We start from the raw sequence: 54,020 nt of genomic DNA on the forward strand, positions 1-54,020 counted from the left end.
CGTCCTCCCGATCATCGTCCAGCTCCTCTCCGGGCTCGCCGACTGGATCCCCGACGCAGCCCGCTTCCTCCCGGCGGACGCCGGCACGCAGCTGGTGGCGATCACCATCGAAGGTGACAACCTCACGCAGCTCGAGGGCGGCCTCGTGATGGGCGGGTGGGCTCTCGTGCTCCTCGTGATCGCCCTCGTCGTCACCAAGAAGCGGGACATCTAGGACCACCAGCCATGACGACGACGCATGGATGACAAGCCCTCGCTGAAGGGGACCGCGGAACGAACGGCCGCGGTCTCCTTCACCGAGCTCAACGCCCGACGGCTCGGTCCCGTCCGGCGTTTCTTCCGTCGGTACCCGCGCTGGATGGATCTCGTGGTCATCCTCGCGTTCCTGGCCCTCACGTTCCCCAACGCGCTGATCCTGGTGGTCGACGAGTCGAACTGGATCGGCGTCGCAGGCATGGTGGTCGCCTCCGCCGCGCTCGCCTTCCGGCGCGACCGCCCGCTCCTGGTGCTCGCCGCCGTCGCGCTCCTCGACATCCCCGTCAGCCTCCTGACCGGGGGGATCGGGAGCAGCGGGATTGCCACGATGTTCGCGCTCTATGCCGTCGCCGTCGCCCACCCGCTGCGGCCTGCGCTGGTCGCGGCGGTCATCGCGACCGTGCTCTCCGTCGGGTCGCTGTTCCTCATGCCCCTCGAGACGTACGGCGAACCGCCCGGGGTGATCTGGCTCCTGAGCGGTTTCGTCGTGATGTTCCTGAGCTTCGCGGTGGGCGCCGGGGTCACCGTGCGCCGCGACCGCGAGCACGAGACCGAACTGCGCGAGTGGGCGGCGCGGAACGCGGAGCTCGCGTCTGCGGCCGAGAGGAACCGGATCGCGCGCGAGATGCACGACGTCGTCGCGCACTCCCTCACCGTGATGGTGGCGCTCTCGGACGGCGCCGGAGTGGTCATGAAACGGGACCCCCAGCGGGCCGTGACGGTACTCGAGGAGCTTTCCCGGACGGGGCGGACGGCCATTGCGGACATGCGGCGCGTGCTCGGCGTGCTGAGAGCCGAGGCAGCCAGCGAATCACTCGCCCCGCTGCCGGCGTCAAGCTCTCTCGCGGGCCTGCTCGACGGATTCCGCGCCGCGGGCCTGCCCCTCCGGGTGACGGCGAGCGGCCCCGGGCTCCCGGATGACCCCGCGTTCCAGTTGACGGTGTACCGGATCCTGCAGGAGTCGCTGACCAATGTGCTGCGCTACGCGAAGGGCGTGACGGTGGTGGACGTCTCGATCGCCAGGACCGGGGAGGTCGTCTCGCTGCGGGTGACGGACGACGGCGCGGGCGCCATGGGGCCCGTGGTGTCCCTCGGCTCCGGCCAGGGCATCGCCGGCATGCGGGAGCGGGCGGCCATCTACGCGGGGAAGGTCGACTACGGCAGGCGATCCATCGGCGGCTGGTTCGTGGACGTGCAGTTGAGCGTGCCCGGGCCTTCCGGGGAGAGTGCCGCAGGTCAGGATCATCATCAGGGGAGAGAACACGGGCATGGAGAACGACGACACCACCGGACGCATCAGGATCCTGCTGGCGGACGACCAGCCGCTGCTGAGGATGGGCTTCCGGCTCATCCTCGAGGGTGAGCCGGACTTCGAGATCGTCGGCGAGGCCTCCAGCGGGACCGAGGCGGTGCGGCTCGCGACCGACCTCTCGCCCGACGTGGTGCTGATGGACGTGCGGATGCCCCAGGGTGACGGGATCGAGGCCACGCGCATGATCACCACCTCGGGCTCCATCGCGCGGATCATCATCCTGACCACCTTCGACCTCGACGAGTACGCCTTCGCCGGTCTGCAGGCGGGTGCCTCGGCGTTCCTGTTGAAGGACGTGGCGCCCGTGGACCTCGTGCACGCCGTGCGGGTGGTCGCGAGCGGGGACGCCGTCGTCGCCCCTCGCGTCACGCAGCGGCTCCTGGAGACCTATGTGCGCTCCCTTCCCCACGCACCCACCGCGGCGACGGCGCCGGACCAGCGGCTGGCGGACCTGACGCCGCGGGAGCGCGAGGTGCTGGAGGCGATCGCGGAGGGGTTGTCCAACGCGGAGCTCGCGGCGAGGTTCTTCCTCTCCGAAGCCACCATCAAGACGCACGTCCGCCGCATCCTCACGAAACTCGACCTGCGCGACCGCGTGCAGGCCGTCGTCTATGCGTACGAGAACGGGATCGTGGTGCCCGGACCGGCCGGGGCCCACTGACCGGCCGGGTGACCCGACCGCGCAACGGGACGCGCTGCCGATGGGACGCCCGAGCCCCGCGTGGGGACGCGGGACCGATCAGGTGACCGGGCGGAAACCGGGCGGAAGAAGAGATCCGGGCCGAACCGGTGTGGTGGCTTCTGGTTGAATCGGGGCATGAGCACCTCCACGCACATCCAGGACCTCGGCGCCTACGTCCAGGCGTCGCCGTCGAGCTTCCACGCCGTGGCCGAGGCCGGTCACCGCCTCCGGGGCGCCGGCTTCCGGCAGCTGCAGGAACACGAGGCCTGGGAGGGAGGCGCCGGCCGCTGGTTCGTGCTCCGCGACGGCGCCCTCATCGCCTGGGTGGTCCCGGAGACCGCCGAGGCAACCACCGGCTTCCACATCCTCGGAGCACACACGGACTCGCCCTCCTTCAAGCTCAAGCCGAGGCCGACCACGGGCCGGTACGGCTGGTTGCAGGCAGGCGTCGAGGTCTACGGAGGCCCGCTGCTCAACTCGTGGCTGGACCGCGAACTCGCCCTGGCCGGCCGCCTCACCCTGCGGGACGGTACGGAGCACCTCGTGGCGACCGGTCCGCTGCTGAGGTTCCCGCAGCTCGCCATCCACCTCGATCGGTCCGTGAACGACGGCCTCGCCCTCGACAAGCAGCGGCACATGAACCCGGTGTGGGGGTTGGGGGAGCCCGCGGACGCCGACCTCCTCCGGCTCCTTGCCGCCGAGGCGGGAGTGGCCCCCGGGGACATCGGAGGGTTCGACGTCGTCGTGGCCGACACCCAGGCACCGCGCGTCTTCGGCGCGCAGGGCGAGTTCTTCGCCTCCGGGCGCCTCGACAACCTCTCCTCCGTGCATGCAGGGCTGGTCGCGCTGATCGAATCGGCTGAGTCCCCCCGGCCCGGCGCCCCGATCGCGGTGCTCGCGGCCTTCGATCACGAGGAGGTCGGCAGCGGTTCACGGTCGGGTGCGAGCGGCCCGTTCCTCGAGGACATGCTGCTGCGGATCTCCCTCGGGCTCGGCGCGGGGACCGAGGAACGCCTCCGGGCACTGGCGGCGTCGTTCTGTGTGTCCGCCGACGCCGGGCACGCCGTGCACCCCAACTACGCGGAGCGGCACGACCCGGCGAACCTGCCGGTCCTCAACGGGGGCCCGCTGCTGAAGATCAATGCCAACCAGCGGTACACCACGGACGCGCCGGGCGCAGCCGCCTGGGCGGAGCTCTGCCGTGCCAGCGGGGTGCCCTACCAGGAGTTCGTGTCCAACAACTTGATGCCCTGTGGTTCGACGATCGGCCCGCTGACCGCCACGAGGCTCGGCATCCGCACGGTGGACGTGGGCACGCCGCTGCTCTCGATGCATTCGGCGCGCGAGCTGTGCGGCGTGGAGGACCCCGGGTACCTGGCCACGGTCGCCGCCGCCTTCCTCCGCGGGGGCCGCTGAGCCGCCTCGGCACCCGGCCGGGAGCTCCTCCGGGGCGTTCGTCCACAGGAGTTCGCGCGCCGTGCTTCGTCCGGTAACATTGATCCGTCCGCGCCTCAGCCGGTCCGCGTACCATTTCGCGGGCGGCGGCCGGACACGATCAACGCTGAAGAACCTCCTGTTGCGGAAAGACCGCGACCGCTCAGCCCAGAGGAGGTGGGTTCACACATGCGTGCTTATGAACTGATGGTAATCATCGACCCCGATGTCGAGGAGCGCTCCATCGACCCGACACTCGAGAAGTTCCTCAATGTCGTCCGCAACGGCGGCGGCACTGTGGACAAGGTGGACATCTGGGGACGTCGGCGCCTCGCCTACGAGATCCAGAAGAAGACCGAGGGCATCTACGCCGTCGTCAACTTCACCGCGACCCCGGCCGTGGCTTCCGAGCTCGACCGCCAGCTGAGCCTCAACGAGACGATCATGCGCACCAAGATCATCCGTCCCGAGGAGCAGAAGGTCTCTGCCGAATAACATCGGTAGGAGCTCTCACAACTCCGCTTCATCCCGCTCCGGCGGGTAGCTATTCGAGCAGTGACCCAAGGAGGCACCATGGCAGGCGAGACAGTCATCACGGTGATCGGAAACCTCACCAACGACCCCGAGCTGCGGTTCACGCCGTCGGGATCCGCGGTGGCGAACTTCACCATCGCGTCCACTCCTCGGACCTTCGACCGCCAGAGCAACGACTGGAAGGACGGCGAAACGCTGTTCCTCCGTGCGTCGGTCTGGCGTGAGGCGGCCGAGAACGTGGCCGAGACGCTCACCAAGGGCACCCGTGTGGTCGCCCAGGGCCGACTCAAGTCACGCTCGTTCGACACCAAGGAAGGCGAGAAGCGCACCGTCATGGAGCTCGAGGTGGACGAGATCGGTCCATCCCTGCGCTACGCCTCGGCCAAGGTCTCGCGTACCCAGCGCTCCGGCGGCGGGAACGGCGGCTCGGGTGGCGGCTTCGGCGGCAACTCGGGCGGTGGCACCTCCGGCGGTAACTCCGGTGGCGGCAACTCCGGTTCGGGCTGGGGCGGCGGCCAGCAGGCCCAGCAGCCCGCAGACGATCCGTGGGGAGCTCCGGCCGGCGGTAACTCGCAGGGCTGGGGTAACGGCGCCGATTCCGAGCCGCCCTTCTAGCATTCCCGGCGGAGGAGCCCGTTCCCGGGCCTCCCCGCCACAGCCACGTCACGTGGCTTGCACGTCCCATCCCGCAGAACAGTTCTGCGGGCTCCAACGAAAAGGAGCACCACGATGGCTAAGGCTGAACTTCGTAAGCCCAAACCAAAGTCCAACCCCCTGAAGGCCGCTGACGTCACCGTCATCGACTACAAGGACGTAGCCCTGCTGCGTAAGTTCATCTCGGATCGCGGAAAGATTCGTGCCCGTCGCGTCACCGGCGTAACCGTCCAGGAGCAGCGCAAGATCGCCCAGGCAATCAAGAACGCCCGCGAAGTCGCGCTCCTGCCGTACTCCGGCGCCGGTCGCGGCTAGGGAAGGGGACACACAATGTCGAAGCTCATTCTGACCCAGGAAGTCACCGGACTCGGTGCAGCAGGCGACGTCGTCGAGGTGAAGAACGGTTACGCACGTAACTACCTTCTGCCCCGCGGCTTCGCCCTGATGTGGAGCAAGGGTGGCGAGAAGCAGGTCGATTCCATAAAGGCCGCGCGTACCGCCCGTGAGCACTCCACGCTCGAGGACGCACAGCGGCAGGCAGCTGCCCTGTCGGCGAAGCCCGTCACCCTGACCGTCAAGGCGGGTGGCTCCGGCCGCCTGTTCGGCACGGTCAAGGCCGACGACGTCGCGAAGGCCGTCGAGGCTGCCGGTCTCGGCACCATCGACAAGCGCAAGGTCGAACTGCCCGCACACATCAAGTCGGTCGGCTCGTACCAGGCGAACGTCCGTCTTCACGAGGACGTCGCAGCCGTCATCGATCTGGACGTCGTCGCGATCTAGAGCACGACCCGCTGACCAGCGGTCCAGATGTATCAGGAAGCCCCCGTTCACGCGGGGGCTTCCTGCGTTGTGTCCCCTCTCCGGGTGCATGTCGGGAACCCGATGGACGCTTGAACATATGCTCACGGGCGACTCCTGGAGCCGTGCGTCTCTCCGCACGGTATTCCAGACGCTGCATATGCGCAGGTGACGCGTGATTGTGACCTGCAGCACACCTCGCGCCCACGGATTCCGCTGCGGAGCGTCTGCTAGGGCGCCTAGCGAAGTACTTTCGCAAGGGTTGTCAACAGCGGTCCTGTGGATGGAGGGGCGTGGAAAGTAGTTGTCCTCCACAAGCTGGGTACAACGTCGTCCCTTGTCAGAGGCAGGTTTGGACCGAAAGAACTTTCTTGTCCACAGGGTTCTCCCCATCCTGTGCACAAGACACGCCGCGCAATCCACAGCTTATTCACACTTACCCACAGCCCCTGTTGGGTTGGCGCTTGGTGGGTCTGGTGGACGGGGCTACGGTGGCGGGTGACCGCCCGGAGTGACGGTGTCGGGTGATAGGCCTGTCCTGTCGGACCCGACCCGGGCGTCCGGTGGGCCCGCTCCGGCGGTCACCGATTCGACAGCAGGAAAGAGGCCCCGTGTCCCTGGCACATGCAGATTCATCAATGGACACACGAGCGTCGGAATTCTCGCGTACGCCCCCTCAGGACCTCGTGGCGGAGCAGTCCGTCCTCGGGGGCATGATGCTCTCCAAGGACGCCATCGCGGACTGTGTAGAGGTGCTGCGCGGCATCGATTTCTACCGTCCGGCCCACGAGAGCATCTACGAAGCGATCATCGACCTGTACGGCCGGGGAGAGCCTGCGGACGCGGTCACCGTCTCCGACGAGCTGACCAAACGCGGTGAGATCTCGCGCATCGGCGGCCCCGCCTACCTCCACACCCTGATCCAGTCCGTGCCGACGGCCGCGAACGCCGGTTTCTACGCGGAGATCGTGCGGGAGCGCGCGGTGCTGCGTCGCCTCGTCGATGCCGGGACGAAGATCGTGCAGTTGGGTTACTCGAACGACGGCGAGGTGGACGACCTCGTGAACGCCGCGCAGGCGGAGATCTACGCCGTCGCCGAGCGGCGCACGGCCGAGGACTACGTGCCCCTGAAGGACATCATCGAGGGCACGGTGGACGAGATCGAATCCGCCGGGCACAAGGGTGAGGGGATGACGGGCGTCCCCACTGGCTTCTACGAGCTGGACGAGCTGACCCAGGGGTTGCACGGCGGTCAGATGATCGTGATCGCCGCCCGCCCCGCCATGGGAAAGTCCACCTTCGCCCTCGACTGGGCGCGGTCGGCGGCGATCAAGCACAACATGACCACGGTCTTCTTCTCCCTCGAGATGGGGCGCAACGAGATCGCCATGAGGCTGCTCTCGGCCGAGGCGACGATCGGCCTGCAGGACCTCCGCAAGGGCACCATCAAGGACGAGCAGTGGGGGAAGATCGCCACGACGATGGGGCGCATGAACGACGCTCCGCTGTTCATCGACGACAGCCCCAACATGTCGCTCATGGAGATCCGCGCCAAGTGCCGGCGCCTGAAGCAGCGTCATGACCTGAAGCTCGTGGTGCTTGACTACCTGCAGCTGATGTCCTCGGGGAAGCGCGTGGAGTCCCGCCAGCAGGAGGTGTCCGAGTTCTCGAGGGCGCTGAAGCTCCTTGCGAAGGAACTCAACGTTCCTGTGGTGGCGCTCTCGCAGCTCAACCGTGGGTCCGAGCAGCGCACGGACAAGCGTCCGCAGGTCTCGGACCTCCGGGAGTCGGGATCGATCGAGCAGGACGCCGACATGGTGATCCTGCTGCACCGCGACGACGTGTACGACAAGGAGTCAGCGCGGGCCGGTGAGGCCGACGTCATCGTGGCCAAGCACCGTAATGGCCCCACGAAGACGTTGGTGGTCGGCTTCCAGGGCCATTACTCGCGTTTCAACAACATGGCTGCTGACGGAGGCGGCTACTAGTCCTTCTTCGGGCCCAGCTCGTTGATCACGGTCTTGAGGCGATCTCGCAGGTCCTCGGAGGCGAGGCCGTCCTCGGCCATCAGCTCGTGCTCGATGTTCTTGGCACGCTCGAGGGCCTTGATGCCGGCCGACGTGATGGAGATGCGCTGGCTGCGACGGTCCGCCGTGTTGCGCAGACGGGTCACCAGGCCGCGCTTCTCGAGGCGGTCCAGCGTACGGCCGACGGTCTGCGCCTGGACGTGGACCAGTTGAGCGAGCCTCACGCCCGTCAGGGTGCCCTCGCGTTCCAGGACACCGAGCGTGGTCAGTCCGGCATGCGTGATGCCGATGCTCAGGAGCTTCTCGTTCCATGAATGCTCGACGATGCGGGCCGCGGTGGTCAGCAGGCGGCTCGTGGACCAATCGTTCAGTTCCGGCACGATGGCTTGTCCTTCCCCTTAGATGTACGCGGTTGACGCGCTTGCCCTTTTGTTACTCTAGTCAATTTCATGGGAAATAGACAGCTAGCTTAGGATCTTCCTTGCACTGAAGGCAACGAAGATGGCGGGCGACCGACGAGCAGGGGCCCGGAGCTGCGCTCCGGGCCCCTGCCGTTTCAGCCCCTGTGACGGGTGGTGCTCGTTACAGGTTGCGATCGCGGTGCGTCTCGTCCGCTCCGTCGACCTCGATCTTCTCCTTGCGGACCTCTCCGCTGACCGTCTCGTTGGAGGTGACGGTCTCGGTGTCCAGGCGCACCCGCTCCACCGGCACGGCTTCCTTGTCCACGACGGGGCGCTCGGCGTGCAGGGTCACTTCGTGCTCCTCCTCGCTGATCGCGGGGCCGTCGTAGGCATCGCCACGGTTGGCGTCCGTGATGGGCTCGCGCTCCACGCGGACTTCCTCGCGGCTGACCGGGACGGTCTGGGTGACGTTCTCGGTGACGACGTACTTGCGCATGCGCGCCCGGCCGGCCTCGCGGCGCTCGGTGCCGACGTGAAGCTGCTCCTCGGAGCGCGTCATGGCGTCGTCCGTGGTGGGGCCGGAGGTGTCGTGACCCACGGTGCCGTGCGAGTTCGAGTGCGTGTCGGTGCGGCCGTCGGTCAGGTCGGCGTGGCGACCGGACCTGTCGATGTCGACGTCGCGGTCCGTGCCGACGTGGCCCGTTCCCATGCCGGTCGTGCCGGTCGTGCCGGTCGTGTCGGTGTGGCCGCTGGTGCCGCCGCCGATCTCGTAGTGACGGTAGAGGCGATCCTCTTCCTCGGGGCTGAGGTTGCCGTCGGAGTCGACACGCGGTGCGTCCTTGACCTGGTGCTTGGTGTAGGGAACGCGGACGTCATTGCCTGAGACGTCTGCGCCCTGCAGCGGCACGAAGGACTCGGAGGTGCCGAACAGACCCGTCTTCGCCGTGACCCAGCTGGGCTCGCCGGTCTGGTCGTCGAGGTAGACCTGGCCGATGGAGCCGATCTTCTCTCCGTCAGATCCGAGGACGTTGCCGCCGTTGCCGAGCAGGGTGTCGATGTTCTGCTGAGTGATCATGTTCTTCTCCTTCTGAGTAATCTCACTGCGAGGTTGGAACTATCCGGTTACTGGTTCGTCCGGGACCTGTGCCCCGATGAACCACCGGCCTCTAGAGTAAGCATACTTAGTACCTAATGGGAAGCCTGCTTAGGGTTTTCGTCCCGATCACCTTCGGAGCGGCTTCTGGTGCACCCCCTCGAGGCGAAGGGGCGAAGAGGCTCGGTCGAGGAACGTGACGCTGCCCGGTCGCCTCCGTATGATGGACCGCGGGTCCAGCCACCGGCCTTCACTCCTTCGAGTCCGAGCGGTCACGCCCGTGCGAGAGGGCCCTCCGATCGGGCGGCAGCCCCGGTGAGCCGGGTCCGGCCGCCCCACGGAACGCCCGCACTCGTGGAGGTGCCGCCACCGGATTCGCGAAGCCCGAGAAAGGGCCTCATGTCCGTCTCACGACCATCACCCATCACCGCCGTCATGATCGCCGCTGCGGATCTCGAGAACGCCGAGTTCGAGCGCGACAGGCTGTCGCTCATCTGCGGGGACGCCGTGCGCAGGGCGCTCGCTGCCGGATGCACGACGGCGGACATCGCGCGCGCCGTCGCCCTCGAGGAGGCGGACGTCCTCCGCCTGGCAGCACAACCCGGCCCCGTCCCGGAACTGGACGACCTCGATGCCGGAGCGGTGACGACGGAGTGGGGCACCCGCGGTGTCGCCGTGCACCCCGCAGGGTCCGCCGGTGCAGCTCATGCCCTGGCCGCCGTCACCCCGCTCCGGCCCGTCCAGGAGTCCGCGAGTGCCGCCGCCCCCTTGGAGGTGACCGATGGAGCGCCGTGAGAACGGCCGGCAGAACGGGCGGGACATCGAGCGCACCGGGGGCGGCGCGGCCCTCCTCGTCATCGACATGCAGAACGCGTTCTTCGAGAACGAGACGCTCGCGGCGCTCCAGCCCGCACTCGTCAGGGCCTGCAACAGGTTGATCGACGCCGCCGAGGGCGCGGCAACCCCCGTGCTGGCCGCCCGGACGGAGCACCTCCGCGACCGCTCCACCTGGACGCGCTCCATGCTGGACGACGACCAGGGATTCATCTTCGAGGGCACACATCAGGCCGAGTTCGTGGACGGCCTCCGGCTCCGCGGTGCGGAGACGGTCACGAAGAGGCGCGACAGTGCCTTCTTCGGCACCGACCTGGCCCGGCGTCTGCGGGAGCGGGGCATCGACCACCTCGTCCTCGCCGGTGTGTCCACGCAGAACTGCGTAGCGCACACAGGGGCCGACGCGTTCGCGGAGAACTTCCGCGTGAGCTACGCGCTCGACGCGATCGGCAGCACCAACGCCAGCTATGCCGACGCAATGCTGGAGATCCTCTCCGTGGAGTACCGGCAGCCGATCATCGGCCAGGAGGAGGCGGAGGCGCTCCTCGCTGCCCGCTGACGAGAGCTCCGCGGCGCACCGCGGGCATGGAGGGGGCCGGGGCACGCCGGGGACGACCTGGCGCACACGACGACCCGCACACGACGACGGAGGCCGCCGGGTTCATCCCGGCGGCCTCCGTCACTACTGGGGCTGAATCAGCCCTGCTGCACGGTGGACTTGGCGTCCTGTGCGCTGCCCTTGACGTCGCTGGCGGCCTGCTGGCCCTCATCCTTGACGGTCTGCACCGAGTCGGTGGCCGACTCCTTGACGGACTGGACGGCGTCCTGCACCGGCTCCTTCACGTCCTGGACGACCTGCTTTGCGGCCTCGGTGACCTTTTCCTTGAGGGGAGCGGCCTGCTCCTTGAGCTGCGACGCGGCCTGCTGCTCCTTCTGGCTCGCCGGAATGAGCGACGAGACGAGGAGGCCGGCGCCGAAGGCGATGAGCCCGGCGGCGAGCGGGTTGCCCGCTGCCTTGCTGCTCAGCTGCTGGGGCGCACCCTGGACCGCATGTCCGGCCTGCCCGAGCTTGTCCTTCGCCGTCCCGGTCGCGGACTGGGCGGAGCCCACGCCGCTGTGCATGCCGCTGCCGGCCTTGTCCTTCGCGTGCCCGGCCTTGTCCTGCACCGTGCCCTTGACGTCGCTGGCCTTGTTGGTCACGGCGTCCTTCACGTCCTCGGCCTTGCCCATGACGGTCTCCTTCACGTTGCTGAAGCTGTGCTTGACCTTCTCGGTCTGACGGTGCGCGATGTTCGCGGGATTGACCTTGTCCGCGACCGCATCGACGTCGGTGCCGAGTTCCTGGCGGGTGCGCTCGATATCGGCGCGGATCTCATCTGGGGTCTGGCTCATCGTGTGTGCTCACCTGGTTTCAGTGTCGGCGGGATTTCCTTGACGGTCTCCGCTGTCTGCGGGAGGCCCTTGATCTGCTTCATTTCCTTCTTGCCCGTGAGGGCGAGGACTGCGGCGATGATGCCCCAGATGACGGCCACGATGACCGCGGCCCAGCCGTCCGGCATGAAGGACCCGAGCGCGTACATGAGCCCGAGGGAGAGGAACAGGAGGACGAAGTGGCCGCCGACGGCGGCACCGGCGAACATGCCGGCGCCCTTCCCGGCGTTCTTCGCGGATTCGGTCGCCTCGGCCTTGGCCAGGGCCACTTCCTGGCGCATGAGCTTCGAGAGGTCCTTCGTCACCTGCCCGAGCAGTTCACCGACGGAGGCGTTGGCGGAGCGCTGCTCGGCCTCCGAGGGTGGTGGCGCGGCTGCCTGGTGCGCGCCGGTGGTGTAGGCGTCGCTCATCAGCGCAGACCTCCGTCGTTCGTGACGGTGCCCACGGGCGGGGTTCCCGGCGGGATCGTCGGGTAGTCGTCGGCGGGGTCGACGAACGCGGGGCTGGAGTCCGCGACGTGCTGGCCACGGGTCGTGTCCGTGTAGCCGCCCGTGACGGGAGTGCCGCTGTAGAGGTCCGAATCGGCCTCGGTGTACCCGGCGTAGGTGCCGGTACCCGTGGTCATGCCGGTACCCGTGGCGCTGAGGCCCTGGCCGGCGTCGGACTCGCTGGAGCCCTTGTTGCCGGTGAGACCGCGGGTAAGACGCCCGACAACGAGGCCGGAGCCGGCCGCGATGGCGAGGAAGGCGCCCGGCTTGCGGCGGGCGTAGGCCTTGACGTCCTCGAGGATGTCGGCCGCGTCGCGGTTCTCGAGCCAGGACGCCGCGGAGTTGGTGCGCTGCGAGGCCTGCTGCACTACGCTGGACACCATGTGGTTGTCCGACTTCTCGGCCATCGACTTGAGTTCGTCCGAGATGCTGCGGATGCCCTCGGTGATCTTCTGCTGCTGCGTGCCTGCCTGGCTCTTCACCTCATGGGTGACGGTGCCGAGGAGGTTCTTGGCCTGCGTGCCGGCTTCCGCGGCCACGCTCTTGGCCTCTGAGGCGGCGGTCCCGGCGACGTTCTTCGCCGCCTCCTTGCCGTCCTGACCGACCTGCTTGGCCTGGTCCTTGGCGACGGACGTCTTGGAATCGTCCGAGCCGGTGGTCGTCCCGACGCCGCCGGAGAGGTCCGAGGTGCCGAGCTCGTGTGCTCCGAGATCGGACGTCGATCCCTCGGTGCCGCTGGTGGAGGGGACCAGGGGATCCTGCGGCCAATTCTGCGTAGTCATGGTGATTCCTAACGTTGATTTTGCCGTTACAGCGGACGCGCCATCGCTGTGGGGCGATGTACTGGTCCGGCACGAATGCCGGACGTATCTCTGAAGCTAAGCATGCTTACGTTCGGTAACGCAAGGCCTTTCTCGTGATCGCGCAAGGTCAAAATAAGTCGGCTTACTACCTTTTCGAAAGGCTCCCTATCGGCTTAGCGTCGAAGCAGAGGGACCTATCGCGGCCGCTTCCAGAAGGAGCGGGTCAACCCGGTACGGACCACCGGCAGAAGGAGACACCTGTGTTCTTCCACAAGCAGGAACTTCAGTACAAAGCCACCCCGGACAAGCCGGATGCGATCTACGCGCGCAAACTGCAGGAGGTGCTCGGCGGGCAGTACGGCGAGATCACCGTGGCCCTCCAGTACAGCTTCCAGGCCTGGAACGCGCACATCCCGGGCAAGTACCGCGACCTGCTCTTCGGGATCGGCGCGGAGGAGATGGGGCACGTCGAGATGCTCGCGACCATGATCGCGCAGCTACTCGAGAAGGCACCCCTCGGCATCACGGAGGATTCGATCCAGGCCGACCCGGCAGTCGCCGCCGTCATCGGTGGAACCGACATGCAGCAGGCGATCGTGGCCGGAGCGGGAGCACGCGCTGCCGACAGCAACGGCAACCCCTGGCAAGGTAGCTACATCACCGCCAGCGGCAACCTCCTCGCGGACTTCACGGCCAACGCCAACGCGGAGATGCAGGGCCGCCTTCAGGTGGCACGCCTCTACCACATGACCGACGACCACGGGATCCGGGACATGCTGTCCTTCCTCCTCGCGCGGGACACCATGCACCAGAACCAGTGGACCGCAGCCGCACGCGAACTGCAGGAGTCGAAGATGGAAGAGCTGCCCGTGCCGAGCAACTTCCCGATCAAGAAGGAACTGCGCGACGTCTCCTACCAGTACCTCAACTTCTCCGACGGCAAGACGGCGTCCGAGGGCAGCTGGGCCTCCGGCCCCACTCCGGACGGCAAGGGTGAGTTCACCTATCACGAGGGCCCGACCACGTCGGCGCCCATGCCGCCGCCCACGCATCCTGACTCGCGGTTCTACGGCACCACGGAGATCCCGAACACGGTCGAGAAGATGGCCGGCTCGGTACAGGACAAGCTCAACCGCGAGTAGGCGCTGGGCCTCCTCGCTTCGTCTTTCGAAAGGACACTCCCATGGCTAACACCAACAACCGCACGGTCTCGAACGGACGCACCGCAGTGCAGCGCGCCGCTCAGGCAGTCGGCATCGTCTTCCTCCTGGTGGGCATCCTCGGGTTCATCCCCGGGATCACCTCGGAGTACGACTCCCTGCAGTTCGCCGGTCACCAGTCCGGCGCCCTGCTGCTCGGTCTCTTCCAGGTGTCGATCCTCCACAACATCGTGCACCTGCTGTTCGGTGTCGCGGGACTCGCCATGGCGAAGACCGCATCCGGTGCACGCACCTACCTGCTGGGCGGCGGCATCATCTACGCCGTGCTGTTCATCTACGGGCTCGTGATCGGCCAGGAGTCGACCGCGAACTTCGTGCCCCTGAACGGCGCCGACAACGTGCTGCACCTCCTGCTGGCCGTGGGCATGATCGCCCTCGCCCTGGCGCTCGGTCGCACCACCCGCACCACGACGGCGCGCACCTGACGCGATGGCTTGATGAGGGGACGGCGGGTGTCCCAGCCCGCCGGAGCCTGTACTCGCCGACATCGACGACGCCGCGCCGACGCGCACCCGAGGGTGCCCGCCGGCGCGGCGTCGTCGTGCGTGGGGTGTGCCGACGCACGTGTCGGAGATGCGAAGTACGCTTAGCATCACTGCGTCGGCGGGGTCCGGCGCGTTCGTCGAGAGAAGAGGTCTTTGATGAAACAGCCCTCCCCGCGCGGTGACGTCAGCGCGCTTGTCCTGTCCGTGGTCGCCGGCCCCATCGCCGGGCAGCAGGAGCATCTCCGCGAGCTGCATCGGCTCGTGGAGTCGGCGCTGGCCGCGACCCCCGATCTGCTGCACGACGACGACCTCCAGCTCGCCCTCTTCTGCCTGTACGAACTGCATTACAGCGGCCTCGACGGCGCGGGCGACGACTGGGAATGGGAACCGGATCTCCTGCGCGTGCGCCGGCTCATCGAGGCCGCGTTCGAACAGCGGGTCCGCGACGAGGTGACCCTCGGGGCGCTACCCGCGGCCACCGGGCAGGCCGTCTGCGACGAACTGTTCCGCCTCACCGGCGAGGACACCGGCCCGAGCATGTCGCGCTTCGTGGCGAAGAGCGCCACCGAGGAGCAGCTGCGCGAGTTCCTCGTGCACAAGTCCGTCTACCAGCTCAAGGAGGCGGACCCGCACACCTTCGCCATCCCGAGGCTCGCCGGCCGCTCGAAGGCGGCGATGGTGGAGATCCAGGCGGACGAGTACGGGAACGGTCTGCCCGCACGCATGCACTCGGCACTGTTCGCCCGCACCATGCGCGCACTCGGCATGGACGACACCTTCGGCGCCTACCTCGACGCCACTCCCGCGATCACGCTCTCGGTCAACAACCTGATGTCCCTCTTCGGCCTGAACCGCCGGCTCCGCGGGGCGATCGTGGGGCACCTGGCCGCCTACGAGATGACGTCGTCGCAGCCGAACCGCCTCTACTCCCGCGGATTCGCGCGCCACGGCTACGGCGAGGACGCCATCGAGTACTTCGACGAGCACGTGGCGGCGGACGCCGTGCACGAGCAGATCGCCGGACGGGACATGGCGGGCGGGCTGGTGGAATTGGAGCCGGACCTGCTCGAGGACGTGATCTTCGGTGCCGCGGCCGGGCTCGCGGTGGACACGCTGATGACCGTGAACATCATGGATGCGTGGGACGCCGGCCGCTCCTCGCTGCGGCCCTCACCCGTGATGGCCTCGTGAGTATCAGGGAGGGGCCCGAGGAGCTCTCGCCTGCGCGGTCCCTGAACTCGGGGATCGATGCTCCGGTGTCAGTCGTCGCCTGCCCCAACGGCCCGCTGCTGATCCGCGGTGATTTCGAACTGGTGGGCGCAGACGGTATCGAACTGCCCCGCACCCGCCGTACGGTGGCCCTGTGCAGGTGCGGAGCGTCCGTACTCAAGCCCTACTGCGACGGGTCGCACAAGCTGACGGGTTTCCGTTCGGAGCCGTGAGCGCACCGGGTCGCGGAACCACGACACGAGGAGACCTCATGAGCCGGACCATCGACCAGATCGCAGCTGACCACCTGTCCGTGTGGAACTCGGCGCCGGGGCCGGAGCGGGATGCGGCCGCGGTGTCGGTCTACTCGCCCGAGGTGGCCGTCCTCGAATCGGAAGCGGTGTACGCGGGCTTGGCCGGGCTCTCCGAGGCGATCGACGGACTGCAGCAGATGCTCCCGAATATGCAGCTCGCGCTGGTGGGGCCCATCCGGACGGCGCAGGAGCTCTCGACGTACGCGTGGTCGCTCGGGCCTGCCGGAGCACCGCCCGTGGTGACCGGTCGCGACGTCCTGAGGATCACCGACGGTCTCATCACCCACGTGTACGTGCTGGTCGACCCGCCCGGACAGTAGGAAAGGCGGGCTGGTGGAGGGAAGCACTCTGCCTGCCCCTATGATGCACATCACTCTTTGCCGCGAGAGGACTGCGCTCCCCTCGAGCTCTTGTTAGGTTAGCCATACCTAAGAAGAACTGGCGACCCTCGGTCGCTCCGAAGAGAGGGTCTCATGCCTGCTTCCGTCCTCGCCCACGGCGCCCTCCGGCGCCGTGCGTCCCCTGCAACCGGTCACCTCCTCAGCGGGGAGTCGCTGCCGGCCTACCGGCAGCAGATGCGGCAGACCGTGGACGCCATCACCGCCGCGTTCACGGCCGCGGAGAAGCCGTTCACCGGCGTCGTGCCCGGCGACCTGCGCCCCATGATCGACGCGATCGATCTCGATGCACCGCTCGGCGGACTCCCGGCTGCCCTCGAGGAGGTGCGCGAGGTCTACCTGCGTGACGCCGTGTACTTCCATTCGCCCCGCTACGCCGCCCACCTCAACTGCCCCGTGGCGTTGCCCGCCGTCATCGGCGAGGCGATCATCGGCGCGGTGAACTCCTCGCTCGACACCTGGGACCAGAGCGCCGGAGCCACGCTGATCGAACAGCGGCTCGTCCGGTGGACGGCCGACCGCATCGGCTTCGGCGTGCAGGCCGACGGCGTCTTCACCAGCGGGGGAAGCCAGTCCAACCTGCAGGGCCTCCTCATGGCCCGCAACGACGCCGTCGAGAAGCCGGCGCTCGCGGGGCGGGGGAGCCTGCCGGAGAAGCTCGGACCGCTCCGGGTCTTCGCCTCCGCCTCGGCGCACTTCACGGTCGGGAAATCGGCGTCCCTGCTGGGGCTCGGGGCGGAGGCCGTCGTGGAGATCCCCGCCGACGCCGACCGGCGGATGCGCGTGGACGCCCTCGAGGCAGCGCTCACCGCGCACGCCGACGCCGGCCATGTCCCGATGGCGGTCGTGGCGACCGCGGGCACCACCGACTACGGGAGCATCGACCCCCTCGAGGGCATCGCCGCGCTATGCCGCCGCTTCGGCGCCTGGCTGCACGTGGACGCCGCCTACGGGGGAGGGCTGCTGGTCTCGCGCGCGCACCGCGGGCTCCTCGACGGCCTGGAGCTGGCCGACTCCGTGACCGTGGACTTCCACAAGACGTTCTTCCAGCCGGTCAGCTCGAGCGCGGTGATCGTGCGCGACGCCGCGATGCTCCGCCACGTCACGCTCCATGCCGACTACCTGAACCCGCAGAGCGAGGTGAATCCGAACCAGGTGGACAAGAGCCTGCAGACCACGCGGCGCTTCGACGCGCTCAAGCTGTGGCTCACGCTGCGCACCATCGGTGCGGACGGCATCGGTGACATGCTCGACGACGTCGTCGCCCTCGCGCGGGAGACCGCCGCGGAGCTGGGGGAGGACCGCTCCTTCGAGCTCGCGGCTCCCCCGCAACTCAGCACCGTGGTGTTCCGCCTCGTCCCGGAGGGCTGGACGGACCAGGCCGAGGTGGACCGCCTGAACGCCCGGATCCGGAAGGCACTGTTCGCCGCCGGGGACGCCGTGATCGCCGGCACCACGCTGGACGGCCGCACCTACCTGAAGTTCACCTTCCTCAATCCCGCCACCACGCTCGACGACGTCCGTGCCATCCTCGACGCCATCCGCACCGCCGCGCAGCAGATCATCCTCGCGGGAGGCCACCGTGGCTGAGCGCGTGCACGATCTCCTCGGGATCGGCGTGGGGCCCTTCAACCTGGGCCTCGCCGCCCTGGCCGCGCCGATCACCGACCTGGATGCCCTGTTCCTCGACGCCAAGCCCGCGTTCAGCTGGCATCCCGGCATGATGCTGGAGTCGGCCCACCTCCAGGTACCGTTCCTCGCCGATCTCGTGACCATGGCCGACCCGACCTCGCCGTACAGCTTCCTCAGCTACCTCAAGCAGGCCGGGCGCCTCTACCCGTTCTACATCCGCGAGGACTTCTACCCGCTGCGCGCGGAGTTCGACGCCTACTGCCGGTGGGTGGCGGAATCCCTGCCGTCCGTGCGCTTCGGTGAGAGTGTCGAGGACATCACGTACGACGACGCCGCGGGCACCTACCGCGTCACCGCGGCCGGGGCGGCCGGCGCCACGCAGCACCTCGCCCGCCGCCTCGTCCTCGGCACCGGCACCGCCCCGGTGGTCCCGGACTGCTGCAGGGACCTCGAGGCGGATCCAGCGTCCGGCGTCCTCCACTCCTCCCGGTACACGGTGGCCAGGGGTGACCTCCTGCAGCGCAACCGCGTCACAGTTGTGGGCAGCGGCCAGAGTGCGGCCGAGGTGTTCCACGACCTGCTGTCCGAGGGAAGGGAGCAGCAGGTGCGCTGGGTCACCCGGTCGCCGCGCTTCTTCCCGCTCGAATACACCAAGCTCACGCTGGAGATGACGTCTCCGGAGTACGTGGACTACTTCCACGCCCTGCCGCCGGAGGAGCGGGACCGCCTCGGGGCGGCGCAGAAGAACCTGTACAAGGGCATCGACGGCGATCTGGTGAACGCCATCTACGACCTCCTCTACCAGCGCAGTGTCGCCGGAGCGCCCGACGTCGAGATCCTCACCAACACGGCGCTCACGGCAGTCCGGCCCGCGGACGGGGCGCTGCACCTCGACCTGCACCACGTGGAGCAGGGCACCGCGTTCTCCCTCGGGACCGACGCCGTGGTGCTGGCCACGGGCTACGGCTACCGCGAACCGGCGTTCCTGCAGGGCATCGAGGAGCGGATCGCGCGTCTGCCCGACGGCCGGTTCGACGTCGACCGCCAGTACGGCATCAGTCGCGTGCCGGGCGAGATCCTCGTGCAGAACGCCGAGCTGCACACGCACGGGTTCGCCGCCCCCGACCTCGGCATGGGTGCGTACCGGAACTCCGTGATCCTGGCGCGGATCCTCGGGTACGAGCACTACCCGATCGAGGAGCGCATCGCCTTCCAGCACTTCGGAGCACCGGGCAGCAGTGCCACGGGAACCGGATCACGCGGATCGCAGGCGCTCCGACCGGCGGGCCGGGCGCGATGATGCTGGCCTTCACCCTCCGCCCGGTCGACCCGGTGGCCGATGCGCCGCTCGTCCGCTCGTGGCTCGTGCTCCCCTACGCACACTTCTGGGGCATGCAGCGGGCAACGCTCCACGAGGTCGTCGCCGAGTACGCCGCAGTGGCCGCGTCAGCGCACCGCGAGGCGCTGCTCGGGTTCGGCGAAACCGGCCCGGCGTTCCTCATGGAGTCCTACGACCCGGCACAGGATCCGGTGGGGGCCACCTACGAGGTGCAGCCCGGCGACCGCGGCATGCACTTCATCACGGCCCCGATGATCACCCGGCAGCCCGGCTTCACCACGGCCGTGCTGACGGCGGTCCTCGGACACGTTCTCACCGACCCCACAGTCCACCGCGTGGTCGTGGAACCGGACGTCCGGAACCACGCCGTGCACCGGCTCAACGCGCGTGTGGGCTTCCGTGCCTCCGCCACCGTCACCCTTCCCGACAAGGAGGCGCTGCTGAGCTTCTGCACGCGTGCCTCCTTCGCCGCCCGCTCGTGCGGCGCATACGCCGCCCTCCAGGAGACCGCACCATGACCCTCGCCCCCACCGCACACGGACCCCTGGTCCCCACGGCCCCCACGACGCCGGCCCCCACGACGCCGGCCCCCACGACTCCCGCGCCGTCCGCGGACCCCGCCGCTTTCCTGACCCCCGAGCGGTGGGCGCACGCCAACCGCCACGTCACCGCGAAGGCGATCGCCGAGTTCTCGCACGAGCGCATCCTCGTGCCCGAGCCGGTGGGCGGGCAGGGCAGCGGCTGGTGGTCCCTGACCACGGACGACGGCGCCGCGCGCTACGTCTTCGAGGCGGAGATGGGCGTGCTCGATCATTGGCGCGTGCTCCCCGGCTCCCTGCGGGTGGAGGCCGCCGGCAACGTCACCGACCCGGACGCGCTCGCGTTCGTGCTCGCGATGAGGAACCGGCTCGGTATCCCCGCGGACCTGCTGCCGGTCTACCTCGAGGAGCTGACGAGCACGCTCACGAGTGCCTGCTTCAAGGCCGCCCGCGAGCAGTACGGCGCGCGGGAGCTCGCTCGCGGCGTGACGCGCGGCGCCGACCCGGCGGTGGACTTCCAGGCCGTCGAGGCGGCGATGTCCGAGGGGCACCCGTGCTTCGTCGCCAACAACGGCCGGCTCGGCTTCGGCTCGGACGACTACGCGGCGTACGCCCCCGAGGCCGGCCGGCCCGTGCAGGTGCACTGGGTCGCAGCCCATCGCGATACCGCCCGGTTCGATGCCGTCACCGGGCTCTCCTACCGCTCCTTCCTGCGGGACGAACTCGGCACGCTGTTCGACGCTCTCGAGCAGCGACTGCGCGCCGGGGGCCTTGATCCCGTGGACTACGTCCTGGTTCCGGTGCACCCCTGGCAGTGGGAGAACCGCCTCTCGGTGACCTTCGCCGCGGACGTCGCACGGCGCCGGCTGGTGTACCTCGGTCCCGGCGCCGACGAGTACCAGGCGCAGCAATCCATCCGCACGTTCTTCAACCGCACCGAACCGTCGAGGCACTACGTGAAGACGGCCCTCTCGGTCTCCAACATGGGCTTCCTGCGCGGGCTCTCCGCCGCGTACATGCAGGCCACGCCGGCCATCAACGAGTGGCTCGACGGCGTGGTCCGGGCCGATCCGCTCTTCGCCGCGGTGCGCTTCGGCCTCCTCCGCGAAGTGGCAGCGGTGGGAGTGCGCAGCGAGCTGTTCGAGGCGGCCACCGAACCCGGGTCCCCGTACCGGAAGATGCTCGCCGCCCTGTGGAGGGAGAGTCCGATCGGCGCGATCGAGCCCGGCGAGCAGCTCGCCACCATGGCGTCCCTGCTGCACCGCGACCAGGCGGGGGAGTCCGTGGTCCGGCACCTGATCCTCCGTTCCGGCCTCGCCGCCGAGGAGTGGCTCCGCCGGTACCTGCGCGCGTACCTCGTACCGGTGCTGCACTCCCTCTACGCCTACGAGCTCGCGTTCATGCCGCACGGCGAGAACCTGATCCTCGTGCTGCGGGACGGCGCTCCGGAACGCGTGTTCATGAAGGACATCGGCGAGGAGATCGTCGTCATGGGTGACCGCCTCACGGTCCCCGATCACGTCGCCCGGGTGGTGTCGCAGGTGCCCGAGGAGGAGCGCGTGCTCGCGGTGTTCACCGACGTCTTCGACTGCTTCTTCCGCTTCCTCGGGGCCACGCTGCAGGAGGACGGCGTGCTCTCGACGGACGCGTTCTGGGACACCGTCGCCGAGGTGGCGCACGCCTACCAGGCGGCCCACCCGGAGCTCGTGGACCAGTTCGCGCGGTACGACCTCTTCGCGGAGGATTTCGCGCTCTCCTGCCTCAACCGCCTGCAGCTGCGGAACACGCGGCAGATGCTCGATCTCTCCGACCAGTCGGGCGGTCTGCAGTTCAGCGGGCGCCTGGCCAACCCGCTGCACGGGCGATGACGCCGGGTGCGGGTGCTGTGGGTGCCGCCGGTGATGGGTGACAGGCCCCGGCGACCGCAGTACGGTCGACAAGGGCGGCCGCCGGATCCGGTAGCAGCCTGCACAGGGTCCCGAGATGCATCAGGAGTCACATGTCAGCGTCCGTCCATCACGCCTTCGACTGGGCGCGACGGCACGTCGCGTCCGGGGCCCTGCCGAGCGCGGTGCTCGGGGTGGCCACCGCGACCGGCATCCAGGAACTCCACGCCTTCGGCGCCACCGGCACGCGGACGGCGACGGTGGACGACCCCTACCGGCTGTTCTCGGTCACGAAGCCCCTGGTCGGGCTCGCGGCCGCGCGGTTGGTCGAAGCGGGACTGCTCACCGTCGAGACACCCCTCCACGAGGACGTCCCAGGGTTCGAGCGCACACGGGAGGACATCGTCCGGTTGGGGCACCTGGTCGGTCACACGTCCGGGATCACGGATCCTCCCCTGGACACGCAGGCCGGGCTCGAGCACGGGCTGTTCGGCGGGCGCGATTTCGCCGCCGGGACCGCGTCGCGGTACTCCACCATCGCCTTCCACGGAATCGCCCGCATGATCGAAGCGCGCACGTCACGCTCCTGGGACACGGCTGTCCTCGAGCTTGCAGGCCCTCTCGGCGCCACGGGCCTCACCCTCGACGAGGAGTCGAACCCGCACTCCATCCCGGATGCCGCAGCTGCGGGGCTCGACATCCGGCGGTTCGCGGCGCTCCGTCACCCGGGGGCCGGGCTCATCGGCCGGGCCGAGGATCTACTGCTCATCGGGTCCGCGCTGCTCCGGGACACGGGCGAGGTGGTCCGGCCGGCCACGCTCGCGATGATGCGCCGGCCGCTGACCGGGGACGTGCCGCGGCTGGAGCCCTACCCCGCCGACCGCGGGCAGGACTGGGGTTTCACCTGGAACCTGCGGACGCGCGCCGCCGGGCTCATCGACCGCGACGTGTACGGGCACGGTGGCTGGTCCGGCGCGGAGTTCTGGATCCACCCCTCGGCCGGTGTGGCCTTCGTCCTGCTGACCAACCGCGCTGTCCGGCCGGGTGTCGAGCTCGACGAGCTGGACAACGCGGTGGTCTCCGGGGTCTGATCGTCCCGGAGCCACCCGATAGGAGAGCCCCCACAGCAGCAGACGCCGACAGAGGACGCCGACAGAGGACATCGAGGACGAGCCATGGATCTGAACAGCGACGTCGGGGAGTCCTTCGGCACGTGGAGCTTCGGGGACGACGCCCAGATCATCGCGTCCGTCTCGAGCGTCAACGTGGCATGCGGCTTCCACGCGGGTGACCCGACGGGGATCCGCGCCACGTGCGCGGCCGCAGCGGCCGCCGGCGTCACCGTCGGCGCGCACCCCGGGTACCGCGATCTCGCCGGCTTCGGCCGCCGCTTCCTCGACGTGGTGCCCGCGGAGCTGACCGACGACGTCGTGTACCAGATCGGGGCGCTGCAGGCCCTCGCGCGGGCGGCGGGGACAACGGTGCGGTACGTGAAGCCGCACGGCGCGCTCTACACCACCATCGCCGTGCACGAGGCGCAGGCGAGGGCCGTGGTCCGTGCCGTCCGCGACGTCGATGACACCCTGCCGCTGCTCGTCCTTCCCGGCACGGTCATCGAGACCGAGGCCCGTGCGGCCGGGTTGCGCACGGTGGTGGAGGCGTTCGCCGACCGCGCGTACACGCCCGACGGCGCCCTCGTCTCACGCCGCGAACCGGGCGCGGTGCTCACCGCGGAGGCCGACGTCGTCGAGCACGTGCTCCGGCTCGTCAACGACGGCCAGGTGGTCGCCGTCGACGGATCGCGCGTGACGATCGACGCCGAGAGCATCTGCGTGCACGGTGACACACCCGGCGCCGTGGTCATGGCGGCGGCGGTCCGCCGCGCGCTCACGGGCGCAGGGGTGGACGTCGGTGCCTTCGCCTGACGAGGTGTCGGGTCCCGGCCTGACCCTCCGGCGCGTCGGCGACCTCGCCCTGCTCGCGGAACTGCCGGGACTCCCGGAGGTCCTGAGCGTGCAGGCGAAGCTGCTCGAGCGCCCGGTCGACGGTCAGATCGACGTCGTCGCGGCGGCACGCACCGTCCTGGTCACCGTCCGTGAGGCCCGGCAGCTCCTTGCGCTCGCCGGCCGGCTCCGCAGTATCGACACCTCCGTGCCGCCGGCCCGCGAGGACACACTCGTCACCGTCGACGTGGTGTACGACGGTGCGGACCTCGACGACGTCGCCGCCCGCACGGGACTGAGCGCGGAGGCGGTCGTGGCGGCGCACACCCAGGCGCCCTGGCTCGCAGCGTTCGGCGGCTTCGCCCCGGGATTCGCCTACCTCACCGGCGGCGACCCCCGGCTCGAGATGCCGCGGAGGGACTCGCCCCGCACGGCCGTGCCCGCCGGATCCGTGGCGCTGGCCGGTACCTTCTCCGCCGTCTACCCACGTGCCTCACCCGGCGGCTGGCAGCTGATCGGGCACACCGACGCCGTCCTGTGGGACACCGACCGCGCCGAGCCCGCCCTGATCCGGCCCGGTTCCCGTGTGCAGTTCGTCGCCGTACGAGAGGTGGTCGGGACGTGCTCGCGGCCGGACAGCGCAGCAGCGCCCCTGCCACCGGGCGGGGCGCACGGCACCGCGGGAAGGGCCGGTCTGGTGGTCGTGGCCCCGGGCCTGTCCAGCACAGCGCAGGATCTCGGGCGTCCGGGCTCGATGGCGCTCGGCGTCGCGGGATCCGGGGCGCTCGACCGCGCGGCGCTCCGGCAGGCGAACAGGCTCGTTGGGAACCACCCCGGAGGAGCCGCCGTGGAGAGCCTGTTCGGCGGTCTCGCCGTACGGGCGCTCGCCGATCAGGTGCTCGCCGTCACCGGCGCCCACGTGGCCCTGACCATCACCACGCCCGACGGCGGGGAGCGCGAGGCACGGCTGTGTGCGCCGTTCCTCCTCCGCGAGGGCGAGGTGCTGCGGCAGTCCGCCCCGGCGTCGGGCCTCCGGTCCTACACCGCGGTGCGCGGCGGGCTCGAGGTGCCCGGCGTCCTCGGCAGCCGATCCACCGACGCACTGTCCGGCCTGGGTCCGCCGCCCCTCGCACCTGATGAGCGGCTCCTGGTCGGTGCGCCTGCCCCGGGTTCGATCGTCGGAGACCCCGAGACGGTCCGGCAGCCACGCTCACCGGAGGTCCTCCGCGTGGTCCCCGGGCCGCGGGAGGACTGGTTCGACGACGACGCCCTGACACTCCTCTGCGCGAGCGAATGGACGGTCACTGCGCAGTCGAACCGGATCGGCCTGCGCCTCGACGGACCCGTTCTCGGGCGCACCCGACGCGAGGAGTTGCCCAGCGAGGGGACGGTGAAGGGTGCGCTCCAGGTGCCGCCGTCGGGCCTTCCCGTCCTATTCCTCGCCGACCACCCCGTCACGGGCGGCTATCCGGTGATCGCCGTGGTCGTCTCGGCGGACCTCGACCGCGCGGCACAGCTGCCCCCCGGAGCCTTTGTGCGGTTCTCACCCGAGGAGACGACGGCGTGACGCCCCTGTTCCTCGGCCTCCTGATCGTTGCCTTCGCTGCCCTGCCGGTCGGGCTGTTCCTCACGTCGCGGGGATCGTCCTCGTCGGCTGCCTCTGGTTCCTGCTGGGACGCACGGCGGCTGAGGAGCGGACACTGCGTCAGCGCCGCTCGTAGGCCTCCAAGACCTGCCGTGGGATGCGTCCCCTCGATCTGACGGCGTGACCGTGCTCGTCGGCCCAGACCCTGATCCGCTGGGTCTCCTCCGACGGGTGGCCGCTGCCCGACGCGCCGTCACCGCGCCGTGAACGACCCCGCCGCGGTGCCGTCGGGCGGCCCTTCCGCGCGTAGCCGGACAGGAGATGGCGGAGGGCCGCCGCCTCCTCAGGAGGCAGGTCGATCACGTACTCCTCGCCGTCGAGCGCGAAGCGGACGGTCTTCCGCTGATCGCCGAAGTCGCCGGAGTCACCGTGCCGGCCCCGCGCACTGTTCCGCGTCGTCGCGGATCCCGTGTTCTCCATTCGACGTATTAGATCAGACCGCGCTGACCGTCTGTGGCCGATCACCGGCCTTGACGCCTGTCCCACGGCACGTGCCAGTCGGGCCCCATGTGGCACTTCTCGCGGGAGGTACCGGAATTCTCGAGGACCCGCAGTGTTTCGCGGGCGGAAATACCACCGAAACGGGCGCTGCCTAGCGTAGGAGCATTCACGGTTCCGGGAGGCGGCCATGCAGACGTTGAGAGCCAGGCAGGTGCCCTGGGGGAACCCGGTGGCCGTGGGTCTCCGCGAGGCCCTGCGCGCCGAAGCCGACCGCGGCTCCGCAGTGCAGCCCGCCGCGCCGGACGACGGCGAGGGCATCGCCGTGTTCCTCATCATCTACGAGGTGGCCACCGGGCAGCCCGTCGGGTGCGGCGGTCTCCGCATCCGCGCCGACGGCCGGGCGGCCACCGTCTGCGTCTACGTGGTGCCCTACGCGCGCTGGTCCGGTGTCTCGGCCGTGGTCCTCGAGGAGCTCGTCTGCTGGGCGCGTGTCCACGGCATCGCGACGGTGACTCCGGCCCCGGTGCTCGACGACGCGGCGAGCCTCGGACTCTGACGCGACCTACCCCGAAGGAGTCACCGGGACCGCCGGAGGGCTCAGCGGATCTGGGTGAAGGCGAAGGTCGCGGGGTCCCCGCCGATGCGCTGGTCGGAGTCGAGCGCCGAGATCGCATCGAGTTCCTGCTGGTCGAGGCGGAGGCGGGCGGCGCCGAGGTTCTCGACCATGCGCTCGCGCCTGCTGGATTTCGGGATCACGATGGTGCCGTGGTGCAGGTGCCAGGCGAGCACCACCTGGGCGGGGCTGGCGTCGTGGGCGCGTGCGGCTGCCACGACCGCCTCGGCGTCGAGGTCCGCGCCCTGACCCAGCGGCGAGTACGCCTGGACGGCCGCGCCATGCGTGCGGCTGACCTCCACGAGGTCGCGCTGCTGGAAGGTGGGGTGCAGTTCGATCTGGTTGACGGCGGGTGTGTGCGGCCCGACCTCCCTGATGGCCTCGAGGTGCTCGGGCAGGAAGTTCGAGACGCCGATGGCGCGCACGGCGTCCTCGTCCGCGAGCTTCGAGAGCGCGCGCCAGCTGTCCACGTAGAGGCCGGCGGAGGGGTAGGGCCAATGGATGAGGTAGAGGTCCAGCCGATCGAGGGCGAGGCGCTCGCACGAGGCGGCGTAGGCGTGAAGCGCCGACTCGTACCCCTGGTCGCCGTTGCGGAGCTTGGAGGTCACGAAGATCTCCTCCCGCGGGATGCCACTGGCCGCGATGGCCGCTCCCACGCCGGTCTCGTTGACGTAGGCAGCAGCGGTGTCGATGTGGCGGTAGCCGACCTCCAGCGCGTCCTCGACCACGCGCTGCGCCTCGTCCGGCGGCACCTGGAACACACCCAGGCCGATGGTGGGCAGCAGGACGCCGGGTGCGATCTCGAGGGATTCGACGCCGACAGCAGCACCGGCGGTGTCGGGTGACGCGGACGGGTCGGGGGAGGGGGTGGTTCGCTCGGACATCTCGATGAACTCCTCGTCGTGGTGCATGTGATCTGGACAACATCAAAGATCCTATATTCTCCACGAAACGGAGGGAAGGTCCATGCAGGAAAGGCAGCGCCCCTCCCCGAGGGCACTGCCTTCCCTTCGTACTCCGTATCTATGCCGGCTGATGTGCCGGGCAGGGCATCAGCCCCGGGGAGCGCCGAGCTCCACCGGGTCCTCGTCGGTCACGTAGGCGAACTCCGAGTGGGCCGCCATGTCGATACCGCGCAGCTCGTCCTCCTGCTCGATCCGCAGGCCGATGGTGCGGTGGATGACCTGGGCGATCACCCAGGTGACCACGAAGGAGTAGCCGAGCACGGCCACCGTGGCGAGCGCCTGCACGCCCAGCAGGTCGAACCCGCCGCCGTAGAACAGGCCGGCCACGCCGTTCGGGGCCTCCTCGGTGGCGAAGAGACCGATCAGCAGTGTCCCGAGGATGCCGCCGATGAGGTGCACCGCAACCACGTCGAGGGAGTCGTCGAAGCCGAGGCGGAACTTCAGTTCCACGGCGAGGGAGCAGACCGCACCGGCGATGGCGCCGATGGCGACCGCTCCGAGCGGACTCACGGCACCGCAGGCGGGGGTGATGGCCACGAGTGCGGCGATCAGCCCCGAGGCCGCGCCCATGCTGGTGGCGGCCCCGTTCCGGATGCGCTCCACGAGGGCCCACGCGAGCAGGCCCGCGGAGGCCGCGACCGCCGTGTTGAGGAACACCACGGACGCCGACTGGCCGGCCGAGAGCGCGGAGCCCGCGTTGAAGCCGAACCAGCCCACCCAGAGCAACCCGGCCCCCACGAGTACGAGCGGCCGGCTGTGCGGCTTGGCGTGGTCGACCTTCGGCCAGCCGTGGCTCCGGCCGAGGACGAGCGACAGCGCGAGAGCCGCGATCCCGGCGTTCATGTGCACGGCGAGCCCGCCGGCGAAGTCGATGGCCCCGAGATTGTTGGCGATCCAGCCGCCCACCACCGAGCCGTCCTCCGAGCTGAACGCGAAGACCCAGTGGGCGATGGGGAAGTACACCAGCGTGGCCCAGACGCCCGCGAACAGCATCCACGCGCCGAACTTCATGCGGCCCGCAGCGGCACCGGCCACGAGCGCCGTGGTGACGCAGGCGAAGAAGAGCTGGAACGCGGCGAAGAGGATGGGCGGGATCGACGCCGCGGGGTCCTCGGCCAGCAGCTGGCCCATCCCCGCATACTCCGCGACGTCACCGATGAGCCCCAGGCCGCCGACGGAGTTGCCGAACGCCATCGAGTAGCCGAACAGGGCCCAGAGGACGGCGACGAGGCTCGCGCCGCCGAAGCACATCATCATCATGTTGAGGATGCGACGGGACCCCACCATGCCCCCGTAGAACAGGGCGAGGGCGGGGATCATCAGACAGACGAGCGCGGAGCTCGCGAGAATCCACGCGACATTTCCAGAATCCATGAGCACTCCATTTCAGTGACAGCGCTTGCCGGTGCCGGAGGGGACGGTCTCCGCCCCCACGCGGACGAAGCGGGGGAGCAGGCGGCACGCCGCGCTGAGTCATGGTAGGCAGCGACACATTTCGGGCCGCCGCCCGGTCGCGTTAACTCTGTGTTACGACGGGGCCCGCCCCTATCCACCCGCCACGGACTGGATGATCATGACCGTCGCGCCCGGGGGCACCGGCGTCCTGAGGCCCTCGAGCCTCCGCACGTCCTCACCGTCCACGTAGATGTTGACGTACCGCCGCAGAGCACCGGTCTCCTCGCGGATGCGCTGGCCCAGGAGCGGCCGCCCGGTACCCAGCGTGTCCAGCAGCGCCGCCACGTCACCGCCCGCGGCGACCGGGAGCGCCACCTCGCTGCGTCCTTCGACGTAGGGGCGCAGCAGCGTGGGAATGAGGACGGTCACGTCGGTCGGTGCGGGCACGGCGCGCCGCCGTTCAGGCGGGTACGACGGCGGCGCGCACGGACAGGACGTCCGGCAGGTGGCTCGCCACCTCGGTGAAGGTCATGCCCTCGTCGGTACTGGCGTAGACGCTCCCGCCCCGGGTGCCGAAGTACACGCCCGGCACCTCGGCCGTGTCCACGCACGCGGCATCCCGCAGCACCGCGTTGTACTCCGCCTGCGGCAGTCCGGCGTCGGAGGCCTGCCAGGTGGCACCGCCGTCGTCCGTCCGGTGCACCTGCAGGTGCCCGTCCGGGGGGATACGCTCGCCGTCGGCCTTGAGTGGTATCACCCACGCGGTCGCCGCGCGGTGCGGGTGGGTGAGCATCACGAAGCCGAAGTCCGCCGGGAGGCCCTCGGCGATCGACTGCCAGGAATCGCCGCGATCGGCGCTCGCGTACACCCCGTGGTGGTTCTGCGCGAAGAGGTGGTCCGGATCCACGGCGTCGCGGGCCACCTTGTGGACGCACTGGCCGAACTCGGGCTCGGGACCGGGCATGAAGTACGCACTGATGCCGCTGTTGCGGGGCTGCCAGGAGGTGCCGCCGTCGTCGGAGCGGTACACCCCGCCCGTACTCATGGCGACGTGCACGGTCTCGTCCACCGGGCTCGGGAGGACCGTGTGCGCGGCGGCCCCGCCGAAACCCGCACCCCACTCGCTCCTGTGGGGGTGGTCCCACAGCCCGCGGTTGAGCTCGAACGTCTCGCCGTGGTCCGTGGACTTCCAGACCGAGATGGGCTGGCACCCCGCCCACACCACGCCGGGCCGGTGCTCGGCGTCGGGCTGGATCTGCCAGACCCGTTCGAGGGCCGCTCCGTCCTCGGGCGCGAAGCGGAAACTGCCCTCGCGCGGCTCGGACCACGTGACCCCGAGATCGTCCGAGGAGGAGATGCAGGGTCCGAAGTGCCAGGACATGCGACCGGCGAACATCCTCGTCCTGCCGCCCCGCGTGTCCACCGCGACGCTCGGGATCTCCTCCATCAGGAACTCCGGCGCCGAGACGGTCCAGGTGCGGCGGTCCTCACTGCGAGCGAGCCACAGACCCTTCTTGGTCCCGATCATGACAACGGTGGTGTCCTGCGTCGATGTCATGGCTGCCCCCGTTGGCGTCCATCCGGCCACGCCGCTCGTGAGTCGGATCACTCGGACAATCCCACGCTGCACTCGATTTGTACAGGGTGCACCACGCGATTTCCGCCCGGGCAGCCGGAACGGTGAGAGCCCCGTGCCACAGTGGACTGTGTGGTCGCCCGGGGAGCGGAACACCCGTTCATCCTGGAGGAGATGGTGCATCCCGTCACGGTCGGTCGAGCGCAGCCCGGCGCCGCTCCGCGCCACGCGCCGTCGGCCGTGAGCGTGCAGTCCGCGTCCCACCGCTGTGCGGGCAGGTACTGCCTCGAGCGCCGCGCCGGCCTCCTGGTGCTGTGGTGGCAGCGAGACTCCCTGATCACCGGCACGGACGTGCTCGGAGCCTTCGACGCACTGCGTGAGCTCTCGGACGGCGATGCCCTCCCGCTCGTCGAGCACCTGCACGACGTCGTGGGGTTCCTGCCCGATGCCCGCGACGCCCTCACGCACTACGCGCTGAGTTCCCGGGTGGCGCTGGTCGGCGGCAGCCCTGTGGATCGCGTGATCGCCGCCTTCGCGGAGACCGGTTTCACCGAGACCCGCTACTTCGAGTGCGCCGACGCCGCGGAGACCTGGGCCCGCGCCACCTGACACCCGGGCGCCGCTCCGGTCCTGCTCCCTAGATGGCGGCGTCCTTCATCGGGTTCTACCCGAACACGGGTGACAGGAATCGCCGCTCGTACCGTCGGATGCAGCGGCTCTCCCGGGCGAGACGGTACGCGTCCACGCAATCGGGGTCCGTCCGCGACTCCTCGCGGTACGTCTCGTAATCGGCGAGCGAGGGAAACGTGAAGAGGGCGTAGGCCTTATCGCTGTCCCCCTCGCTCGGCAGGAAATACCCGTGATGATTACCGCCCATCCGGCCCACGATCCGAATCCAGCGCCGGCCGTATTCCTCGAAGTCGGCCAGCTTCTCTGCGTCGATCTCGTAGGTCAGATGAACGGTGATCACGGTGCGTCCGTCGCGTCCGTCGCGTCCCTAGCGGCTTTCGTTGTAGGCGTCGATGATCGACTGCGTGATACGTCCGCGTGAACTCGGGTTGTAGCCGTTCTCCTGGGCCCATTGGCGGATCTGCTGGGTGTCCTCGCGCTTGGACCGCGAATTCGATTTCCCCGAGGCCGACTGCTGCTTCGCGGAACCGGACTTCCGGCCCTTCTCCACGTACCGCGCGAGTGCCTCCCGCAGTGCGTTCGCGTTGTCGCTGGTGAGGTCGATCTCGTAGGCGACACCGTCGAGGCCGAAACGGACGGTCTCCTGTGCTTCCTCCCCGTTGAGATCGTCGACCAATTCAACCTGTACCCGCTGAGCCATGTGATTCTCCTGTGGTGTCCGGTGCAATTCCCTGTTCCCCTTCGTCGACCATATCGCGCGGTCCGCGAAAGAGAGAAAGCGCCATTGCCGTGACGAGCGGAGGATTATCGGGTAGGGCCATTCCTCTCGTCGATCACGAGGGGGAACCCGAATTCCTCGAACAATGCCGGGGAGAGGAAATTGTGATGGCCGATGATACGTCCGCCGTCGGTCTCGATGACCTGGATGGCCCACGGCTCCCACAGGCCGGGCTCCACGAGGTGGTAGTTGGCGAAGCCGCCCGCGCCGTTGACGTCCACGGGAAGGAGCCGCCCTCCCTCGCAGACGCTTCCCTTGCCCACGAACCAGGAGAGGACGTCCCTGGGCCCCGACAGCCAGAGGTCGAAGGGCGGCATGGAGAGCACCACGTCGTCGCGCAGCAGTGCCGCGAGGGCGTCCATGTCGTACGCCTCGAACGCTGCGAGGTACTTCCGCAGGAGGGTGCGGTGCGCCGGGTCCTCGAGGGGCATGTGTGCGGCGGGTTCCCGCGTCGCCATCGTCCTGCGTGCCCGCTGGAGCGCGCTGTTGACGGACGCAGGAGTCACCTCCAAGAGTGTCGCCACCTCGGCTGCGGACCAGCGGAGCACCTCGCAGAGGATCAGGGCGCTGCGCTGCAGCGGCGGGAGGTGCTGCAGGGCGGCCACGAAGGCGAGGCGGATGGTGTCCCGTGCCTCGGCGACGACGGCGGGATCGCCCGACGTGTCGATGACGCGCTCGTCCGGGATCGGCTGCACGAACGTGTTCTCGGTCAGCGGGGCGCCGAGGACGGCGTCGGCCGTGCGCGTCGACGGCCCGAGATCCATGGGACGGGCACGCCGCTGCGGGCTCCTGAGCATGTCCACGCACACGTTGTGGGCGATCCGGAACAGCCAGGTGCGGAGGGCCGACTGTCCCTGAAAGGTCGTCCTCTTGGACCAGGCCTTGATGAGGGTCTCCTGGACGGCGTCCTCGGCCTCGGAGGACGCCCCGAGCATGCGGTAGCAGTAGCCCGTCAGGTCCCGCCGCGAGGCTTCGAGGAGGTGCTCGAAGGGTTCGTCGCCCGCCCCGGCGGCGTGCGTGGTGTCAGGAGCGATGGTGGGCTGCATGCATCGACAGTAGCGATGCCGCGGGCGCTGCACGAGGGCCACGGGGGCGAATTCGCGCGTGGACCGATGACTCCGGGGCGTCCGTGCCGTCTACTGGGTGACAGCCCCCTCGAAAGACAAGGAGCGCCCCGTGCGCAGACTCACAGCAGGCCTCTTCTCCTCCGTGGACGGGGTGGTCGAGGATCCCCAGCTCTGGCAGTTCGACAGCTTCGACGACGAGCTCGGCGCGGGGATGGGCGCCATGATCAGCAGGGTGGACACCGTGCTGCTCGGCCGGCACGGTTACGAGGAGTGGGCCCAGTACTGGCCCCGGGCGGAGGCGGGCGACCCCTTCGGCGCCTTCATCAACCCCGTGGAGAAGTTCGTGGCCTCCCGCACGCTGACCGGCGAGCTGGGGTGGACGAACGCCTCGCTCATGGACCAGCCGCTCGAGGACTTCGTGCGGTCGCTCAAGCAGACCGACGGCGGTGACATCGGTATCTGCGCCAGCATCTCCCTGGTCCGCCAGCTCCTGTTCGCCGGCCTCCTCGATTCGCTGACGCTGATGATCCACCCCGTGGTGGCAGGGACGGGCCGCCACCTGTTCGAGGCCTCCGATGCCGTGACGCGACTCGAGTTGCAGGAGGTCACGACGACCAGCAGGGGCAACGTGCTCGCCTCCTACGGCCTCCGCCCCGAAACGGTGGGGCAGTAGGAGTGTCCTTCCAGGCCTATCTCGACGCGATCGAGACGAAGACCGGACTCACCCCGCGGCAGCTCGTGGAGCAGGCGAAGGAGCGCGGCTTCGACGCACCGGGAACCACGGCGGGAGTGATCGTCGCCTGGCTCAAGGAGGACCACGACCTCGGCCGCGGTCACGCGATGGCACTCGTCCACGTGATCAAGAACGGTGCCACCGTCAGCGACAAGCACGTGGGCAGCGTCGGCACGCACGGCGACGTGTCCACGGAGTTGTGGCTCGACGGGGCGGCCACCCGGCCGGACCCCGCCGGGTCGTGATGCCGCACCGTGGCGCCTAGGCTGCAGGTCATGGCCGTCCTGATCGATCCGCCGTCCTGGCCCGCGCACGGCACCGTGTTCTCCCACCTCGTCTCGACGACGTCCCTCGCTGAACTGCACGCCTTCGCCGAGGCGGCCGGGATATCGCGCCGCGCGTTCGACGAGGACCACTACGACGTACCCGAGAGCCGCTACCGCGAGCTCGTGGAGCAGGGCGCCCGCGCGGTCGGCGGGGCGGAGCTGGTGAGGGCGCTGATCGCCAGCGGGCTGAGGGTCCCTGCACGACGGCGGGGGCCACGCCTCCGCGCCGCTCTCGCCTCGCGCTGGCGCGCGCTCCTGCCCGAGCAGCAGCGCCTCGGTGAGGAGTTGCTCGATCGGTGGTCCGAGCCGCACCGGCGCTATCACGCGCCGGCGCACCTGCTGGCGGTCCTCGAGGCGCTGGACGAACTGTTCACGCCGGCCGACGTGCGGACCGCCGTCCTCCTCGCGGCCTGGTTCCACGACGCGGTGTACGACGGCGCGGCGGGCGAGGACGAGCGCGCCTCGGCGGCACTCGCCGTCGAGCGGCTGGCCGGGGTGGTCCCCTCCGCCGTCGCGGGCGAGGTGGAGCGGCTGGTCCTCCTCACCATCGGTCACGACCCTTCCCGGGACGACCGCCCGGGGCAGCTCCTGTGCGACGCCGATCTCGCCGTCCTGGCCGGGACCCCCGAGGACTACGCCGGGTACGTCGCCGCCATTCGGGACGAGTACGCGCACGTCCCCGAGGAGGACTTCGTGGTCGGCCGCGGCACGGTCCTCGAGCACCTCCTCGCACTGGATCCCCTGTACCGGACGCCCGAGGCGGCCGAGCGGTGGACCGTCGCGGCCCGGCGCAACCTCGAGGCGGAGCTCGCCGGCCTGCGGGAGCGACGGCCTTCCGGCGGGTGACCGTCGTCGTCCCTTGTCCGTGCCTGCGCTGCCGGCGCTGCCGCCGCCGGGTCGGAGGTGGCGGTCGAACTCGAGGTCTTCGCCACGACGGCGCGTCGGCGGGGCGGCGTTTCGCCCGTCGACACGCCCTCGCCGGCGGCAAAGACCCCGGAACCGGGCGACGACCCGCCGCCGGCTCGGCCGTCACACCGCCGGCGCCGTGGTCGTGATCGGTGCCATCCTGCTGCTCGTCCTCGGTTTCTCCACGCTGTTCCAGACGTGTCAGGAGCTCGGCAACGGGGTGCACGAGGTCAATGGCGTCACCTACACCTGTAATTTCTGACCGGTGCACATCACGGTTCGGCGTTGATTCGCCGCGGGTCGTCGCGGGATGGCGCGCCGCGCCCGATCATGGAGCATGACGCGGCTCGCACGGTGGCCCATCGCGGCACTCGCCCTTTTCCTCACCGCCTGCGCGGCCCCCGGCACTGCCGGCGGCCCTGCGCCGTCACCCGCGGGGAACGACGTCGTGCCCGCCGATAGCGGCGGAACCGCGTCGCCGGGTGGCGCCGCCACGGGCTCGCCCGCCGCGGCCGGCGACGTCACCGGCCAGGGAACGGTGCTGCAGGTCGGGGATGCGCCACCGCAGCTCTGCCTCGGCGGCGTCGCGGAATCCTACCCGCCGCAGTGCGGGGGCCCCGAGATCGTGGGCTGGGACTGGGACCTGGTGCAGCAGTGGGAGCGGGCCTCGGGCGTGACGTGGGGGGCCTATGCGGTCACGGGTACCTGGGACGGCACGGTGTTCACGAGCACGGCGGAGCCCGTGCCGCTCTCCCTCTACGACGCCCTGCCGTTCGAGGATCCTCTGGAGGGTCGCCAGGGGAGAACGGACCCCTCCGAGCTGGATCGGATCCAGCGGGAGATCTTCGAGGCGGAGAACGCCGACCTGCCACTCACCGGCGGTGTGGACCGCGGTTTCGTGAGCCTCCTGGTGTTCTACGACGACGGCAGCATCCAGGCGCGCATGGACGCGACCTACGGGCCCGACGTCGTGGTGGTCCGATCGGCGCTGCGGCCTGCCGCCTGACGCGCGATCACTCCGCCCCGAGGTGCATCGTCACCTGGTACCTGTCGGAGCGGTAAGCGGAGATGCAGTACTCGATAGCCGTGCCGGGCTGGTCCACACCGCTGAAGGACCTCCGGTGGAAGAGCAGTACCGGCGCCCCGGGCTCGATCCCGAGGAGCGTGGCGATCCGGGTGGGAGCAGCAGCCGCCTCGACGGTCTGGATCACGCGGTGCACCGGGTAGCCACTGGCCGCGAGCACCTTGTACAGCGAGCCGGTCAGATCCTCCGAGAGCAGGTCGGGGAGCGGTGCGGGCGGCAGCCAGGACTGGTCGACGCTGACCGGCATCCCGTTCGCGAGCCGCAGGCGGTCGACGAGCAACGCAGGCGAACCCTCGGGGAGTTGCAGGTGCTGGGCTGCTTCCGGTGGGGGTTCGGCCGTCGCCGCGGTGATGACGCGGGTGCTCGGCTTGAACCCCGCCGCCCGCATGTCCTCGTTGAAGGATGCCAGGTGCAGCACCGAGCTGACCTTGCCGTGTGACACGAAGGTGCCCTTGCCCTTGATCCGCACGAGGGCGCCGTCCTGCACCAGGTCGGCGATGGCCCGTCGCACGGTGATGCGGGAGACACCGAATTTGTCCTCCAGTTGCCGCTCGCCGAGCAGGGCATCGCCGGGCCGCAGCCCGGTTGCCACCAGTTCCTGGATCTGGCGGCGCACCCAGACGTGCTTGAGCTCGCCGGTCGCCTCCGTCTCCACGGTCAGCCGCTCACGACGGCGGCCGGGAGGGTGAACAGCGTGGCGGCGGCCGTCACCGAGGTTCCCGCGGCGCTGGTCAGCACCGTGCCCGGTTTCGTGTCGAGGACGACGACGGGACAGCAGGGATCGAGGTTCTTCGACCTGATGAAGGGGACATCGACGCTCACCATCGGGTCACCGGCCTCGACGGTGTCGCCCTTGGCGGCGTGCACCGTGAAGCCCTCTCCCTTGAGGTGCACGGTGTCGATGCCGATGTGCACCAGGACGGCAGGGCCGGTGGGGTGCTGCACGATGAACGCGTGCGGCATGACCTTCACCACGCGGCCGTCCAGCGGTGCGACGGCGGTCAGGACTCCCGCACCGGCGTGCGGCACGACGGCGACGCCGTCACCCACCATCCCGGAGGAGAACACGGGGTCCGGGACGTCGGCGAGCGCGATCACGCTCCCCGCGAGGGGGGAGAGGACCGCGAGGTCCCCGGCAACCCCTCCGCTCACATCAGGTCCTGGATGTCCTCGGCGAGATTCTCGGCCTCCGGGCCGACGACCACCTGCACCACGGTGCCGGCGACCATGACGCCGTGCGCCCCGGCGGCCTTGAGCGCGGCCTGGTCCACGATGGAGGCATCCACCACCTCGGTCCGTAGGCGCGTGATGCATCCCTCGATCTCCTCGACGTTCGCCGCTCCTCCGAGCGCGGCGAGGATGATCTCTGCTTTCGACATGTCTGCTCCTTGTGGTCCGGCCGGTCGTGGCTCATCGGCGGGGCACTCTCCCCGTCCACTTGTTGACAGATCCGCGCCCGAGCCTTCAGAGTGATCACACTCACTGGTTATAACCAGCTGGAGCAGACTCTACTGATCCGACCGCGGCATCACAAGCAGGCGGTAGGCACCACCCGAAGCATCCCCACGCCGTCGCCGGCACCACACCACTCGCACATCGTCCCGGCCGGCCCACCAGACCCCGCACCGAATCGAGGACCACGATGACCACGGACCAGACACCGAAGCCCGGAGGCTCCGGCGCATCCTCCGCGCCCGCCACCGCATCGAAGAAGGGTGAGGGCAAGGCCCTCCAGAACCTCCAGCGGTTCGGGCGCAGCCTCATGCTGCCCATCGCCGCCCTGCCCGCAGCGGCACTCCTCCTCCGCCTCGGCCAGGACGATCTCCTCGGCAGCTTCGAATCGCTGACCACCGTGGCCGCTGTCATCGGCGCCGCGGGCAACGCCCTGTTCGCCAACCTCCCGCTGCTCTTCGCCGTCGGCATCGCGTTCGGCTTCGCACGGAAGGGCGACGGCTCCACGGCGCTCGCCGCGGTGGTCGGCTATCTCGTGATGACCGGGGTCTTCGAGGCCATGGCTCCCGTGGTCCTCGGTGCAGCGCCCGAGGGGGAGGACCCGCCCGTCATCAACTACGGCGTCCTCGCCGGCATCATCATGGGTCTCACCACCGCACTGCTCTGGCAGCGCTACCACCGCATCAAGCTGCCGGACTGGCTCGGCTTCTTCGGCGGGCGCCGCTTCGTGCCCATCATCACGTCCTTCGCCGCCATCGTCATCGGGGTCGCCCTCGCGCTGGTCTACCCGATCTTCAACAACGGCCTCACAGCGGTCGGAGATGCCGTCTCCGAGAACACGGTCGCGGGCAGCGGCGTCTACGGGTTCCTCAACCGCATGCTGATCCCGCTGGGGCTCCACCACATCCTGAACACCTTCGTCTGGTTCACCCTCGGCGAGTACAACGGCAAGACGGGCGATCTCTCCCGGTTCTTCGAGGGCGATCCCACCGCCGGCGTCTTCATGACCGGCTTCTTCCCCATCATGATGTTCGCCCTGCCCGCTGCTGCCCTCGCCATCTGGCAGGAAGCCCGGCCGGCCCAGAAGAAGCTCGTGGGCGGCATCATGCTCTCCACCGGCCTCACCGCGTTCCTCACGGGCATCACGGAGCCCCTCGAGTTCTCCTTCATGTTCGTCGCCTGGCCGCTGTACATCATCCACGCGATCCTCACCGGTACGTCGATGGCGCTCGTCAACGCCCTCGACATCCACCACGGGTTCGGGTTCTCAGCCGGCGCCATCGACTACCTGCTCAACTTCGGCATCGCGGAGAAACCGCTGTGGCTCATCCCGATCGGGCTCGGCTATGCCGCCGTCTACTACGTGCTGTTCCGCTTCGTCATCCGGCGCTGGAACCTGAAGACGCTCGGGCGTGAGGACGAGGGCGCTCCCTCCCTCGCGACACCGGACGCCAGTTAGCCGCCGAACGCACCGGAAGGGGAAGCTGTGCAGATCATCCTCTGCGACTCCGCGGAGCAGGTGGGAGTCCGCGCGGCGGACATCATCGAGGGGTACCTGCGGAGGGGGCCGGCCGTCCTCGGCCTCGCCACCGGCGGCTCGCCGGCATCCACCTACGCCGAACTGATCCGGCGGCATCGGGAGGACGGCCTGAGTTTCGCCGGTGCGCGCGCCTTCACGCTCGACGAATACGCAGGTCTCCCCGCGAGCCATCCGCAGTCCTACCACTCGACCATCCGCCGCGAGTTCGTCGATCACGTCGACCTCCCGTCACAGGGGCTGTCGACACCGCGGGGCGATGCCGCCGATCTCGTGACCGAGGCAGCACGGTACGACGCGATGATCAGCGAAGCCGGGGGGATCACCGTCCAGATCCTCGGCATCGGGACGAACGGGCACATCGGGTTCAACGAGCCGACGTCGTCGCTCAGCTCCCGGACGCGCGTCAAGACGCTGAGCGGCGCCACCCGCACCGCGAACGCGAGGTTCTTCGACCAGGACGGCGAGGACGTGCCGAAGCTCTGCCTGACGCAGGGCCTCGGCACGATCGGGGAGTCGCGCCACGCCGTCCTCGTAGCGCTGGGCAGCGCGAAGGCGGCCGCGGTGAGGTCGATGGTCGAGGGTCCGGTCAGTGCCTTCTGCCCCGCCTCGGTGCTGCAGCTGCACCCGCGGGCCACCGTGATCCTCGATCAGGAGGCGGCCACCGAGCTGACCCTGCTCGACTACTACCGCGACGCCCAGACCTTGAACGACGCCCTGCCGTGATCGGTGACGGCCGGGCGTGGGGCAGGACACAGGTGCTCTCGATCCCGGGCGCCGAGGTCAACGAGGACGCCGTCGTGGTGACGCCGCGGTCGCTCGTGATGATCGACGGCGCGACGGGCCTCAGGGCCGGCCGCATGGCGGCGTGGTCGAGCGATGCGCAGTGGTTCGCGCACTCGCTCGCGGCGCTGCTCGCCCAGCGCCTGGACGCCGACGTCCCGGTCGTCGAGGTCCTCCGGACCTGCCTCGAGGTACTGCGGCGTGAGTACGTCGCATCGGGAGCGGAGGATGCCGGGGAGGATGATGCCGGCCTCGGTCCATCGGCGTCCGTCCTCATCATGCGGGTCGACGGGCCGGTGCTGGAGGTGTACTCGCTCGGCGACTGCCTGGCGCTCGTGGGGTCGAGGGACGGCGCCGTGGAGGTGATCCGCGACGGTGCCGTCGCCCAGCTGGACGCGGCGGTCATCGCCCGGCTCGTGGCCGTGCGTGGCGAGCTGCCGCTGGCGGGAGCGAAGCCGCTCGTCAAGGATCTGCTCGTGCGCAACCGGCTCCGGCGCAACAGGCCCGGCGGGTACTGGATCGCCGACCTGGGCGCGGAGGGGACCTCCCACGCGCTGACGCGACGATTCCCGCTCCCGGACGTCCGGGACGTCGCGGTCATGACGGATGGCTACGCAGCGGTGCTCGACGTCGTCGGCCTGGTGGCCACGCCGCAGGAACTCCTCGCGAGGCTCCGGCGCGAGGGGCCGCAGCCCCTGGCCGACGACCTCCGCCGCGTGCTCGGCGGCGATCCCGAGTGCAGGGCGTACCCGCGACTCAAGCTGATGGATGACGCGTCCGTCATCACGGCCGACGTCGGTGGATTCCCCGACCGATCGGATGATCCCGGGCCATTCCTCCCGCAGGGCCAGGACCCGGTCGCGGAATAGCCGCCGTCGAAAATAATCCCCCGACGGCGTACGCACAGTGCCAGTATGGGAACAGCGAGCCTGCCGGCGTTGAGCCGGACGTTCCGCCAGTCATGAAGCCGGCTGTCAGAGCTGATGTGTCGCCGACCGCCGCGCGGTCCTCGATCGAGGCTTCCCGGCCGAAGGGTATTCGCTGATGCAGGGCCTGCGCACCCACGACGCGATGATGCACGCCGGGTTGGCCTTCGCCACGGTATGGACCCACGTGCTCAACATGGGCGGAGCCGTCGGGGAACTCGAACTCGACGCCTACCTCCACGGTCTGATGCCACTTCCCCTCGGTGATCGCGACTGCGTGGCGCAGGCCGTCAACGAACTGCTCGATGACCGCGAGAGGGCAGGGACCCCCTGCTGCTGCCGGGCGCCGTACAACGCGGTCGGCGCTGCCCATGCGGGCGGCATCGGTGGCGAGCCCTGCTCCGGTCATCATGACGGCACACGACCGGCCGGACGGGTCAGCGGGATTGCAGAGCGTCCAGTGCTACGGCCATGGCGGCCGCAACCCGTGCGTCGAGCCTGGCGCCCGGAAGCGTGACCAGGTAGCGGTCCCTGAGCGAGCGCCCGCGCTCCGAGGACATGATCGTCTGCCCGGCCTGGTCCATGAAGTCGAAGTGGAAGAGGAACGGGGACGGGATGGCCTCGAGGACGGGCAGCATCTCCCACACGCGCCGGCCGATCGCCACACCGGCGCTCCGCTCGCTACCCCTCGCCTGGACGCCCGCGGCCTCGAGGTGCCACGTGGACCGCAGCAGTGAGGCGCCGAAGTCCTTCCGGAAGTACCCGATCTGCTGGCCGGAGGCGTCGGTGACGTCGTAGCCGGCGCCGAGGTCGAGGCGTTGGCGGGCCTTGAAGGCGAAGAGCACCTCCGCGCGTGACTCGTCGCGGTAGAAGGTCACCTGCTCCTTGAACGCCGCGCGCTTCTGCTGCGCGAACGCGAGCAGATCGCCGGGCCGGCCGGCGGCATCGGCCGACCTCACCTCATAGCGGTTCACCATCATGGTGATCTTCTGTGCCACCGTGAAGCGCTCCACGCCGTGTGCCAGTTCCATACCGACGGTCCTCCCCGCTCGACGAACGCCCTGCCGGGCTCCCTCCGCCGAGCCTACCGAGGATCGTGCGCGAGCATGCCCATCAGAAGGACGTCGTGCCATTCGCCGTCCCAGAACAGGGCCTCACGGCTCCGCCCCTCCTCGGTGAAGCCGCACTTCTCGTACACCCGCCGCGCGCGCGGGTTGAAGGCGAAGACCTCGAGCGAGATCCGGTGGAGCCCCACGTCGTCGAACGCGTGCGCGACGACGGCGCGCAGCGCCTCCGTGCCGTAGCCGCGGCCGAACACCTCCGGGCCGATGAGGCTCATCCGCAGGCCGACCGAGCGGTTGTCGGTGTCGAGGTCGTTGAGCACGATCTCCCCGATGAACGCGCCAGCGTGCAGGATGGCCCAGTCCGCGCGGTCGTGGGCGTCCGCACGGGACGCCAACCACGCGATGATCTGTTCCCGGGTGAAGGAGGCGTGCGTGCCGGTGAGGCGGCGGGACTCGGGGTCCTGGAGGCCGCGCCAGAGCCCCTCGAGGTGGTCCGGTCCCAGCGGCTCGAGGACCAGCCTCCGGGTATGGAGCGTCCGTTGCTCGCGGAACGGACCGGCCGGGACGGGACCGGGCGGGATGGCCTCTGATGAAGAGGGGTTCGGCGGGGGCGGCTGCACGAGGCCCGACTATGCCCTACGTGACCGGGGCCGGCAACGGTGGGGAGCCGATAGCCTGAGGTCATGGAACGCGTCGCCGTCATCTCGGACCTGCACGGCAACGCGACAGCCTTCGAGGCGGTGCTCGAGGACATCCGGCGCCGCGGCATCGACACCGTCTACAACCTGGGCGACGTGGCGGGGAAGGGCCCGCGGGGTTCCGAATGCGTGCGCCTCAGCCGGCTCCACTGCGCCGTCACCGTTCGCGGCAACTGGGACGACTTCCTGCCCACCGAGACACCCGAACGGCGCGACGACGCCGGCTGGTGGTGGCACAACGAACTGACCCGCGAGGACCGTGAGTGGCTGCAGTCGCTCCCGCTGAGCCACGACATCGTGCTCGGCGGCCGGCGCATCCGCCTCTTCCACGCGTCCTCGAGGAGCGTCTACCACCGTGTGCACGCCCACCACACCGACGAGGACTTCGAGGAGATGTTCCTCGCCACCGATCTCACGGGGCACGGGCCCACGCCCGACGTCGTCTGTTACGGCGATATCCACGACGCCTTCGTGGAGACGATCCTCGGGCGGACCCTCATCAACGTGGGCAGCGTGGGGAACCCGCTCGACGAGCCCCGGGCCTCCTACGTGGTGCTCGAGGCCGAGCCGGCCGGCAGCGCTCACGGCAGTGCTCACGGCGTTGCTCGGAGCGGGGGGTACGGCACGTTCGGCATCCAGTTCGTGCGCGTGCCGTTCGACGTCGAGGCGGAGATCGGCGTCGCCGCGGGGCTCGGCATGCCAGCCCTCGAGGCGTACGCCGTCGAACTGCGGACGGCGGTGTACCGCGGGAAGCATGCGGAGCTGGGTCTCGTCGGTGGGACCGGCGCCGCGGGCGACGGCGAAGCAGTCGCGACGGGGCCGGCTGCTTGACCCCGTCGCACTGCCCCACATCCGTGCAAGCACAGTCGTGTAGTCAACGTCCGTCCACGGACACGTCCGGAGCCAGTTGCTGCATCCCCTCAGTGTGTGCCGCGCTCCTCAAGCCACTGCGTGAGCCTCGTCAAGATCACATCAGGTCGACGCAGCGCGTTCCGGCGCGGACGACGGCGTCCGCGGGCTCGGCTGCGGCAATGCTGTGGCGATCCTGACCCGCCCGCGCGTGTTCGTACCGGTTGTGGTGGTTACAGTGGGAGCCGCCGGCGCCGGGTGGGCGCGGGTCTGACGGCCGGCGGAAGAGGGATCATGGACGAGCACGAGCTGCGGGCGCGCAACAACATCACCGAGTTCGGGCCCGAGGGGGCCCCCGTTCTCCTCTTCGTCCACGGCTTCGGCACGGATCAGGGGATGTACCACCGCATCCTGCCGCGGTTCACGGACCACTACCGCGTGGTGCTCTTCGATCATGTCGGCTCCGGGCAGTCGGACCCGTCCGCGTACGACGCCGCGCGGTACGCCGGCATCGAGAGGTACCGTGACGATCTGCTCGAGATCCTCACCGTGCTCGATCTGCGTGAGGTCACCGTGGTGGGTCACAGCGTGGGTGCGATGATGGCGATCTCCGCGGCGGCGCTCGACAGTTCACGGATCGCCTCGGTGGTCCTCATGGCGGCGTCCCCCAGTTACGTGGACCGCGTGGAGGACGGGTACGACGGCGGATTCTCCCGCGAGGACCTCGACGAACTGTTCGCCTCTCTCGATGCCAACTATCTCGTCTGGGCGGCACGCATGGCCCCCGTCTTCATGGGTACGCCCCACCAGCCCGCGCTCGGCGCGGAACTCCAGGACAAGTTCCAGCGCACCAACCCGCAGACAGCCCGTGAGTTCGCCCGCGTGGCCTTCCTGTCCGACGTCCGTCACCTCCTCGCCGAGGTGCCGGTGCCGGCGCTGATCCTGCAGTGCAAGGACGACGTCGTCGCGCCCGTGCACATCGGCGCCTACATGGCCGCGCGCCTGAGGTACCCCACCCTCGTGAACATGGCCGCGCGCGGCCACTTCCCCCAGGTGAGCGCGCCCGACGAGACGGCGGACGCCGTGCTCGCGTTCCTGGCGGAGGTCGCCGTGCCACGGGTGGCGGGGTGACGACCGCCGCCGCAGGCCCGGATCCGGGCTCCGCCGCCGTGCTCGCGGCAGGTCGGGAGGGGGCGCACACGGGCCCGGACTACGAGGAACTGTTCCGGGCGGCCCCGGCCGGCTACGTGGTGGCGTCGACGGACGGCACCATCGCCGTCGTCAACGACCTGCTGTGCGCGTGGACGGGCCGCACCAGGGACGAGCTCGTGGGCACGAGCTTCTTCCGCCTCTTCCCCGCCGGCGACCGCATCATGTTCGTGACGCACGCCCTGCCGCAGCTCGACGACACCGGCGTGATGACGGAGCTGTCCGCGGACTTCCTCGGCCAGGACCGCGCGCGGATCCCCGTGCTGATCTCCGCCACGAGGACCACCGCGGCGGACGGTTCGCGGCAGGACCGCTTCGTCGTGTTCCGCGCGGCGGAGCGCCGCCTCTACGAGCAGGAGCTCGCTGAAGCCCTGCACAGTCTGCAGGAGGCGGAGAGTGCCCGGCAGGAACTGCTCGACGAGGCGCGGCAGCAGGCCATGCACGACACCCTGACCGGTCTGGCGAACCGGACGCTGCTGGAGCGTGCCACGCAGGACGCCCTGATCGCGGCGGCCGCGATGGCCGCGACCGTGGGGCTCCTCTTCTTCGACGTCAACAGGTTCAAGCGCATCAATGACAGCCTCGGTCACTCGGCGGGCGATGAAGTGCTCCGGCACGTGGCGCTGTGCCTGCGCGCCGCAGTACGCGAGGCGGACATGGTGGCCCGCTACAGCGGCGACGAGTTCGTCATCCTCGTTCCGCGCATCAACGCGGAGTCGGATCTCGCGGCCATCGAGGACAGGGTCCGGGCGGAACTGCTCGCGCCCATCGCCATCGGGGGGCGGAACGTGTCGGTGGACGTCGCCGTCGGCTGGTCCACGGTGGCCCCGACCGCGGAGTCCGTGCAGACCGTGGACGTCCTCGCGCGCGAACTGATCGACGTGGCGGACGCCGCGATGTACGAATCGAAGGCGCGCACGCGCGGACAACCACTGCGGCGCGAGCAGAGCCCGGACCGGCTGCGGCTGGAGACCGACCTCCGCGGCGCCGCTGCGCGCGGGGAGCTCGTGATGAACTACCAGCCGCAGTTCGACGGCGCCACGCTCGCCCTCGTGGCCGTGGAGGCACTCGTGCGCTGGCAGCACCCCGACCTCGGCCTGCTCCCGCCGGGCGCGTTCATCGGCATCGCCGAGGAATCAGACCTGATCGAGGAGGTGGGCGAGTACGCGCTCGTGGCCGCGTGCACGTTCGGTGCGCTCGTGCACGGGCTCGGGTACCCGCTCGAGATCTCCGTGAACGTGTCCGGCAGCCAGCTGCTCAACCCGGCGTTCGGCGGCCTCGTGGCCGAGACGCTGCTCGCCACGGGGCTCCCGGGAACGGCCCTGACCCTCGAGATCACGGAGTCGCGCATCATCTCGACGTCCGTGATCGACGATGGCGTGCTGCATCATCTGCGGGATCTCGGCGTCGGTGTGTCCGTGGACGACTTCGGCACCGGCTACTCCTCCCTCGCCCACCTCCACCGCCTGCCGGTCACGGAGGTCAAGATCGACCGCTCGTTCGTCGCCGCCATCACCGACGAGGACTCCACGGGCCTGATCGCCGGCATCATCGGCCTCGGCCGGGGCATGAAGCTCCGGATCGTCGCCGAGGGCATCGAGACCCCCGCGCAGCTGCAGGTGCTCCGCGCCCTCGGGTGCGATCGTGTGCAGGGATATCTGCTCGGGCGGCCGGCCCTGCAGGAGGCCCTCGCCGACCACCTGCCCGTGGGTCGTCCCGCGCTGCAGCCTCTGCTGTCGTCGTCGGTCCCGGCGGCTGCGGTGCGCCGCCGAGCGCGTCCGCGCCCGGCCGTCGCGGTGTGAGTCAAGGATTCCCTGCCCGGGTACGGGAAGGCGTTCCGATTGGGTAGCATTCTCTAGGTCGTTTAGCAGCAGGCGGCACATCTCCTCCCTCCCGGCAGCATCGCGCGTGGTCGTAAGGGTGTTCGTAAAGGGTTATCTGTTGCTCGATCATGACAACGGCAAGGTCTCGGCGAATCCGGGCCTCCTCCAGGACCTCGTCCTCGACAGCGACGACGTCGAGGCGTTCCTGACGAAACTGGTCACCATGGCGGGGCGTACGTTGTCAGCGGAGGACGACGAAGTGCTCTGCGGGGTGACGCTCCTGCGGGAGCGCTCGAAGGCGACGGTGGCGAGCAACGGGCCCGAGGCGCAGAAGATGGACGAGATCCAGTACGAGTTCAACGACGGCCCGTGCCTGCGCGCGGCCCGTGGCGGTGATGTGGACTACGTCAGCGACTTCGACAGCGAGACGCGCTTCCCCGGCTACGCGGAGGCCATCTCGCAGCACGGCATCAAGTCGGCGCTCGGCGTCCCCATCCCGCTCGAGGGCAATGCCACGGCGGCACTGAACTTCTACTCGCCCCTCACGGACGCCTTCAGCGAGGAGGCCATTGCCGCGGCGCAGCGTTTCGCCGAGGAGGTGTCGGCGTCGCTCCGTCTCGCCATCCGCATCGCGGAGCTGACCGATTCGACGGCGCACATGCGCGCGGCCATGGAGAGCCGTACCACCATCGATCTCGCGGTGGGTGTGATCATGGCGCAGAACAGGTGCTCGCAGGACGCCGCCATGGAGATCCTGAAGGCGGCCTCGAGCTCGCGCAACATCAAGGTGCGGGACATCGCCGCCTCCGTGCTCGAATCGCTCAACCAGGGGCCGGTGCGCACCCACTTCGACTGAGCATCCGTTCGGCGTCGTGCCGTCGCCATGACGTCCGCCGGGGCCGCGCCCGCCGTCCGGCCGTTTGGCAAGGACGGCGCACTGCTGCCGGCGCCGGTTGACCACCCGTGGGAGGCACGTGGTCGAGTGGACAGGATCACCTCTTCGGTCAAGGAGCGGCTGAGGGGGTGATCCCGGGTGGCGCACGGTGCGACATCCGTTCGCGGAGTCCGTTCGGGCCGCGAGTTTGACGGCGATTGCTAGGGTACGTCGCGAAGGGTGTTGAGGAACCAGCACCCCTCAGCCCTGACGATCGGTTGATGAACCATGCCCTCACGCGGCGCCGACATGACCCCCGAAGGCGCAGAGCCCTCGGGCTTCGAGGGCTGCCTCACCGGAACGTACAGCCACGTGTTCGGGAGCGACGTCCTCGTCTGGTCTGACGAGATGTACGAGATCCACGGCTACGGGCGCGGCGAGGTGGTCCCCACCCTGGCGATGGGCACCAGCCACATCGTGCCGGAGCAACGCGCGATCGCGGAGGGTTTCTGGGCGCAGCTCACCACGGTGGGCGGTCCGGTGTCCGCATACCTCACCATCCGTGACTCCGCCGGCGCCGTGCGCCAGGTACTCACCACCGCCGACCTACTGCTCGACGACGACGGCGTGCACGCCATCGGTATCCAGGGTCTCGTCGTCGACCTCACGCGTTCCATCCACGCGGACTCGCACCGGCTCGCCAACGAGGCCGTGGCGGCGTCCGCCCTGAAGCGCAGCATCATCGAGCAGGCGAAGGGCGTGCTGGTCTGCCTCACGGGCGTCACGGCGGCCGAGGCGTACGAGCTCATGAACCACCGCAGCCAGCACGTGAACCGCAAGGTCTCGGCGATCGCCCAGGACATCATGGACGCCGGGGCTCGCGCAGGGGCTCGCGCCGGTGGTGACACGCCCCGGGAGGATGCACAGGCCTTCCTCGAGAGCCTCTGACCCGGAAAAGCCCACCCGCGGGATCACGCAGGTGGGCTTTCCGGCCTGTGGTGCTTCCGCGGACGTCAAGCCGCCGAGCGGGCCCTGCGCGAACGGACGAGCAGTGCGATCCCGCCGAGGACCGCGGCGCCGATCGCGCCGGCGGTCAGGGGCGCGGAGGTGTCCGTTGCGTCGGCAGCGGCGGGCGCCGCCTGCGTGACGCCGGTGTCCGCTCCGCCCATGGGGAGGGCGGTGAGCTGACCGCGCACCGCCCCGGGGACGAAGGTCGAGGTGTGGGTGTCGGCACTGAAGCCGGCGGGGTTGGCCTCGATGGACTTCAGGGAGAAGCCCTCGCCGGTGTCCACGCCGTCGGCACCGGGCAGGCCCGTGGTGAACGGACCCTGCAGGCAGCCCGAGCTGGTGAGGACCTCTCCGGTGCCCTCGGGGTTCGGGAAGGCGATGCGCGGCGGGCCGTTGGTGCCGGCAGCCGTCTGGTGGATGTGCGTGGCCGTCTTCGCCATGCTCTGGTACGGCGGGGTGACGCCGTTCAGCGTGATGTCGTAGCAGATGATCTCGAGGTCGGAGTTGATCGAGAAGTTGAAGGTGCCGGTGGCACCGGCCTCGCCCGGCGCCGGGTTACCGTCGGTACCGATCACGTTGTCGGGGGTCGCGGTGACCGTGTAGGCGCTCGTGAAGGAGTCGGGCCGGTCCACCGCCGTCTCGGCGGAGGCGGGGGCGGCTCCGGCGGCGAGCAGGAGCGCCGCCAGTCCGGTGGCCGCTGATACTGACGTGAGGCGTGACGCCGTCGTTCCGTGCATGATGTCCCTTCCGATGCGCGGTCCCGTGGGTCGGGGCCGCAGTGCACGGATATACTCGCTGCGCCGGGCAGGCGTTCATCCGGGAGGTGATCCCGTCCTGAGATGAACGCCGATGTCCTGAACTCCGTATACCCTCGGACGGCCTTCGCGGGGGAGTGGGACGATGCTTCGCACAATGGATGACGAGATGGAGGACGGCCTGCTCGAATCTGCCGCGCCGGCCTTCGACGTCCACGCCGCCTTCGAGGAGCACGGGCGTGCGCTCTACGGCTACGCCTACAACTGCACGCTCGACACGGCGATCGCGGAGGACTGCGTGCAGGAGGTCTTCGTCCGCGCGTGGACGGCCCGGGACAGGTACCAGGCGAGCCGGGCCTCCGAGCGGACGTGGCTCTTCGCGATAGCACGGAACGTGGTGATCGACCAGGTGCGTGCCAGGGCGAAGCGGCCCACACCGGTGGAGGACGAACGCATCGAGCGGAGGCTGGCGCCGGTCACCGAGACCGACGTCGTGGATGATCGCCTCACCCTGCTGGGCGGGTTGGCGAGACTCAGCGAGGAGCACCGCGCCGTGATCGTCGCCGTGCAGCTCGACGGCATGACGTACCAGCAGTTCGCGGAGGCCAGTGGGGTCCCCGCAGCGACATTGAGAACCCGCATGTACTACGGACTGAAGGCCCTGCGTGCAGAACTAGGAGAGGAGGAACGCCGATGACCAGCGAGTCGTCATCCCGCGAGGAACGCATCATCGCAGCCGTGGCCGGGGACCTGAGCGAGGAGGAGCAGCGGCGTTTCGACGCCGAGTACGCAGCCGACCCCGGCCTGCGCGCGGAGGTCGACGCGGCGCGGTCGGTGCTCGAACGCCTCGCGCGGGCGGACCTGGCCTGGCACGAGCCCGATCTCCCGGCGGGCCTCGAGGAGCGCGTCCTGCGTGCCACCGCCGCCGACCCCGTGGCGTCCGAGGCCTCCATGGCATCGGTGGCGGCAGCCCCCGCCCTCGTGCCCGGGGCCGCTGCGTCCGACGTCGTGCTCACGGTTTCCGGGCACCCCGCGCCGGCTGACCTCGGGCAGGCCCGCGCACGCCGTGCGTCGCGCCGCTTCGGCGTGGTCACCCTCGGGGCGGCCGCTGCGTCCGCCCTGCTCGTGGGCGGGCTCGCAGGTGCCGGTATCGCACAGCTCTCGGACGCCCCGTCGGAAGGGCCCCCGGGCACGCTCGGAGCCCTCGAACCCGTCGCCTTCACCGACGTCGCCGAGGGGGCGCGGTTCACCGGGTCGGTCGTCGCGCACACCTGGGGCACCGAGACCGTCCTCGAGATCGACGGGCTGCGAGTCGGCGAGACCTTCGAGGTGGTGGTGACGCGCGACGACGGGGCGGAACTCGTTTCCGGGACCTTCCTCGGCGCGGAGAAGACCGTGACATGCAGCATGAACGCCGCCGTGCTGCGGCAGGACGTCTCGGCCGTCGAGATCCGCGACGCCGCGGGGGCTGTCGTCGCGACGACCGCACTGCCCGACGTCTGATCGACGTCTGCTCGAGCTGAATCACACCGGCGGTGCTCGGGCCCTTCTCCTAGAGTGGGGACATGACTCGAACCTCCCGCAGCACCTCGGACGGCGACAGACCCGGCACCCGGCAGAGGCCGGGTGACGCTCGATCCCGAGCGGCTCGATGAACGGGGAGCTGCTGCTCAACATCGCTCTGGTGTTCGTGTTCGTGCTGATCGGGGGTGTCTTCGCAGCGACCGAGATGGCGCTCGTGACGCTGCGCGACAGCCAGGTGAACGCGATCGCGCAGCGGGGTAAGCGGGGCGCGAAGGTGGCGGCCCTGGCCCGGAACCCGAACACCTTCCTCTCGGCGGTGCAGATCGGCGTGACGGTGGCCGGTTTCGCCTCCGCCGCCTACGGGGCGTCGTCGATCGCCCCGTCCGTGGCTCCGCTGCTCGTGACCGTCGGGTTGGGGGAGCAGGCCGCGCTGACGGTCGCCACGATCGTGCTGACGCTCGTCGTGGCATACCTCTCGCTCGTGCTCGGCGAACTGGCGCCGAAACGGCTCGCGATCCAGCGGAGTGCGCAGTTCGCCTACGCGGTGGCACCGGTGCTGAACGGTTTCGCCGTGCTCATGCGGCCGGTGATCTGGCTGCTGTCGGTCTCCACGAATGCGGTGGTGAGGCTCCTCGGCGGTGATCCGAACAGCACCGGCGAGGCGTTGTCCGAGGAGGAACTGCGTGACATCGTGACCAGCCACGAGGGGCTGCCCGAGGACGAGCGGCGCATCCTCGATGACGTCCTCTCGCTGCGCAACCGGCAGGTCAGCGAGGTGATGCGCCCTCGCCCGGAGGTCGTCGCCGTCTCCACGAGCGGCACGGTGGCGGAAGCGATCGCCCAGATCGCGGACCTGCCCTTCTCCCGCTACCCGGTGGTTGACCAGTCGATCGACGACATCACAGGATTCGTGCACGTACGTGACCTCTACGACGCCGCGTCACGTCATCCGGACGCCTCGCTGGAGGACATCGTGCGTCCGATCCTCTACCTGCCGGCCACGGCACGCGTGCTGCCCACGCTCACGAAGCTCCGCGCGCGCAACACGCACATCGCCGTCGTGATCGACGAGTACGGCGGAACCGACGGGATCGTGACGCTCGAGGACCTCGTGGAGGAGGTGGTCGGCGAGATCTTCGACGAGTACGACACCGACGGCGCGACCCCGCGGCTGGAGGAGGGTGGCGGCGTAGTGGACGGCCGCCTCAACCTGCAGGACTTCGCCGAGGCCACCGGCGTGGAGTTGCCGCGTGGCACGTGGGACACCGTGGCCGGCTTCGTGCTCGACAGCCTCGGCCGGCTCGCGGTCGAGGGGGACAAGGTGGAGGTGGGCGGCGCGACGTTGCAGGTCACGGCGATCGATCGCCGGAGGATCGCCGAGATCCTCGTGATCCCCGCAGTTGAGCCATCCGACCCCTCCGGCTCCTCCGAGTCGGATGCCGCATCGGGAGCCCACGGAACGGGCGAGCCCGGACCTGGCCGACGCGACAGCTGACGGCCGGGTGGCCGGTTCCACTGCCGTCCTCCCGGGCGCTGCCGCGTGACGCTCAGCCGGACGGTCGTCGAGGCACGCCGCATAGGATCTGATCCATGAGAGTGCTCATCGTCGAGGACGAACCGCTGCTCGCGGCCTCGGTGCGTGACGGCCTCCGCCTCGAGGCGATCGCGGCGGACATCGCGCCCGACGGCGCCCATGCGCTGGAGAGCCTCGCGGTGAACGACTACGACGTCGTCCTCCTCGACCGTGACTTGCCCGTCATGAGCGGCGACGAGGTGGCCCGCCGCATCATCGAGCAGCACCTTCCCGTACGGATCATCATGGTCACCGCCGCGGACCGGCTGGACGAGAAGGTTGCAGGGTTCGAGCTCGGGGCGGACGACTACGTGACCAAGCCGTTCGACCTCAGGGAACTGGTCATGCGGCTGCGGGCGCTGAACCGGCGGCCGTCCGCCGCGGCGCCTCCCGTCCTCGAATTCGCCGGGCTGACGCTCGATCCGTTCCGCCGGGAAGTGCACCGCGACGGCCGGCCGGTCCCCATGACCCGCAAGCAGTTCTCGGTGCTGGAGCTGCTGATGTCCGCCCGAGGCGGGGTGGTCAGCGCCGAGCGACTCCTCGAGGGTGCGTGGGACGAGAACGCCGACCCCTTCACAAACGCCGTGCGGATCACCATCTTCTCGCTGCGCAAGCGGCTCGGCGACCCCTGGCTGGTGCAGACCGTCCCGGGCGTCGGGTACCGGATGGTGGACCCGGACGACGCCGGCGCTGCCCACCCCATCACCCGATGAGCGCTCGCCTCCGGTTGACGCTCAGCTACGTCGGGTTCCTGTTCCTCGCCACGGCGGCCATGCTCGCCCTGCTCCACTACGTCATCCGGTTCATCCCCGACGGCAACCTGCAGGAGGCCGCGAGCCAGAACTTCGCACCGGGGCAGAGCGATCTCCTCGAAGCTTTCTGGCCCCGGGCCCTCCAGGTGTTCTCGGTGCTCATGGCGGTGGGCACCGCGGGCGGCTGGTTCCTCGCCGGTTACATGCTGCGGCCGCTCGACCGGCTGAGTACCGTGGCGCAGCGCGTGTCCGAGGGATCGCTCGACCAGCGGGTGGGTCTCGCCCGCGCCGACGAGTTCGGCCACCTGGGCCGGACGTTCGACGGCATGCTGGACACCCTGGAGGCATCCCTCAGGGAACAGCAGCGCTTCACCGCCAACGTCTCGCACGAACTCCGCACTCCGTACGCGATCTCCCGGGCGCTCCTCGACGTGGCGCTCGCGGACCCCGAACACGTGGACGTGCGGCAGCTGGTGACCCGCCTCGACTCGACCACGCGCCGGGGCGCCGGCGCCGTGGAGGCACTGCTGACCATCGCCACCCTCGACCACCTCGTGCACCTCGAGCGGCGCCCCGTGGACCTTCCGGTGCTGGTGGGACGCGTGGTCGATGACGTGCAGCCCCTCGCCGCAGAAGCAGGCGTCGTGATCCGCACCGAGCTCGGTGAGGCTGATTTCGACGGCGACGAGGCACTCGTGGGACAGCTCGCGATGAACCTCGTCCTCAATGGGGTACGCCACAACCTCCCGGCGGGCGGTGAGGTGTACGTCAGCACGGTGGCCGGGCCCGACGGCGGCGCGGAGCTCCGTGTCCGCAACACCGGACCGGTGGTGCAGGCTTCCGTGGCAGCCACGTTGGTGGAACCCTTCGTCCGCGGCGTGGGGCGGGCCGCGTCCCCGGACAGCCCGGTGGTGACCGTCACGGGAAGCGGCCTCGGACTCACGATCGTGGCCCGGGTGGCGCGGCTGCACGGCGCCGGCCTGCTGATCACTCCGCAGGCCGGCGGTGGGCTCGACGTTCGCGTCACCTTCACCGCGGACGGGGCGTTCTGAGCGGACGGCACGAGGTCCGTGGTGGTCCGCCGGTGCGGAACCGTCAGCCGGCCGCGGGTGGGCGGACGTCGAGCATCCACGTGACGCCGAAGCGATCGGTCACCATCCCGAAACCGGGTGACCACTCCGAAGCCGCCAGCGGCTCCACGATCGTGCCGCCCTCGGACAGCCGCCCCCAGTACCGGGTGAGTTCCGGGAGGTCGCCCGCCTGCAGCGACTGGAAGAAGGTGCGGTCGGTGATTGTGCTGCCGTTCTCCCGCCGCGTCGAACC

General features: G+C 69.7%; 63 protein-coding genes (2 of these 63 running past the window's edge). 43 read left to right on the plus strand and 20 right to left on the minus strand.

What is annotated here, in order from left to right:
- The 9 genes from AC4D16_RS14855 to dnaB form a co-directional block, all read left to right on the plus strand.
- Positions 1–214: the end of an ABC transporter permease gene (locus tag AC4D16_RS14855; protein WP_490955541.1), read on the plus strand. The gene continues 674 nt to the left of window position 1, outside the view; only the last 214 of its 888 coding nucleotides appear in the window; the start codon falls outside the window, past its left edge; it ends in the stop codon at positions 212–214.
- Positions 215–238: 24 nt separating this feature from the next.
- Entirely contained in the window at positions 239–1,618 is a 1,380-nt protein-coding gene (locus tag AC4D16_RS14860; RefSeq protein ID WP_490955542.1) for a sensor histidine kinase, read from the plus strand.
- Positions 1,524–2,228, plus strand: a complete 705-nt coding sequence (locus AC4D16_RS14865) for a response regulator (RefSeq protein WP_490955543.1) — start codon at positions 1,524–1,526, stop codon at positions 2,226–2,228. Before AC4D16_RS14860 ends, AC4D16_RS14865 begins: the two co-directional genes overlap by 95 nt.
- A gap of 156 nt (positions 2,229–2,384) precedes the next feature.
- Positions 2,385–3,665, plus strand: a complete 1,281-nt coding sequence (locus AC4D16_RS14870) for a M18 family aminopeptidase (protein ID WP_490955544.1) — start codon at positions 2,385–2,387, stop codon at positions 3,663–3,665.
- Between the two features lie 207 nt (positions 3,666–3,872).
- The gene (gene rpsF, locus AC4D16_RS14875; RefSeq protein WP_043442549.1) at positions 3,873–4,178 is read left to right on the plus strand and encodes a 30S ribosomal protein S6; all 306 of its coding nucleotides are present in this window, start codon (positions 3,873–3,875) and stop codon (positions 4,176–4,178) included.
- Positions 4,179–4,256: 78 nt separating this feature from the next.
- Positions 4,257–4,832, plus strand: coding sequence for a single-stranded DNA-binding protein (locus AC4D16_RS14880; RefSeq protein WP_490955545.1), 576 nt, complete (start codon positions 4,257–4,259; stop codon positions 4,830–4,832).
- 114 nt (positions 4,833–4,946) lie between these two features.
- On the plus strand, positions 4,947–5,186 hold the full coding sequence (gene rpsR / locus AC4D16_RS14885) for a 30S ribosomal protein S18 (protein WP_005273147.1): 240 nt from the start codon (positions 4,947–4,949) through the stop codon (positions 5,184–5,186).
- Between the two features lie 15 nt (positions 5,187–5,201).
- Positions 5,202–5,651: a 50S ribosomal protein L9 gene (gene rplI / locus AC4D16_RS14890; protein WP_490949989.1), complete on the plus strand. Its 450-nt coding sequence runs from the start codon at positions 5,202–5,204 to the stop codon at positions 5,649–5,651.
- Positions 5,652–6,280: 629 nt separating this feature from the next.
- On the plus strand, positions 6,281–7,657 hold the full coding sequence (dnaB, locus tag AC4D16_RS14895; protein WP_490949990.1) for a replicative DNA helicase: 1,377 nt from the start codon (positions 6,281–6,283) through the stop codon (positions 7,655–7,657).
- Here the strand turns inward: dnaB and AC4D16_RS14900 are convergent.
- Both AC4D16_RS14900 and AC4D16_RS14905 read right to left on the minus strand, forming a co-directional pair.
- On the minus strand, positions 7,654–8,076 hold the full coding sequence (locus AC4D16_RS14900; protein WP_490949991.1) for a MarR family winged helix-turn-helix transcriptional regulator: 423 nt from the start codon (positions 8,074–8,076) through the stop codon (positions 7,654–7,656). The genes dnaB and AC4D16_RS14900 overlap by 4 nt on opposite strands.
- A gap of 202 nt (positions 8,077–8,278) precedes the next feature.
- Positions 8,279–9,172: a DUF2382 domain-containing protein gene (locus tag AC4D16_RS14905; protein WP_490955546.1), complete on the minus strand. Its 894-nt coding sequence runs from the start codon at positions 9,170–9,172 to the stop codon at positions 8,279–8,281.
- A 417-nt stretch (positions 9,173–9,589) separates the two neighbouring features.
- Between AC4D16_RS14905 and AC4D16_RS14910 the strand changes: the two genes are divergently transcribed.
- Positions 9,590–9,985 (plus strand): hypothetical protein, encoded by a 396-nt coding sequence (locus AC4D16_RS14910; RefSeq protein ID WP_490955547.1) that lies wholly within the window; start codon positions 9,590–9,592, stop codon positions 9,983–9,985.
- A complete protein-coding gene (locus tag AC4D16_RS14915; protein WP_490955548.1) occupies positions 9,972–10,583 on the plus strand; it encodes a cysteine hydrolase family protein in 612 nt (203 codons plus the stop codon). Before AC4D16_RS14910 ends, AC4D16_RS14915 begins: the two co-directional genes overlap by 14 nt.
- Before the next feature lie 137 nt (positions 10,584–10,720).
- Here AC4D16_RS14915 and AC4D16_RS14920 read toward each other — a convergent pair whose 3' ends face one another.
- From AC4D16_RS14920 to AC4D16_RS14930, 3 genes are read right to left on the minus strand one after another with little or no spacing between them, the layout of a single operon-like run.
- Positions 10,721–11,416 carry a DUF3618 domain-containing protein gene (locus AC4D16_RS14920; protein ID WP_490949995.1) on the minus strand — a complete coding sequence of 232 codons (696 nt, stop codon included), beginning with the start codon at positions 11,414–11,416 and terminating at the stop codon, positions 10,721–10,723.
- Positions 11,413–11,865 (minus strand): phage holin family protein, encoded by a 453-nt coding sequence (locus AC4D16_RS14925; protein ID WP_490949996.1) that lies wholly within the window; start codon positions 11,863–11,865, stop codon positions 11,413–11,415. The genes AC4D16_RS14920 and AC4D16_RS14925 overlap by 4 nt, the downstream gene beginning before the upstream one ends.
- Positions 11,865–12,725 (minus strand): hypothetical protein, encoded by an 861-nt coding sequence (locus tag AC4D16_RS14930; RefSeq protein ID WP_490955549.1) that lies wholly within the window; start codon positions 12,723–12,725, stop codon positions 11,865–11,867. The genes AC4D16_RS14925 and AC4D16_RS14930 overlap by 1 nt, the downstream gene beginning before the upstream one ends.
- A gap of 281 nt (positions 12,726–13,006) precedes the next feature.
- Between AC4D16_RS14930 and AC4D16_RS14935 the strand changes: the two genes are divergently transcribed.
- The 12 genes from AC4D16_RS14935 (at position 13,007) to AC4D16_RS14990 (ending at position 25,278) form a co-directional block, all read left to right on the plus strand.
- Entirely contained in the window at positions 13,007–13,888 is an 882-nt protein-coding gene (locus AC4D16_RS14935; RefSeq protein WP_490949998.1) for a manganese catalase, read from the plus strand.
- 41 nt (positions 13,889–13,929) lie between these two features.
- Positions 13,930–14,391: a DUF4383 domain-containing protein gene (locus tag AC4D16_RS14940; RefSeq protein ID WP_490949999.1), complete on the plus strand. Its 462-nt coding sequence runs from the start codon at positions 13,930–13,932 to the stop codon at positions 14,389–14,391.
- A gap of 216 nt (positions 14,392–14,607) precedes the next feature.
- Entirely contained in the window at positions 14,608–15,642 is a 1,035-nt protein-coding gene (locus AC4D16_RS14945) for an iron-containing redox enzyme family protein (RefSeq protein WP_490955550.1), read from the plus strand.
- Positions 15,639–15,893: a CDGSH iron-sulfur domain-containing protein gene (locus AC4D16_RS14950; protein WP_490955551.1), complete on the plus strand. Its 255-nt coding sequence runs from the start codon at positions 15,639–15,641 to the stop codon at positions 15,891–15,893. The genes AC4D16_RS14945 and AC4D16_RS14950 overlap by 4 nt, the downstream gene beginning before the upstream one ends.
- A gap of 38 nt (positions 15,894–15,931) precedes the next feature.
- A complete protein-coding gene (locus tag AC4D16_RS14955) occupies positions 15,932–16,294 on the plus strand; it encodes a hypothetical protein (RefSeq protein ID WP_490955552.1) in 363 nt (120 codons plus the stop codon).
- A gap of 153 nt (positions 16,295–16,447) precedes the next feature.
- Complete coding sequence (locus AC4D16_RS14960) at positions 16,448–17,962, plus strand: pyridoxal phosphate-dependent decarboxylase family protein (protein WP_490955553.1); 1,515 nt, start codon at positions 16,448–16,450, stop codon at positions 17,960–17,962.
- Positions 17,955–19,304: a lysine N(6)-hydroxylase/L-ornithine N(5)-oxygenase family protein gene (locus AC4D16_RS14965; protein WP_490955554.1), complete on the plus strand. Its 1,350-nt coding sequence runs from the start codon at positions 17,955–17,957 to the stop codon at positions 19,302–19,304. The genes AC4D16_RS14960 and AC4D16_RS14965 overlap by 8 nt, the downstream gene beginning before the upstream one ends.
- Entirely contained in the window at positions 19,301–19,861 is a 561-nt protein-coding gene (locus tag AC4D16_RS14970) for a GNAT family N-acetyltransferase (protein ID WP_490955555.1), read from the plus strand. The genes AC4D16_RS14965 and AC4D16_RS14970 overlap by 4 nt, the downstream gene beginning before the upstream one ends.
- Positions 19,858–21,750, plus strand: a complete 1,893-nt coding sequence (locus AC4D16_RS14975; RefSeq protein WP_490955556.1) for an IucA/IucC family protein — start codon at positions 19,858–19,860, stop codon at positions 21,748–21,750. Before AC4D16_RS14970 ends, AC4D16_RS14975 begins: the two co-directional genes overlap by 4 nt.
- A gap of 131 nt (positions 21,751–21,881) precedes the next feature.
- Entirely contained in the window at positions 21,882–22,859 is a 978-nt protein-coding gene (locus AC4D16_RS14980) for a serine hydrolase domain-containing protein (protein ID WP_490955557.1), read from the plus strand.
- 84 nt (positions 22,860–22,943) lie between these two features.
- Positions 22,944–23,693: a LamB/YcsF family protein gene (locus tag AC4D16_RS14985; RefSeq protein ID WP_490955558.1), complete on the plus strand. Its 750-nt coding sequence runs from the start codon at positions 22,944–22,946 to the stop codon at positions 23,691–23,693.
- 4 nt (positions 23,694–23,697) lie between these two features.
- The gene (locus AC4D16_RS14990; RefSeq protein ID WP_490955559.1) at positions 23,698–25,278 is read left to right on the plus strand and encodes a 5-oxoprolinase subunit B/C family protein; all 1,581 of its coding nucleotides are present in this window, start codon (positions 23,698–23,700) and stop codon (positions 25,276–25,278) included.
- 138 nt (positions 25,279–25,416) lie between these two features.
- Here the strand turns inward: AC4D16_RS14990 and AC4D16_RS14995 are convergent, their stop codons facing one another.
- Entirely contained in the window at positions 25,417–25,776 is a 360-nt protein-coding gene (locus AC4D16_RS14995; RefSeq protein ID WP_490955560.1) for a histone-like nucleoid-structuring protein Lsr2, read from the minus strand.
- A 208-nt stretch (positions 25,777–25,984) separates the two neighbouring features.
- Between AC4D16_RS14995 and AC4D16_RS15000 the strand changes: the two genes are divergently transcribed.
- Entirely contained in the window at positions 25,985–26,353 is a 369-nt protein-coding gene (locus AC4D16_RS15000; protein ID WP_490950010.1) for a hypothetical protein, read from the plus strand.
- Between the two features lie 41 nt (positions 26,354–26,394).
- Here the strand turns inward: AC4D16_RS15000 and AC4D16_RS15005 are convergent, their stop codons facing one another.
- From AC4D16_RS15005 to AC4D16_RS15020, 4 genes are all read right to left on the minus strand, one after another.
- Entirely contained in the window at positions 26,395–27,294 is a 900-nt protein-coding gene (locus tag AC4D16_RS15005; RefSeq protein WP_490955561.1) for an aldo/keto reductase, read from the minus strand.
- Positions 27,295–27,462: 168 nt separating this feature from the next.
- A complete protein-coding gene (locus AC4D16_RS15010; RefSeq protein WP_490950012.1) occupies positions 27,463–28,749 on the minus strand; it encodes an ammonium transporter in 1,287 nt (428 codons plus the stop codon).
- 171 nt (positions 28,750–28,920) lie between these two features.
- Entirely contained in the window at positions 28,921–29,217 is a 297-nt protein-coding gene (locus tag AC4D16_RS15015) for a MoaD/ThiS family protein (RefSeq protein ID WP_490950013.1), read from the minus strand.
- 13 nt (positions 29,218–29,230) lie between these two features.
- A complete protein-coding gene (locus AC4D16_RS15020; protein ID WP_490955562.1) occupies positions 29,231–30,328 on the minus strand; it encodes a WD40/YVTN/BNR-like repeat-containing protein in 1,098 nt (365 codons plus the stop codon).
- Between the two features lie 150 nt (positions 30,329–30,478).
- Here AC4D16_RS15020 and AC4D16_RS15025 point away from each other — a divergent pair, with 150 nt between their 5' ends.
- Complete coding sequence (locus tag AC4D16_RS15025) at positions 30,479–30,955, plus strand: hypothetical protein (protein ID WP_490955563.1); 477 nt, start codon at positions 30,479–30,481, stop codon at positions 30,953–30,955.
- A 55-nt stretch (positions 30,956–31,010) separates the two neighbouring features.
- Here AC4D16_RS15025 and AC4D16_RS15030 read toward each other — a convergent pair whose 3' ends face one another.
- The 3 genes from AC4D16_RS15030 to AC4D16_RS15040 form a co-directional block, all read right to left on the minus strand.
- The gene (locus AC4D16_RS15030; protein ID WP_490955564.1) at positions 31,011–31,316 is read right to left on the minus strand and encodes an NIPSNAP family protein; all 306 of its coding nucleotides are present in this window, start codon (positions 31,314–31,316) and stop codon (positions 31,011–31,013) included.
- A gap of 27 nt (positions 31,317–31,343) precedes the next feature.
- Positions 31,344–31,676 (minus strand): histone-like nucleoid-structuring protein Lsr2, encoded by a 333-nt coding sequence (locus AC4D16_RS15035; protein WP_490955565.1) that lies wholly within the window; start codon positions 31,674–31,676, stop codon positions 31,344–31,346.
- A 104-nt stretch (positions 31,677–31,780) separates the two neighbouring features.
- A complete protein-coding gene (locus tag AC4D16_RS15040; RefSeq protein ID WP_490955566.1) occupies positions 31,781–32,800 on the minus strand; it encodes a sigma-70 family RNA polymerase sigma factor in 1,020 nt (339 codons plus the stop codon).
- A gap of 130 nt (positions 32,801–32,930) precedes the next feature.
- Between AC4D16_RS15040 and AC4D16_RS15045 the strand changes: the two genes are divergently transcribed.
- From AC4D16_RS15045 to AC4D16_RS15065, 5 genes are all read left to right on the plus strand, one after another.
- Positions 32,931–33,494 carry a dihydrofolate reductase family protein gene (locus AC4D16_RS15045; RefSeq protein WP_490955567.1) on the plus strand — a complete coding sequence of 188 codons (564 nt, stop codon included), beginning with the start codon at positions 32,931–32,933 and terminating at the stop codon, positions 33,492–33,494.
- A 2-nt stretch (positions 33,495–33,496) separates the two neighbouring features.
- Positions 33,497–33,799 (plus strand): DUF4287 domain-containing protein, encoded by a 303-nt coding sequence (locus AC4D16_RS15050; protein WP_490955568.1) that lies wholly within the window; start codon positions 33,497–33,499, stop codon positions 33,797–33,799.
- A gap of 30 nt (positions 33,800–33,829) precedes the next feature.
- Positions 33,830–34,726, plus strand: coding sequence for a DUF4031 domain-containing protein (locus AC4D16_RS15055; protein WP_490955569.1), 897 nt, complete (start codon positions 33,830–33,832; stop codon positions 34,724–34,726).
- A 199-nt stretch (positions 34,727–34,925) separates the two neighbouring features.
- Positions 34,926–35,048 (plus strand): hypothetical protein, encoded by a 123-nt coding sequence (locus tag AC4D16_RS15060; RefSeq protein ID WP_490950022.1) that lies wholly within the window; start codon positions 34,926–34,928, stop codon positions 35,046–35,048.
- Between the two features lie 75 nt (positions 35,049–35,123).
- On the plus strand, positions 35,124–35,792 hold the full coding sequence (locus AC4D16_RS15065; RefSeq protein WP_490950023.1) for a hypothetical protein: 669 nt from the start codon (positions 35,124–35,126) through the stop codon (positions 35,790–35,792).
- Between the two features lie 7 nt (positions 35,793–35,799).
- Here the strand turns inward: AC4D16_RS15065 and AC4D16_RS15070 are convergent, their stop codons facing one another.
- Genes AC4D16_RS15070 through AC4D16_RS15080 form a run of 3 tightly spaced genes read right to left on the minus strand, consistent with a single transcriptional unit; the run spans position 35,800 to position 37,375 of the window.
- Positions 35,800–36,525 carry a GntR family transcriptional regulator gene (locus AC4D16_RS15070; RefSeq protein WP_490955570.1) on the minus strand — a complete coding sequence of 242 codons (726 nt, stop codon included), beginning with the start codon at positions 36,523–36,525 and terminating at the stop codon, positions 35,800–35,802.
- Between the two features lie 2 nt (positions 36,526–36,527).
- On the minus strand, positions 36,528–37,022 hold the full coding sequence (locus tag AC4D16_RS15075; RefSeq protein WP_490955571.1) for a PTS sugar transporter subunit IIA: 495 nt from the start codon (positions 37,020–37,022) through the stop codon (positions 36,528–36,530).
- Positions 37,019–37,375, minus strand: coding sequence for a PTS sugar transporter subunit IIB (locus AC4D16_RS15080; RefSeq protein ID WP_490950136.1), 357 nt, complete (start codon positions 37,373–37,375; stop codon positions 37,019–37,021). The genes AC4D16_RS15075 and AC4D16_RS15080 overlap by 4 nt, the downstream gene beginning before the upstream one ends.
- A gap of 137 nt (positions 37,376–37,512) precedes the next feature.
- Here AC4D16_RS15080 and AC4D16_RS15085 point away from each other — a divergent pair, with 137 nt between their 5' ends.
- Genes AC4D16_RS15085 through AC4D16_RS15095 form a run of 3 tightly spaced genes read left to right on the plus strand, consistent with a single transcriptional unit; the run spans position 37,513 to position 40,511 of the window.
- The gene (locus AC4D16_RS15085; protein ID WP_490955572.1) at positions 37,513–38,781 is read left to right on the plus strand and encodes a PTS transporter subunit EIIC; all 1,269 of its coding nucleotides are present in this window, start codon (positions 37,513–37,515) and stop codon (positions 38,779–38,781) included.
- Positions 38,782–38,808: 27 nt separating this feature from the next.
- The gene (nagB, locus tag AC4D16_RS15090; RefSeq protein ID WP_490950027.1) at positions 38,809–39,585 is read left to right on the plus strand and encodes a glucosamine-6-phosphate deaminase; all 777 of its coding nucleotides are present in this window, start codon (positions 38,809–38,811) and stop codon (positions 39,583–39,585) included.
- Positions 39,582–40,511, plus strand: a complete 930-nt coding sequence (locus AC4D16_RS15095; protein ID WP_490955573.1) for a PP2C family serine/threonine-protein phosphatase — start codon at positions 39,582–39,584, stop codon at positions 40,509–40,511. Before nagB ends, AC4D16_RS15095 begins: the two co-directional genes overlap by 4 nt.
- Before the next feature lie 494 nt (positions 40,512–41,005).
- Here the strand turns inward: AC4D16_RS15095 and AC4D16_RS15100 are convergent, their stop codons facing one another.
- The gene (locus tag AC4D16_RS15100; RefSeq protein WP_490955574.1) at positions 41,006–41,599 is read right to left on the minus strand and encodes an LURP-one-related family protein; all 594 of its coding nucleotides are present in this window, start codon (positions 41,597–41,599) and stop codon (positions 41,006–41,008) included.
- Between the two features lie 53 nt (positions 41,600–41,652).
- Positions 41,653–42,252, minus strand: coding sequence for a GNAT family N-acetyltransferase (locus AC4D16_RS15105; RefSeq protein ID WP_490950030.1), 600 nt, complete (start codon positions 42,250–42,252; stop codon positions 41,653–41,655).
- Positions 42,253–42,315: 63 nt separating this feature from the next.
- On the opposite strand from AC4D16_RS15105, the gene AC4D16_RS15110 reads away from it, so the two are divergent.
- From AC4D16_RS15110 to AC4D16_RS15130, 5 genes are all read left to right on the plus strand, one after another.
- Complete coding sequence (locus AC4D16_RS15110) at positions 42,316–43,161, plus strand: metallophosphoesterase family protein (protein ID WP_490950031.1); 846 nt, start codon at positions 42,316–42,318, stop codon at positions 43,159–43,161.
- A gap of 312 nt (positions 43,162–43,473) precedes the next feature.
- The gene (locus AC4D16_RS15115) at positions 43,474–44,310 is read left to right on the plus strand and encodes an alpha/beta fold hydrolase (protein WP_490950032.1); all 837 of its coding nucleotides are present in this window, start codon (positions 43,474–43,476) and stop codon (positions 44,308–44,310) included.
- The gene (locus tag AC4D16_RS15120) at positions 44,307–46,190 is read left to right on the plus strand and encodes a sensor domain-containing protein (RefSeq protein WP_490950033.1); all 1,884 of its coding nucleotides are present in this window, start codon (positions 44,307–44,309) and stop codon (positions 46,188–46,190) included. Before AC4D16_RS15115 ends, AC4D16_RS15120 begins: the two co-directional genes overlap by 4 nt.
- A 139-nt stretch (positions 46,191–46,329) precedes the next feature.
- The gene (locus AC4D16_RS15125; protein ID WP_490950034.1) at positions 46,330–47,067 is read left to right on the plus strand and encodes an ANTAR domain-containing protein; all 738 of its coding nucleotides are present in this window, start codon (positions 46,330–46,332) and stop codon (positions 47,065–47,067) included.
- A gap of 306 nt (positions 47,068–47,373) precedes the next feature.
- Positions 47,374–48,033, plus strand: a complete 660-nt coding sequence (locus AC4D16_RS15130) for an ANTAR domain-containing protein (protein WP_490950035.1) — start codon at positions 47,374–47,376, stop codon at positions 48,031–48,033.
- 65 nt (positions 48,034–48,098) lie between these two features.
- Here the strand turns inward: AC4D16_RS15130 and AC4D16_RS15135 are convergent, their stop codons facing one another.
- Positions 48,099–48,830 carry a CHRD domain-containing protein gene (locus AC4D16_RS15135; RefSeq protein WP_490950036.1) on the minus strand — a complete coding sequence of 244 codons (732 nt, stop codon included), beginning with the start codon at positions 48,828–48,830 and terminating at the stop codon, positions 48,099–48,101.
- A gap of 175 nt (positions 48,831–49,005) precedes the next feature.
- On the opposite strand from AC4D16_RS15135, the gene AC4D16_RS15140 reads away from it, so the two are divergent.
- The 5 genes from AC4D16_RS15140 (at position 49,006) to AC4D16_RS15160 (ending at position 53,749) form a co-directional block, all read left to right on the plus strand.
- Positions 49,006–49,545: a sigma-70 family RNA polymerase sigma factor gene (locus AC4D16_RS15140; protein WP_490955575.1), complete on the plus strand. Its 540-nt coding sequence runs from the start codon at positions 49,006–49,008 to the stop codon at positions 49,543–49,545.
- Complete coding sequence (locus AC4D16_RS15145; RefSeq protein ID WP_490950038.1) at positions 49,542–50,351, plus strand: hypothetical protein; 810 nt, start codon at positions 49,542–49,544, stop codon at positions 50,349–50,351. Before AC4D16_RS15140 ends, AC4D16_RS15145 begins: the two co-directional genes overlap by 4 nt.
- 148 nt (positions 50,352–50,499) lie before the next feature.
- A complete protein-coding gene (locus AC4D16_RS15150) occupies positions 50,500–51,867 on the plus strand; it encodes a hemolysin family protein (RefSeq protein ID WP_490955576.1) in 1,368 nt (455 codons plus the stop codon).
- A 95-nt stretch (positions 51,868–51,962) separates the two neighbouring features.
- Positions 51,963–52,658 carry a response regulator transcription factor gene (locus tag AC4D16_RS15155; RefSeq protein ID WP_490955577.1) on the plus strand — a complete coding sequence of 232 codons (696 nt, stop codon included), beginning with the start codon at positions 51,963–51,965 and terminating at the stop codon, positions 52,656–52,658.
- Positions 52,655–53,749, plus strand: coding sequence for a sensor histidine kinase (locus AC4D16_RS15160; protein WP_490955578.1), 1,095 nt, complete (start codon positions 52,655–52,657; stop codon positions 53,747–53,749). The genes AC4D16_RS15155 and AC4D16_RS15160 overlap by 4 nt, the downstream gene beginning before the upstream one ends.
- A gap of 43 nt (positions 53,750–53,792) precedes the next feature.
- Here the strand turns inward: AC4D16_RS15160 and AC4D16_RS15165 are convergent, their stop codons facing one another.
- Positions 53,793–54,020, minus strand: the 3' end of a protein-coding gene (locus AC4D16_RS15165; protein WP_490955579.1) for a VOC family protein. The gene runs 243 nt beyond the window's last position; only the last 228 of its 471 coding nucleotides appear in the window; its start codon lies beyond the right edge, outside the window; its stop codon occupies positions 53,793–53,795.

This window comes from Arthrobacter sp. TJ-236 (assembly GCF_058269235.1).

Excerpts from the sequence above, each read along its gene's own strand:
- AC4D16_RS14955 (WP_490955552.1), top strand. The coding sequence starts at position 15,932 with ATGAGCCGGACCATCGACCAGATCGCAGCTGACCACCTGTCCGTGTGG.
- AC4D16_RS15005 (WP_490955561.1), bottom strand. The coding sequence starts at position 27,294 with ATGTCCGAGCGAACCACCCCCTCCCCCGACCCGTCCGCGTCACCCGAC.
- AC4D16_RS15145 (WP_490950038.1), top strand. The coding sequence starts at position 49,542 with ATGACCAGCGAGTCGTCATCCCGCGAGGAACGCATCATCGCAGCCGTG.
- AC4D16_RS14960 (WP_490955553.1), top strand. The coding sequence starts at position 16,448 with ATGCCTGCTTCCGTCCTCGCCCACGGCGCCCTCCGGCGCCGTGCGTCC.
- AC4D16_RS15000 (WP_490950010.1), top strand. The coding sequence starts at position 25,985 with ATGCAGACGTTGAGAGCCAGGCAGGTGCCCTGGGGGAACCCGGTGGCC.
- AC4D16_RS15065 (WP_490950023.1), top strand. The coding sequence starts at position 35,124 with ATGACGCGGCTCGCACGGTGGCCCATCGCGGCACTCGCCCTTTTCCTC.
- AC4D16_RS15150 (WP_490955576.1), top strand. The coding sequence starts at position 50,500 with ATGAACGGGGAGCTGCTGCTCAACATCGCTCTGGTGTTCGTGTTCGTG.
- AC4D16_RS14880 (WP_490955545.1), top strand. The coding sequence starts at position 4,257 with ATGGCAGGCGAGACAGTCATCACGGTGATCGGAAACCTCACCAACGAC.
- AC4D16_RS14920 (WP_490949995.1), bottom strand. The coding sequence starts at position 11,416 with ATGAGCCAGACCCCAGATGAGATCCGCGCCGATATCGAGCGCACCCGC.
- AC4D16_RS14995 (WP_490955560.1), bottom strand. The coding sequence starts at position 25,776 with ATGGAGAACACGGGATCCGCGACGACGCGGAACAGTGCGCGGGGCCGG.
- AC4D16_RS15020 (WP_490955562.1), bottom strand. The coding sequence starts at position 30,328 with ATGACATCGACGCAGGACACCACCGTTGTCATGATCGGGACCAAGAAG.
- AC4D16_RS15130 (WP_490950035.1), top strand. The coding sequence starts at position 47,374 with ATGCCCTCACGCGGCGCCGACATGACCCCCGAAGGCGCAGAGCCCTCG.
- rplI (WP_490949989.1), top strand. The coding sequence starts at position 5,202 with ATGTCGAAGCTCATTCTGACCCAGGAAGTCACCGGACTCGGTGCAGCA.
- AC4D16_RS14980 (WP_490955557.1), top strand. The coding sequence starts at position 21,882 with ATGTCAGCGTCCGTCCATCACGCCTTCGACTGGGCGCGACGGCACGTC.
- rpsF (WP_043442549.1), top strand. The coding sequence starts at position 3,873 with ATGCGTGCTTATGAACTGATGGTAATCATCGACCCCGATGTCGAGGAG.
- AC4D16_RS15160 (WP_490955578.1), top strand. The coding sequence starts at position 52,655 with ATGAGCGCTCGCCTCCGGTTGACGCTCAGCTACGTCGGGTTCCTGTTC.
- AC4D16_RS14910 (WP_490955547.1), top strand. The coding sequence starts at position 9,590 with ATGTCCGTCTCACGACCATCACCCATCACCGCCGTCATGATCGCCGCT.
- AC4D16_RS14985 (WP_490955558.1), top strand. The coding sequence starts at position 22,944 with ATGGATCTGAACAGCGACGTCGGGGAGTCCTTCGGCACGTGGAGCTTC.
- AC4D16_RS14870 (WP_490955544.1), top strand. The coding sequence starts at position 2,385 with ATGAGCACCTCCACGCACATCCAGGACCTCGGCGCCTACGTCCAGGCG.
- AC4D16_RS15040 (WP_490955566.1), bottom strand. The coding sequence starts at position 32,800 with ATGCAGCCCACCATCGCTCCTGACACCACGCACGCCGCCGGGGCGGGC.
- AC4D16_RS15140 (WP_490955575.1), top strand. The coding sequence starts at position 49,006 with ATGGATGACGAGATGGAGGACGGCCTGCTCGAATCTGCCGCGCCGGCC.
- AC4D16_RS15155 (WP_490955577.1), top strand. The coding sequence starts at position 51,963 with ATGAGAGTGCTCATCGTCGAGGACGAACCGCTGCTCGCGGCCTCGGTG.
- AC4D16_RS15010 (WP_490950012.1), bottom strand. The coding sequence starts at position 28,749 with ATGGATTCTGGAAATGTCGCGTGGATTCTCGCGAGCTCCGCGCTCGTC.
- AC4D16_RS15055 (WP_490955569.1), top strand. The coding sequence starts at position 33,830 with ATGGCCGTCCTGATCGATCCGCCGTCCTGGCCCGCGCACGGCACCGTG.
- AC4D16_RS14905 (WP_490955546.1), bottom strand. The coding sequence starts at position 9,172 with ATGATCACTCAGCAGAACATCGACACCCTGCTCGGCAACGGCGGCAAC.
- AC4D16_RS14945 (WP_490955550.1), top strand. The coding sequence starts at position 14,608 with ATGAAACAGCCCTCCCCGCGCGGTGACGTCAGCGCGCTTGTCCTGTCC.
- AC4D16_RS14925 (WP_490949996.1), bottom strand. The coding sequence starts at position 11,865 with ATGAGCGACGCCTACACCACCGGCGCGCACCAGGCAGCCGCGCCACCA.
- AC4D16_RS14930 (WP_490955549.1), bottom strand. The coding sequence starts at position 12,725 with ATGACTACGCAGAATTGGCCGCAGGATCCCCTGGTCCCCTCCACCAGC.
- AC4D16_RS14860 (WP_490955542.1), top strand. The coding sequence starts at position 239 with ATGGATGACAAGCCCTCGCTGAAGGGGACCGCGGAACGAACGGCCGCG.
- AC4D16_RS15135 (WP_490950036.1), bottom strand. The coding sequence starts at position 48,830 with ATGCACGGAACGACGGCGTCACGCCTCACGTCAGTATCAGCGGCCACC.
- AC4D16_RS14970 (WP_490955555.1), top strand. The coding sequence starts at position 19,301 with ATGATGCTGGCCTTCACCCTCCGCCCGGTCGACCCGGTGGCCGATGCG.
- AC4D16_RS14940 (WP_490949999.1), top strand. The coding sequence starts at position 13,930 with ATGGCTAACACCAACAACCGCACGGTCTCGAACGGACGCACCGCAGTG.
- AC4D16_RS14975 (WP_490955556.1), top strand. The coding sequence starts at position 19,858 with ATGACCCTCGCCCCCACCGCACACGGACCCCTGGTCCCCACGGCCCCC.
- AC4D16_RS15110 (WP_490950031.1), top strand. The coding sequence starts at position 42,316 with ATGGAACGCGTCGCCGTCATCTCGGACCTGCACGGCAACGCGACAGCC.
- AC4D16_RS14865 (WP_490955543.1), top strand. The coding sequence starts at position 1,524 with ATGGAGAACGACGACACCACCGGACGCATCAGGATCCTGCTGGCGGAC.
- rpsR (WP_005273147.1), top strand. The coding sequence starts at position 4,947 with ATGGCTAAGGCTGAACTTCGTAAGCCCAAACCAAAGTCCAACCCCCTG.
- AC4D16_RS14915 (WP_490955548.1), top strand. The coding sequence starts at position 9,972 with ATGGAGCGCCGTGAGAACGGCCGGCAGAACGGGCGGGACATCGAGCGC.
- AC4D16_RS15035 (WP_490955565.1), bottom strand. The coding sequence starts at position 31,676 with ATGGCTCAGCGGGTACAGGTTGAATTGGTCGACGATCTCAACGGGGAG.
- AC4D16_RS15100 (WP_490955574.1), bottom strand. The coding sequence starts at position 41,599 with ATGGAACTGGCACACGGCGTGGAGCGCTTCACGGTGGCACAGAAGATC.
- AC4D16_RS15115 (WP_490950032.1), top strand. The coding sequence starts at position 43,474 with ATGGACGAGCACGAGCTGCGGGCGCGCAACAACATCACCGAGTTCGGG.
- AC4D16_RS15085 (WP_490955572.1), top strand. The coding sequence starts at position 37,513 with ATGACCACGGACCAGACACCGAAGCCCGGAGGCTCCGGCGCATCCTCC.